Origin of the sequence: Agrobacterium sp. MS2 (genome assembly GCF_003261015.1) — a bacterium.
Classification (GTDB): domain Bacteria; phylum Pseudomonadota; class Alphaproteobacteria; order Rhizobiales; family Rhizobiaceae; genus Agrobacterium; species Agrobacterium pusense.
In genome coordinates this window covers 57,672-104,112 of the sequence record NZ_QLNF01000010.1, presented here as the reverse complement: position 1 = coordinate 104,112, position 46,441 = coordinate 57,672, and the positions used below count along the sequence as shown (strand labels likewise).

The following is a 46,441-nucleotide window of genomic DNA, read 5'->3' as shown; positions in this document are numbered from 1 at the left end:
TCCTTGATTTATTTAGAACGAAAGACTTCGTCGCCAGCAGCGCCGCCGCCCTCGTTCAGTGAGCGGACTTATAAGAGAACCCCACCGAACAAGTCAACAGCCGAAAATGCGAATTCTAAAAAAATCGGTCAAGCTATTGATAATAAAAGGTAGTTTCCAATTTATCCTATTAATTACCAACGATTAATGATTCCAGCACGACTTTGCAGGAAGCATAGCATGCCTCGCCTATATGGGGTTTCATGTTCGCAATAACAGGGGTTTAAGCCTTACGATCAATCCGCGGACGGGCTGAAACGGGCGACAAGAGCGTGCGCATTTCCGGGATAGGTGAACCGCACATAGGTGACGGCGCCGGAATTGCTCCATGTCCGGCGCTCCACGACGAGGCAGGCCTGCTTTTGAGATATGGCCAGCAGGCGCGCAATCTCTTTCGACGGCGTTTCGGCACTGATACGGTGTTCGGCATTGCTCCACGGAACATGGCCGAGCAGCCACGGGCCGGGCGCGACGCCGCCGAAATCGGCTTCTGCAGCCTCCGGCACGGTCACGAGGTTGACAAGGCGCTGCTCGATACAGAATTCCCGCTCGCCCGCGAAGTGAAGACAGACAATATCCAGCAGCGGCGCGCCAGCTGCCATGTCAAGCCGTGTACGGTCGTCTTTCGTTGCCGTACGCTGCGTGCACTTCAGAACCTTGAAACCGTAATCAAGACCGAGGGATTCAACCTCGGCCCTGATGTCGTGAATTTCGAGAACTGCCGACTGGATCTGCGGTTGACGAACGAAACTGCCGGATTTCTTGCGTCGCTCGATCAAACCCGCCTTGGCGAGCTGACTCATGACCTTGTTCACTGTCATGCGCGAGCAGTCATAATGGGTGGCAAGATCGACCTCGAACGGCAGCCTGTAACCGGGCGGCCATTCCCCCGAGACGATCCGCCCCTCTATATCGCTGAGGATCGTCTGGTGCAGGGTCTGTCCGGCCGATGCCTTTGTCACGTCCGTGATACCTTTCCGCACGGGCTCTTTCTCGTTCTCGCCGAGCCCATATCAGCTATTAAGAAGTTCGGCCATGACCTGGTTGAAACGATCCGATATTTCCCGGCGACGGATATGCTGACCCGCCTGCACCTGTTTTTCGCCACGGACCCAAACGGTATCGACACGGACATTGCCTGCAAATAACCATTGGTCGAGGATCTTTGACGCGGGAAGATAGGGCACGGCCGAAATATCGAGCGCGACAAGATCGGCGCTCTTTCCCTTTTCGATTCTACTTTCTGACATGAGTGCCCCGCCACCGCCTTCCAGCGCCGCCTGGAAAAGTTTTTCCCCGGTGGAACTGCCCGCGTCGGCTATGACATTACGCGCGCGCCGAGACAATCGTTGGGAATATTCCAGCGTGCGCAGCTCTTCAGCAACCGAGATGAGAATATTGGAGTCGGATCCGACACCGAAATGTCCGTCTTCCGCGAGAAAATCCGGAGCGTGGAAGACACCGTCGCCGAGATTGGCCTCCGTGACAGGGCAGAGGCCCGCAACCGCGCCGCTCCGTGCCATGCGGCGTATCTCCGCTTGCGTCATATGCGTGGCGTGGATGAGGCACCAGCGCTTATCGACCGGCGCGTTCCCGAGAAGCCATTCCACTGGCCGCGCACCGGAAAAAGCGAGGGAGTCCTCGACCTCTTTGATCTGTTCCGCCACGTGAATATGGATCGGCCCGTCTTTTGCGAGCGGCACGATGGCCGCAAGCTCATCACCGGTCACAGCGCGCAGGCTGTGCGGCGCGATGCCAAGCGCCGCACCCGGAAGGGATTTGACGACAGCCTGTGCGCCCTGCATCAGCTTCTCGTAACTGTCAATTGAATGGATGAAACGTTTCTGCCCGTCGATTGGCGGCTGAACGCCGAAACCGGAATGCGCGTAAAAGACCGGCAGCAATGTCAGGCCTATACCCGTTTGGGCAGCGGCAGCGCCTATACGCTCCGCCATTTCGGCGATATTTCCGTAATGTGAACCGTCCCTGTCATTGTGCAGGTAATGGAATTCTCCGACCCTGCCGAAACCGGCCTCCAGCATTTCCATATAAAGCTGTGCAGCAACGGCCTCGACATGGTCAGGCGTCATGGAGAGGGCGAATTTATACATGACCGTGCGCCAGCTCCAGAAACTGTCGTCGGCAGGCCCGCGGATTTCGGCAAGTCCAGCCATGGCCCTCTGGAAGGCGTGGCTGTGAAGATTGGGCATGGCCGAAACGATGACGGCATGGCGTTCATCCTGCCGCTCGGGAGAAACACCGTTTTCGACCGATGAAACAACCCCGCCATTACAGACGATACGGACATCCTGCGCCCACCCGCCGCTGAGAAGTGCCGCACCTGCGTGAATTGCCGTCATACCACCCTCTCCTCTTGTTACGACATCGGGCAAGGCCATTTCGGACAGAAAATGCGGCTTGCCAAGCCGATTATTATGTATATACATTTACGCCATAAAGGAAAGGCGAAAAGCAATGCCCGGGAACAAATCTGCAAAGGGAGCGGCGATGGGAAACGCAACGGCCTTGTGGCGTAATGCCCGGCTGGCCACCTTCGATCCATTGAGGGAAGGCATCGGCGCAATCGAAAATGGCGTGATCGCCGTCAGCAGCGGTCGCATCGCATTTGCTGGCTCGGAGAGCGATCTGCCCGCTTATCTCGCCGCCGCGGAGGAAATCACCGATTGCGACGGGCGCTGGATCACTCCCGCTCTGATAGATTGCCACACCCATCTGGTCTTTGGCGGCAACCGCGCCATGGAATTCGAAATGCGGTTGAATGGCGCGACTTATGAAGAGATCGCCAAGGCGGGTGGCGGCATCGTGTCCTCCGTGCGTGACACACGCGCGGTTTCGGAGGATGTCTTGATAGCGCAAGCGCTGCCCCGTCTCGATACGCTTCTTTCCGAGGGCGTCTCGACGATCGAAATCAAATCCGGTTACGGCCTCGATATAGATACCGAATTGAAAATGCTGCGTGTTGCCCGCAGGCTGGAGACGCTGCGGCCGGTGCGGATCGTCACCAGCTATCTGGCCGCCCATGCGACACCCGCTGAATATAAGGGTAGGAACGGTGACTATATCACCGATGTCGTTTTGCCCGGGCTGGAAAAGGCACAGGCGGAAGGGCTGGTCGATGCGGTGGACGGCTTCTGCGAGGGCATCGCATTCTCCGTCGAAGAAATAGCACGCGTTTTTGAAAAGGCGCGGCAGCTTGGTCTGCCCGTCAAGCTGCATGCCGAGCAGCTTTCCAACCTGGGCGGCGCAGCGCTTGCCGCCTCCTGCGGCGGGCTTTCCGCCGATCATCTGGAATATCTGGATGAATCAGGCGCCAAGGCACTGGCCAAGGCGGGAACCGTGGCCGTACTCTTGCCCGGCGCCTTTTATGCGCTTCGTGAAAAACAGGCTCCGCCGATGCAGGAATTGCGCGATGCAGGCGCGACAATCGCCCTCGCCACCGACTGCAATCCAGGCACCTCACCGCTCACTTCCCTGCTTTTGACCATGAACATGGGTGCAACGCTTTTCCGCATGACCGTGGAGGAATGCCTGGCAGCGACAACGCGCAATGCCGCCAAGGCGCTTGGCCTGCTTGCGGAAACCGGCACGCTGGAGGCCGGGAAATCCGCTGATCTTGCAATCTGGGATATCGAACGCCCGGCCGAGCTTGTCTATCGCATCGGTTTCAACCCGCTCCATGCCCGCATATTCAAGGGACAGAAGGTTTCTCCATGACCATGACGACCATTACGCTTCACCCCGGCAACGTGGCCCTGGCCGACCTGGCCGGCATCTACTGGAACAACGGCTCCGCGAAGCTGGACCGCTCGTTCGACGCCGGCATCGAAAAGGCGGCTGCCCGCATTGCCGAGATTGCCGCGGGTAATGCCCCCGTCTATGGCATCAATACCGGTTTCGGAAAACTTGCCTCCATCAAGATCGATGCAGCCGACGTGGCAACGCTGCAGCGCAATCTCATCCTGTCGCATTGCTGCGGTGTAGGCGCGCCGCTTCCTGAAAATGTGGTTCGGCTGATCATGGCGCTGAAGCTGATTTCGCTTGGCCGCGGCGCTTCCGGCGTGCGGCTGGAACTGGTGCGGCTGATCGAGGCCATGCTGGAACAGGGCGTTATTCCCGTCATTCCCGAAAAGGGTTCCGTGGGCGCTTCCGGCGATCTCGCGCCGCTTGCCCATATGGCGGCGGTGATGATGGGCGAGGGTGAGGCTTTTTATCAGGGCGCTCTGCTGCCCGCCGGCCAGGCGCTGATGAAAGCCGGGCTGACGCCGGTGGTTCTCGCCGCCAAGGAAGGGCTTGCCCTGATCAATGGCACGCAAACCTCCACCGCACTGGCGCTTGCCGGGCTTTTTCGCGCCCATCGCGCCGCGCAGGCTGCGCTGATTACCGGCGCACTTTCCACGGACGCCGCCATGGGGTCTTCCGCTCCATTTCACCCGGATATTCACAGCCTGCGGGGCCACAAGGGGCAGATCGACGCGGGATCTGCGCTTCGCAGCCTGCTCGACGGCTCCGAAATCCGCATCAGCCACATTGAAGGCGATGAGCGGGTGCAGGATCCCTATTGCATCCGCTGCCAGCCGCAGGTGGATGGCGCCTGCCTTGACCTCCTGCGGCAGGTGGCCCGCACACTGGAAATCGAAGCCAATGCGGTGACCGACAATCCGCTGGTGCTTTCTGACAATTCCGTCGTGTCCGGCGGCAATTTCCATGCCGAACCGGTGGCCTTCGCCGCCGACCAGACCGCGCTCGCGATTTGCGAGATCGGGGCCATCGCCCAACGCCGTGTCGCGCTACTGGTCGATCCGGCGCTTTCTTATGGCCTGCCCGCTTTCCTTTCCAGGAAGCCGGGGCTGAATTCCGGGCTCATGATCGCCGAAGTCACGTCCGCAGCGCTGATGAGCGAGAACAAGCAGATGGCACATCCGGCCTCGGTGGATTCGACGCCAACCTCGGCCAACCAGGAAGACCATGTCTCCATGGCCTGCCACGGAGCGCGGCGACTTTTGTCGATGACCGACAATCTATTTGCCATCCTCGGGATCGAGGCGCTTTCAGCCGTTCAGGGCGTAGAACTGCGCGGGCCACTGAAAACCAGCCCGGAACTGCAAAAGGCCATTGCCGTGCTACGGGCCGCGATACCTTCGCTGGAGGAAGACCGTTATATGGCGCCGGATCTCAAGACGGCGGCGGAGTTGATCGCCTCCGGTGCGTTGGTCGCCACGATTTCGGACGGCATCCTGCCGAAGCTGGAGGCTTGAGATGAGGCACGTTTTAACCTTCGCCAACTCTGTTCTTGCAGGGGGTAAACCCACGGAGAAGAGAGGCAATCGATGAAGCCTCCCTTTGCCCTTCACCAAGGCACTTCGCCGATCATCCTCGGTCTGCCTCACACCGGCACGGATGTTCCGGCGGAGATTTGGAGCCGCCTCAACGACAACGGCAAAATTCTGGCCGATACGGATTGGCACATCCATGAGCTTTATGCCGGGCTTCTGGAAAACGCGACAACCGTGAGGGCGACGTTCCATCGTTATGTCATCGACGCCAACCGCGACCCGGCCGGGGTGAGCCTTTATCCGGGCCAGAACACGACCGGGCTGGTTCCGGACACCGATTTCGACGGCAAGCCTATCTGGAATGAAGGGCAGGAACCCACGCCGGATGACATTGCGGACCGTCTGGAAAACTTCCACGCGCCCTATCATGCAGCTCTTGCCGCCGAGATCGAGCGGATCAAGGGCATCCATGGGATCGCCATTCTCTATGATTGCCATTCGATCCGTTCGTACATCCCCTTCCTCTTTGAAGGCAAGCTGCCGGATTTCAACATCGGCACGGATATGGGCAGAACCTGTGATCCCGCCATCGAACACATCGCCGTTGAGGCCACCGCCGCCGCGCAAGGTTACGACAGCGTTCTGAACGGCCGCTTCAAGGGTGGCTGGACGACGCGCCATTATGGCACGCCGCAGAAAGGTGTGCACGCAATCCAGATGGAGCTGGCACAATCCACGCATCTGCAAAGCGAGGTGCCGCCTTTTGCTTATGACGCGGGCAAAGCCGAACGCCTTCGCCAGCATCTCAAGACGATTCTCACGCGCATGGAAGAATTTGCGCTCGACACGAAACGATAAGGGGAAATCTTATGAACAATCCGCGCCATAATATTCGCGACGTTCGCGCACCGCAGGGCACCGAGCTCAATGCCAAAAGCTGGATGACGGAAGCGCCGCTGCGCATGCTGATGAACAATCTCGACCCTGATGTTGCCGAGCGACCGCATGAGCTGGTGGTTTATGGCGGCATCGGCCGCGCCGCCCGCACATGGGACGATTTCGACCGCATCGTCGCGACGCTGAAGGATTTGAACGAGGACGAGACCCTGATCGTGCAGTCCGGCAAGCCGGTCGGCGTCTTCCGCACCCACAAGGATGCGCCGCGCGTGCTGATCGCCAATTCGAATCTGGTGCCGCATTGGGCCAACTGGGATCATTTCAACGAGCTGGATAAGAAGGGCCTGGCCATGTACGGCCAGATGACGGCGGGTTCCTGGATTTACATCGGCACTCAGGGCATCGTGCAGGGAACGTACGAAACCTTCGTGGAGGCTGGCGGCCAGCATTATGGCGGCAATCTCAGGGGCAAATGGATCCTGACCGGCGGTCTCGGTGGTATGGGCGGCGCGCAGCCGCTCGCCGCCGTCATGGCCGGCGCCTGCTGCCTTGCCGTCGAATGCGATGAAACCCGCGTCGATTTCCGTCTGCGCACCCGTTATGTTGATGCGAAGGCGCATACACTCGATGAGGCGCTGGCGCTGATCGATCAATGGACCAAGGCCGGCGAGGCCAAGTCCGTCGGCCTGATCGGCAACGCGGCGGAGATATTCCCGGAACTTTTCCGTCGCGGCATCCGGCCCGATATCGTGACCGACCAGACCTCGGCGCACGATCCGATCCATGGTTATCTGCCTGCCGGCTGGAGCGTGGCCGAATGGCGCGCCAAACAGGAGAGTGATCCACAGGCCGTTGCCGCTGCCGCTCGCGCCTCCATGAAAGTTCACGTCCAGGCCATGGTCGATTTCTGGAACGCCGGCGTTCCGACGCTCGATTACGGCAATAATATCCGCCAGGTCGCAAAGGACGAAGGGCTGGAAAACGCCTTCGCTTTCCCCGGCTTCGTGCCAGCCTATATTCGCCCGCTGTTTTGCCGAGGCATCGGGCCGTTCCGCTGGGCGGCACTTTCCGGTGACCCGGAGGACATCTACAAGACCGACGCCAAGGTGAAGGAACTACTGCCCGACAACAAACACCTGCACAACTGGCTGGATATGGCGCGCGAACGCATCGCGTTTCAGGGCCTGCCTGCCCGCATTTGCTGGGTGGGGCTCGGCGACCGCCATCGTCTCGGGCTTGCCTTCAATGAAATGGTCAGGAACGGTGAGCTGAAGGCGCCCATCGTGATCGGCCGCGACCATCTCGATTCTGGCTCCGTCGCCTCGCCCAACCGCGAGACCGAATCCATGAAGGACGGTTCCGATGCCGTATCGGATTGGCCGCTGCTTAACGCACTGCTTAACACTGCATCCGGTGCAACCTGGGTATCGCTGCATCACGGCGGCGGTGTTGGCATGGGCTTTTCCCAGCATTCCGGCATGGTCATCTGCTGCGATGGCACCGACGACGCCGCGCGTCGGATCGAGCGTGTTCTGTGGAACGACCCGGCAACCGGCGTCATGCGCCATGCCGATGCAGGTTACGAGATTGCCGTGGAATGCGCCAAGGAGCAGGGGCTGCGTCTGCCCGGTATTCTCGGCAATTGATGAGCGTGCCGCGCGGTCCATCGCCGCGCGGCATTCCGACCTTGCGTCGGCAAAGCCTCACGGCATTACCCAACGCTCCTTTGACTGAAACTTCCGGTTCGATTTTCTCGTTGTTAGCTGTTGGTCGGTCATAGCCGATCATTTTTAGCGTCTATAACGGCGCGGCAAGCTTTAATGGAGTGCGGAAGACAGCATGGCACCACGGCGTATTTCACTTGCCTTCAGCTTTTTGGTTGGTGCAATTTTTCCGGCTTTTTCTTTGACCGTTCCTGCATCCTCCCAGGCCCAAGAGCCTGTGCCGGTAAGAATCGATGTTGGCGGATATAAGCTCAACAGCCTGTTGCTGGAACCGCAAAAGCAGGCAGAGCTGCCACCGATCGTCTTCCTGCATGGCGCGAGCGCAAGTCTCTACGACCCGCTGTTGTCCTTTGCGGACAAATTCCGCGGTCGCGCAAAACTTCTGTTCGTCGACAGGCCGGGCCATGGCAGTTCCGACATCGGCGGCAAAGATAATATCCTGCCCGACGGACAGGCCGACGCCGTGGCTCAACTGATGAAAAAGCGCGGCATCCGCAAGGCCATCATCGTCGGCCACTCCTTTGGCGGAGCCATTACCGCGGCATTCGCGCTTCGCCACCCGGAGATGGTGTCGGGCCTGGTGTTTCTTTCTCCGGCAGTTTACCCTTGGCCTGGAGGCATCGCCTGGTATTACACGGCGGCAAGCGCCCGGGTGACAGGCCCGCTTTTTTCGATCTTCGTCGCACCGCCCGTGGGTTTCCTTGCGCTCGACCGGGCGACGCGCGGGGTTTTCGCCCCCAATCATCGTCCTCCTGGCTATGTGGAGGCAACGCGCGCATGGGGGGCGTTGAGACCGCAGGCTTTTCGCCATAACGCGCAGGAAGTCGCCGCGCTGAACACATGGGCGCGGAGCGCCTCACCGAACTACTCCAAAATCAAGGCGCCGACCGTCATTATAACCGGCGACACCGACAATGTTGTTTCACCGGATATTCATTCCCGCCAGCTCGCACGCGCTATTGACGGGTCGAGCTTGATCGTTGTGAGGAATCTCGGGCACAAGTCGGACTACGTTGCGCGTGATCTTGTGGTCGCGGCAATCGAAAAACTTGCCGGAAAAAGTGTTGATCTACGCGCCGCGCAAAAAAAGCTTGAACAACGTATCGCTGGCGACCGCGATAAATAGTGCCATCGTCCAGACAAACGACCAGGGAATGCAGCAGATGAGACACCTAGAAAACACCGCCTATACATCAATGCCCTGGAAGAACGGCGGCGGTGTAACGACGGAGATCATCGTTCATCCCGCAAAAGCCTCGATGGCGGATTTCGACTGGCGCATCAGCATGGCCAACGTTGCGCAAGACGGGCCTTTTTCCATATTTCCCGGAATTGACCGCACCCTTTGCATCCTCGAAGGGAAAGGCATGAGCCTCAGCATCGACGCACGCGAGCCGGTGGCGTTGACGATGGCAAGCGATCCCCTGCCCTTCGCCGCGGATGTTCCGGTGGACGCCGTTTTGGCAGATGGTCCCATCGTCGATCTCAATGTCATGTCCCGTCGCGAGCAGTATTCGCATCGCGTCGAAAGACACCGCACCACACTCACTGTCCAGTCGACGGGGTCAACGGCGACAATAATTTTTGCCGTTGATCCCGTCAGCGTCTCATCAGCCGGCCAAACGGTGCATTTGCAGCGACGCGACAGCCTCTTGCTGGAGCGCGGCGCCGGATTTGCGGTGGAGGGCATGGAAGAGGCTGGTCGTTTCTTCGTCGTGACGTTTGATCAGGTCTAAGCTGCTTCCCTCAATCGAGACCGAGCGGGTCGGCAACCCGTGGCCATAGGCCAAGGCTTGCCTTGCGGTAAGGTGTTTTTGCCGGGTCGGTGGGATAGGAGGTCGGGGCCGCGATATAGACGATCTCTGAAGCGATCGGCGCAAAACCCGCGTGAAAATGGTTGGTCGACTTGACGAGCAACACGTCTTTTTTCGCGAAATCGATTCCGAGATTGGAAAAGATATCCGGCTCATAAGTTTGCGTTCGACTGGTGATGAGAATGATGTCGATTTCGGTGCCGAGCGGCCGGACAACGGCGGCGCGGCCGAGCGTGACGCGACTATTACGGAAACTCTGCCAGCCGGTCTCGACGGTGCGCATGACCTTTACTCGGAAATCCAGCGGATCGCCGCCCTGCGGACTGGATTTTCCACCGATGCGAAGATCGAGCTCTGCGCCCTCCCCCGCTGCATGGCAAAAAGACACTGCGATGGGATCCCAGATCGTCGCAACGCCGATCCTGTCCATGCCGCGCTCTACCATGCGGCGCAGAATGTGGGTCGCATCACCCGCAACACCGCCGCCGGGATTGTCCCATATATCCGAAACCACCACCGGCCTTTGCGAATTTGCGCTGCGAATGGCAACGGCCTGGTCGAGACCAGCTTCCGTATCCAGCATCGGCATGGCGGTCAGCCTGCGCATGGCATAAAGTTCACGGCCCAGCTTCTCGGCCAGCGAGTCCCCTTTGGTCCTGTCGTCATCCGTAACAACGACGATGCGTGTGCCCATGTCCGGTACATCACCTGCCATGAATCCATGAATAACGGAGATGGAGAGAATACCGTCTTTGCCCTCCATCGCCTTCAGCCGGTCCACATAAGAACGCATCGGCTCACGGCTGGTCGGATAAATGGTGATCATCCGGCAATCGAAAGTCGAGATGACGGGCCTGATTTCGCCGCGCAGAGTACGCAACGCCATTTCGACGACATGTTCGCCGCGTTCCTCAAAATCGGTATGGGGAAATTCCAGGAACGTCGCCATGATATCCAGGCTTTCAACCCTTAATGCCGTGAGATGGCTATGGGGATCGAACTCCGCCGCAATTAAGACGTTCGGGCCCACCATTGCCCGCATCCGCGACAGGAAATCCCCTTCAGGATCGTCATAGCCCTGCGCCACCATGGCGCCATGCAGGCCAAGAACCACAGCATCGACCGGCAGGGCTGCCCGGAGCTCCGAAAGAATGGTGTCTCGCAGTGTTTCATACGTCTGGCGCTGGATGAGGCCGGCAGGCTCCGCCCAGCAGGACGTGCCCTCGATGACCGTGAACCCTTCCGCCTTGCCGCGGCGCCGGAGAATAGGGACCGGCGAGGAGCATAGCGTCGGCGTGTCCGGATGTTCACCCGGCCCGGCATAGAAAGCCGCACGAAAGGCATCCATATCCGTGGGAACAGGCGAAAACGTGTTGGTTTCGGTGGCGAGCGACGCCGTGAATATGCGCATTTATGGGGTCTCGTTGCCGGAGCTGCCTGCGGGCTGAGCTCGTTTCCTCAAGTTAATTAGCCGGGTAACATTACCAGACCGTGCCGCGTGCAGCGACCTCTTCGACGCGGGTAACAACGCCGTTTCGATGGAACACCATCCTGTCGAAAAGGTTGCTGACGACGCATGTATGGTTCGGTACGACCCTGACGACATCGCCGATCCGGGGACCGCCGGACGCGCAGCCGGAAAGATCTACAACCGCGTGTTCTTCAGAGAGTGAGATGATTTTTGCGCCTTCATGGCCTTCGATCAGCCCATAATCGTTGAAGCCGAGGAGATCGGAGGTCAAAGCCTTGGAGCCGCAATCAAGCACGGCGCGGTCCGCTGCAGGCCGCGAGACAACGGTAGCGAGAACATGCATTGCCAGATCATCGGCCGTGCAATGGCCGGCACGCAACATCGCCCGGTCATTATAGACATAGGTGCCTGCCCGGTGTTCGGTTGCAGAGGGAACGAGATGCGCTGCATAGAAGTCCGGCGAGCCGCCGCTGGAACGAACCGGGCAGTCCACGCCTTTTGCCGCAAGCAGCACCATGGTGTCGCGCAGGAAGCTTTCCACCTTTTCAGCTCCGCCCGGTGCCGGATAGGTCAAGATACCCTTGAATATAAGTCCCGTCGCGGCGACGATTTTCTCAGCAAGTGCCGCTGCCGCCGCCGGTGTCTGCACACCGCAACGCTTTCCGCCGGTATCACATTCAACGAGCACGGCGAGCGGCCGCCCCTCATCAAATGTGGCAGCGAGGCCGGCAACCGTCACGTCGCTATCAGCAACGACGCTCAGCTGAGCTATACGGGAATTCAGCGCTTTCAATCGCGACAGTTTCGCGGCACCAAGAATATTGTAGGTAATCAGGATATCGTCAAAACCGGCGTCTGCGAAAACCTCCGCTTCGCTAACTTTCTGGCAATTGATGCCTATGGCGCCGGCCTGAAGCTGCTGTCGGGCGATGGCCGGTATCTTGTGTGTCTTGATATGCGGCCGGAAGGCCTTGCCATGACTGTCGAGATAGGCCTGCGCCTTCTTTATATTGGCGGCAAGCCGGTCTTCGTCGATCACCGGCATTGGCGTCGAAATGGCATCAAGCTTTGCGCCCTCGTCAGGCCATGGATAGGTCATCATATGCTCTCTAAGCGAAATAAATCAGATACTTAAGCCAAAGGCTTATAAGCGATAACGTCCATTTCCACCTTGGCGTCAACCATCAGCGGGGATTGCACGGTTGAGCGTGCAGGCGGATGATCGATGAAATGTTTCTGGAACACGGCGTTAAAACTGGAGAAATCCCTGGCGTCATCCAGCCAGACATTCACCTTCACCACATCGGCAAGCGTACAATCAGCCAGCGCCAGGACATCCTTGAGATTGGCCACCACCTGCTCGGTCTGGGCGACGATACCGCCAGTCACCACTTCGCCATCAATGGTGGGCACCTGTCCGGACACATAGACGAAATCACCGGCCCGGACGGCCTTGGCGAAGGGCCGACGCTGCCCACCGGCCTGGCTATCTGCGACCTCGAACCGCACCAACTTATTTTTCACCATTCAAGCCTCGCAAATTATTTTCATGATGTTCAATTTTTCTTGCATTTATAGCCGGTTTAACGACGATACTCCATAACCCATGTAAATTATTTAGCAAATGATGAGATTCGTTCGCTTTTCGCGACATTTTTTGAATGTTGCGGATACTTACTTAACGGCCGGCGATTTTTCGCCACGCGTCGAATATGACCTATTGCATCCAGGCCAAAGAGCGTCATCCACGCGGTGACCGTGACTCAACCGACGAGTTTGCCGCGGCAAACTACGCAGTATAAATGAGGAGGCCGGAGAGTTCGGCCCCATTGTTGGGTCCGCAACAGGTATCAGCCTTGTGCGGATAGGAGGCGCTTACCGATCACTCTGTCAGTGATGAAATGCGCTATATCACGAGCCTGGAGTCGAATATCCGGAACGGCGGTAATTTCCCAAAACCGGCCTGCCGTCAGCGCGCCGACGGCGAAGAGACTTGGCCATGCCTGGCCATCCGTGCGCAGCAGCCGGGAATCGCCGTCGACCTCGACACCAAGGCCAAAGGAATCGAGCCGAAGCATCCCGTCAGATCGCATGCTTTCCAGAAGGCGAGAGTGGCCGATACCCGCGCGTTCCATGCCGGTGCAATTGATGACCCGATCGACCTGCAGTTCCTTAATCATCTGTGTATGCCGAACGCGATAACGAATGGAGATGCTCTCCTCCTGTTCATCGATCGCCTGGAGATAACCCGCGTGGATAGTGAGAACGCCGTCTGACAACAGCCTGTCAAAGGCGTCATGCACCTCAGGCGCGATGCGATGTCTATGGATATTCCACCAAGGCAGCGCATGCCGCAAGAACCTTGCGCGTTGCTGTGAGCTGAGGCTCTGCCATAGCGATTGTGTTTTTGGCCGTAAACCGTCCATAACCGAGCGCCATGGCGCCCCGTTGGTCACCTGTTGACGGAGAGATCGTAATAGCTCGCTTATCTCAGTAGAACTTTCAGGCAGACGCGGAGCGCTCGGCGGCACAGGCGGACTAACATGCGGATGCGGAATGAGCCCGCGGCGGGACAGGACATGGATCGGGCCCCGGTGACCTTTTCCGCGCAGCGTCAACACCTGATCGATCATCGTGAGGCCGGAACCAAGGATACAGATACGATCCCCGTTCTTCACCCGGGACAACCATCCCGGCTGCCAGCAGTGGCTCACCACGCGCTGCACGCCCTCTTCACGTTTTGCGACAGTTTGCACCGGCAAACTTGCAGCACCAACGCCGAGACACAGAACGACATTGCGTGCCTGCAATGTCTCGCCGTTTTCCAGGGTGAAGGTAAAGCCGCCTTGTGATTCGGGCCGGCAAGCGGATGCCTTCGCCCGAATAAAATCCACACGCGCCCGCTGTTCCCGGCTTCTGAGAAGACTGGCGAGCCGGTCCCGCAAATAGAGCCCATAATCGCCCCTCGACGCGAATATAAGGGGATCGTTTCCCAGCCCGTTCTGCGCCAACCATTCGACAAAATCGTCTGGGCGGTCCGGGAAGACGCTCATACGCCCCGCGGGCACATTCAGCCGATGATAGGGTAGTTCCGTGCGATAGGCGGTTCCGCGGCCAAAATCCGACTCGTCACCAACGATGGCAATCGACGCCTCCGCTGGCAGTGATGACAGGAGATGGGCTGCTGTACAAATGGCCGAGAAACCCGAACCGACTAGAGCGACGTCATAGGACATTCAATCCTCCAACCAACGACAATGGAATTGCCCGGCAACCGGCGCGAGGCGTCCCATACTCTAGTCATGCAGTAGAGATTAACCAGCTGCGAATGTCTACCCTTGAATTTCCCAACTGCCCCGCCCTAGCGAGATAGCGAAAGTTAGCCGCGGCAAACTTCCGGCCCACCTGCTGTCATAACTCAAGCCGAGGGAGCGAGGGAGCGAGGGAGCGAGGGGAAAAACGAGGCCAAGTTAGCCGCGGCAAACCAGAAAACGCCAAGAAGGGAAAAGTGATTCTTCCACAATGCTTTAGCGGCGTCTCTGTACATGAGAAAAAAGCCTATTGCGCCAAAAAGAGAATCGGCGCTTATATCTCAGTTGCGGAAAAAACCGCCTTTTTCGAAAAAAACCGCTACTGCAATTTCGAGCGAAAGAAGACCGATGACACAGAGTGCCGATTTAAGACGTGCCGCAGGAGCACCTGACCTGACGAGTCTTATACAACAGCATTCGGCTGCGTTGTCAGCCCAGTTGCAGGCGCATAACGCAAATACATTTTCCCCCCATACCGAAAAGAGCATGCGGCATTTCTCTCCGGCGGAGACCGCAAAGCTCATCGGCATTGGCGAAGCCTATCTGCGCCAGATCGCTTCCGAGTTGCCTGAGCTTGATGCCGCGCAGGTATCCGGGCGTCGCTCCTATTCCGTAGAAGACATGCGCGATATCAGGGGTTTTTTGGACCAGGGTGCGCGTGGCACACGCCGCTACCTGCCCCACCGCCGGGAGGGCGAAGAGTTACAGGTCATCGCCGTCATGAATTTCAAGGGCGGTTCGGGAAAGACAACCACCTCTGCCCATCTGGCGCAATATCTGGCACTACGTGGCTATCGGGTTCTTGCCATCGATCTCGACCCCCAGGCCAGCCTTTCCGCGCTTTTTGGTCACCAGCCCGAGATTGATGTCGGGCCGAACGAGACGCTTTATGGCGCGATCCGTTATGACGATGAACGCCGCCCCATCGCCGAGATTGTCCGTGGCACCTATATTCCCGATCTCCACATTGTTCCTGGCAATCTGGAACTTATGGAGTTCGAACACGATACTCCGCGTGCGCTGATGCGCCGTGCACCGGGTGACACGCTGTTCTTCGCCCGTATCGGCCAGGCGATCGCCCAAGCGCAAAATTTCTACGACGTTGTCGTCATCGATTGCCCACCGCAACTCGGTTATCTGACGCTTTCGGCTCTGACAGCGGCGACATCGGTGCTCGTCACCGTCCATCCGCAGATGCTTGACGTGATGTCGATGAACCAGTTCCTCGCCATGACCGGCGACCTTCTGGCGGAAATTGGCCGGGCCGGTGCTCGGTCGGATTATAACTGGATGCGTTACCTGATCACCCGTTTCGAACCGAGCGACGGGCCGCAGAACCAGATGGTCGCTTTCCTGCGATCGATTTTTGGTGAAAACGTCCTCAATCATCCGATGCTGAAAAGCACGGCGGTCTCGGACGCTGGATTGACCAACCAGACGCTTTTCGAAGTGGAGAGGACGCAATTCACCCGGTCGACCTATGATCGCGCGCTGGAAGCCATGAACAATGTGAACGCTGAAATCGAAGGACTGATTAAAAAAGCGTGGGGTAGGGCAGCATGAGCAGAAAACAAATCTTCGCAAATCTTGGCACACCGGGTACCGACAACAACGATACCACGCCGGAGCGTTCACGACCCCGTATCAGGCCTATCCTCGGCTCCCCCGAGCTGGTGACGGATGTTTTGAACTCCCCCGTTGGTATGATCGGTCAATCGCTGAATGAAGTCTCGGAGCGCGCCAAACGGGCTGAAGCCATTGAAAAGCAGCTCGCCGAAGGACTGACGATTGTCTCTCTCGACCCCGCGGATATCGATCCCTCCTTCATACCGGATCGTATGCCCGCTTCCGAAGAGGCCGATGCCGGTCTGGTGGAGGCAATTCGTGAGCAGGGGCAGCAGGTGCCGATTCTCGTGCGCCCGCATCCCGATTTCCCGGGCCGTTATCAGGTCGCCTTCGGTCATCGCCGCCTTCGCGCCGTTTCAAGTCTTGGCATTCCGGTCAAGGCCGTTGTGCGGGATCTCAGCGATGAACAGCTGGTGGTGGCCCAGGGCCAGGAAAATAACGAACGTCGCGACCTGACCTATATCGAGAAAGCACGGTTTGCGCAGAAACTGCAGATGCGGTTCCCTCGAGACACGATCATGGCGGCAATGTCGCTTCACAAGGGCGATCTGTCCAATATGCTTTCGGTCGTTGGACGCATTCCAGAGGATCTGGTCGATCTCATAGGCCCCGCACCCACTGTCGGCCGCCGCAACTGGATGGATCTAGCCGACCAGCTTTCCTCCTCACAGGTCAAGGAGGCGGCCCGCGCATATGTCAGCGAACCTGCGGTTGCCTCGCTTCCTTCCGAAGAACGCTTCAAGGCGCTTCTGGACTTTTTGAAGCCAAAGACACAGGTCAAGAAAACCGGCGTATGGTCTTCGGATACGGGCCGTCGCCTGGCGAAAGTGGTCGAGAGCGACCGGAAGCTGGATATATCGATCGACAAGAACGAAGCACCGGAATTTGCCGAATTCGTTCTGGAACATCTTCAGACGCTGTTTGCCGAGTACCGGTCCAAGCAGTGATTTCTAACCCGAACGACTAACAGGAGACGCATCACAAAAGAAAAAAGCCCCCGAACGTTGCCGCGCGGAAGCCTTTCTTTGATTTAAGCACCCGAAGAATCTCATTTCCGCGAATCATAGTCAAGAGTCTTGGCATCGAATTTTTCGGTGAGCGATTTTCTTTTGCCTTGTGAAAGGTGAAAGACATGAACAGCACATGTGTAACGACGCCCTTTGGGCGGCGAGCGATGTCGTTTGGCGTGCTCGCAACCCAGTTTGCCGCGCAGAAAACCAGAAAATGCGAAGCAGTCGACAAATGGAAACTCTATCGGTCCGTCTGTGAAGCAAGACCGCTGCTCGGCGTAACCGATCGCTCGCTTGCCGTTCTGAACGCGCTCCTGAGCTTTTATCCCAAAAATGAGCTTTCCAGCGAAGCCGGATTGGTGGTGTTTCCATCCAATACGCAGTTGTCGCTCAGGGCACATGGCATGGCGGAACAGACATTGCGCCGGCATCTTTCGGCTCTTGTCGAAGCCGGCCTCATCATCCGCAAGGACAGCCCGAATGGGAAACGTTACGCACGGAAGCACAGGGGTGGCGAGATCAGCGAAGCCTACGGGTTCTCACTCGCACCGCTTCTTGCCCGTAAAACGGAAATAGAGGAACTGGCCGAACGCATCATTCGCGAACGGCTCGATCTTCAACGACTTCGCGAGACGATCAGCCTCTGCCGGCGGGACATCCAGAAACTCTGCGAAATGATTGCTGCCAGCGGCAAGATCGAGATCTTTGACGGGTTTCAGGCCCGCTACAACGACATCGCGCGGACTCTAGGGCGCAATTCGAAGACAGCTGAACTCAAGGAAATCGCCGGTTTTCTGGCTTCACTCCGCGCAGAAGTGACCAACTATCTGGAAAATCTTGAAAAATCGGAAAATTTGAGCGGCAATGACTGCCAAAATGAGCGCCTCATAAAGAATTCAGAATCCGAATCCATATCTGAACCGCAGGAATTGGAGGATGCCGCGCCGGTTCGAACTGCTGCAACAATCGCGTCCACATCCGCAGATGCCGCGGTCGCTGGTGTCACTCCTCCAAAGCCGACACCCAGGAACGATCTTCATAAGCAATTTTTTGTTCCTGATATTGTTTTGGTTTTGAAAGCGTGCCCCGATATTTCCCTCTATGCACCTGGAGGTGCGGTGACTGGCTGGAGAGATATGGAGGTGGCAACTTCCGTCATCAGAACCATGTTCAGCATCAGCCAGTCGGCCTATCAGGATGCATTAGCCACCTTCGGGAGGCAGGGAACAGCGGCCATCCTCGCTTGCCTGTTGCAGAAGGCTGATCAAATCAGTTCGCTTGGCGGATATCTGCGCAATCTCACACGTAAGGCCCAGGAAGGCAGTTTCGATCTCAAGGCCATGCTCACGGCGCAACTGCGTGGCCGAACAGACAAGCAGGAAGCGGGAACGAGATCATGAGGGCGTGATGAGCGGAGCGGCGGCAGCTTGCGAAAAACCGGCTATGCGGTTAGATTCTTGCTGTTCACGCAAACACCAAAGGATTCGTTGGAACGAAGCTGCTAGAACACTTTGTGTCCGATCGGGGCTTCCCGTGGTGAATGCACAGTAACGCAAGTTAAGTCCAATTTAGGTTTCGTTTGCGCTTTTCCGTGATTGGTTTCAATTGCTTGAGTCTGGAGCATTTTGAATGCGGAGTAGCGGTCTGAACACATCAGATTGTGCAGTTCGGGCAGAAGTTCCTCCCTGCGGCCTCGAAAAAAGTTCCGCGATATGTCGCCAATCCGCGCTACCTTGGCGCCGACGAATTGAACTTTCGCTGGCACTGCGCGTTCCAGTCAATGGTTTAACGGAACGCCACGCTCATGACATTTCCGGATGATATAGAACTGGCCGTCGCCCTTTACATGGCGGATAAAGCTCTGCCCCGACATATTGCGATTGCAGAGCTCGTGAAATCAGTCCTCGAAGACACCGGCTATCTCCCAGGGGGCGAGGGGCGGCCGCCTGAAGTCGTCGATGGGCAATCGAGCGGTGATTACGTGCAATACCGCACTTACCTTGACGGCGATACCTGAAGCTGTGCGGAACAAATGCAGGGGATGGCTGTTATTGGCGCAGATAAAAGCGTCAGGGAATTTCGATGTTACCCAAGCCCCTCTTTCTCGCCGCCGGCCTCGTTTGCGTAATGGTCGTGCCGGTATTTTCCCAGTCCCTGGAAATCAGCCGGCTGGAAGATAAAAAAGCCGGTAACGCAGCGGTTTCATCGGCGCCTTCCGCCCAAAGTTACATTACTGATGTCTCCGGAAAAACGGTGCGGCTGGTGGGACCGCAGTTCCTTCCCGACAGCGCGCGTGGGCTGGAATTCCCCGGCCGCCGGTCAGATCATAACAATACCGGGGCTGAAACCCACGTCTTGCGACAGTGAGGGATTGCGATGATCTATGCTCCGCAAACGGAAGCAGAATGAGAACAGGAACCAAGATTTCCCGACGGGCGCCGAGTGCAGAAAGCTGGATCCGGCATGACGGTCAGGAGACGGGAAAGGCGACATTTCCTGAGCTGTTCTTTGATCTGGTTTTCGTTTTCGCTCTTATTCAGTTATCCCATTCTCTGGCGAAGGACTTTGGGCCAACGGCGGTGCTGGAAGCCGGCATCCTGATATTGTCCCTGTGGTGGCTGTGGATACACACCACCTGGATCACCAATCTGCTGAATACTGAGAAAGAACCGGTCAGGATTTTGCTCTTCGTGCTGATGTTTGGCGGTGTACTGCTGGCCATCGCCTTGCCGGAAGCCTTTGCCGAACAGGGCCTGGTCTTCGCGCTGATCTACAGCGTCATGCAGATCGGTCGAAGCCTGTTTGCTCTCTATGCCTTCAGGGATGAAGACCGGCAGTCGTTTCTGGTGTTCGTGAGGGTGACGATCTGGCTGGCCATCTCGAGCCTGTTCTGGCTGGCAGGCGGGTTTTGCGATCTGGGGGAACGCATTCTCCTGTGGGGCATGGCGCTCGCAATCGAGTATGCCGGTCCGGCCTGCCGCTATGTTGTCCCCGGCTTGCGTTCTCGCGATGACGACAGTCTGCATCTTTCCGGAGAGCATCTGGCGGAACGTTGCGCCCTGTTTGTCATCATCTGTCTGGGGGAAACAATTCTGACCACCGGCCGGACGGCAACCGAATATATGAACTCCGGGCTGACGTTTGTCGTTTTCTGCTCCGCCTTCATCAGCACCGTCGCGATGTGGTGGATCTATTTCCATCACGGACAGGCGGAAGCCTCCAGAAAAGCCGAGAACGCCGACGAGAAGGCGAAGATCGCCCATAATCTCTTCAATTACGGACATTTGCCAATCGTCGCCGGTATCATTCTGACGGCGGTGGGAGAGGATTTCAGCCTGTCCCATGCCCACGAGGCCGCAACGATAAGGGAGGCCATCGCAATCGTCGGTGGTCCCGTCCTCTTTCTGGCAGGCAATATCGGTGTCAAGATCGCCGCGACCTATCAGCGCCCCGTCTCGCATTTTGCGGGCGTGGCAGCGCTCTGCCTATTGTTGCCGGTGCCGGGCATTCCGCTATTCATCCTGCAGCTGGCCAGCACGGGTATTCTGCTGCTTGTTGCCCTGTGGGAATATCTGGCTTTGAAAAAGTCAGTCGCCACGGCGTGATCTCGAATGCTCAGACGCTGACCAGATTGCGCGTCCTCTCGTTCCAGAGCTTGAGGCTTTTCGCGTAAGCTTCGTCAAAGGAAAGCCCCATGTCATTGACGAGCATCAACGCGGCGGCGGCGGTGGATATGATGATGGTTTCCGCCCTTTCGTCTTTCGCGGCTCCCGTCCAGACTGCACGCCAATATTCGAAGGTGGTAAACATGGTTGGCATTTCGGCAGGCGGTGCTTCGCGGGCGGGGACCAGGACCTCCACGTCCCTTCCGCTTGAAAGACCGAAAATCCGTGTGCTGCGGAATGGCGTGAACTGTGCGAAATCCCGCGTGTTACCGAGTATGGCGAGATTCTCCACGGCGAGCAGGCGGGCGGTATCGCGATGCAGCTCCTGATAGGCCGGGCGGGCGAGCCCTATAATGGTGCTCCTTGCGCGCAGTGGATTGAGAAGGTGGACGACAGTATGCACCGGCAGGCGCATTTCCAGAATGCCATGGAGACTGAGCAGGCTCTGGAATTGCAGAGACAGGCCGCCCAGGGGGAGATAGGCGATCCCTTCGGATGACGTGGCCTCGGCCGCCTGCGAAAGCGAACGGCAAAGGGGAATACCGCAGGCTTGTGCGGCGCGTTCAAGCTTGCCGCCATTTTCGCCCTGACCAACATGGCCGTGCAACAGCACCCTGTATCCCGCCATGGAAACGAGGCGGGCAGAATGCACGAACCATGGCGCGTCGCGGTGTTTGGGGGATATATAAGCCGGCCAGTCGAGATCGACGGTGACAGGCCGGTAGCGGTCTCGCCCGACATGTCGCCACGTCGCCTGGATGAAGCCGGCCAGTTCGGCCGCCGTCACGCCGCGATAATGCATGGTGGCGAGCAGTGCCCCGATCTGTATCGGATCGGCATCCCCTTCCAGAATGATCGACAGTGCATCCGTCGCCTCCGATTGGCTGAGCGGACGGCTGTTGCCTATTCCCATCGCAGACGTTGCAATATACTTGGCGAGCCGTTCCTGTGGGGCGGAATTGTGGCCGATGCGGGCGAGACGCTCGGCAATGTTTTCCGGCGTCGGCTGACCTTCAAGAAGAATGCTGGGGCGAAGGGAAAGTGGCGGTGCTTTCATCAATGCCGGCTGCTCCCAGCCGCTCTTATTGATGGTGGCCGGCGCCTCGGGTTCTTCCTGCGAATAATCGATCAGATTTTCGGCCTCTGCCGCCAGGGAGCGGATGCGCAGGCGCATGGCTTCGGCAAAGGGAGTGGGGCGCAGGCCTTGGCCGGTGCGGAGAAAGAGCTGGTCCCCGTATTTTTCCCGTAGCTGCTGCAAGATCCGGCTCATCGATGATGTTGGAAGTCCCATGCCCGCCGCGGCGCGGCTGACACTACCTTCCCGCAACAAAGCATCAAAAGCGACAAGCAGTTTCAGCTGCCCAAGCCTGTCGGGTTTTGCCGTGGAAGCCGGTCCGTCTTTTCTCTTGCTGGTTGTCATCTGGCGAATTTTTACTCCACTCATCTTAAGAGGGAGCCCTTTTTGCAATTTCTAGAATTTAGAACCGTTCGAAAACAAATCTGTTGCGCCCGCACCCCCCTCGTAAATAAGTGGGGTGAAATTCTCAAGTTAAATGCGGGGGCATAACATGGAATTGAAGTACCGGGGCTGCAAAAAGGCTTCGATGACAATAAAGACTACTTTTTCGGCAGCAATGGCCGGAACCGCGCTAAATATTGCTCTGCCCGCTTTTGCGCAGCAGGTATCTGAAAATACCACTGTTCTTGAGCAGATCGTCGTCACCGCGTCCGGTTTCGAGCAGAATGTAAAAGACGCTCCGGCCAGCATCACCGTCGTCACACGGGAGGATCTGGAAAAGGGGGCGTATCGCGACCTGACTGACGCCCTGCGCGAAGTGCAGGGCGTGTCTGTCACCGGGATCGCCAACGAAAAGGATGTTTTCATCCGCGGCTTGCCGGGCGCCTATACGTTGATCCTCGTTGACGGCAAGCGGCAGAGCACGCGCGATGCCCGCACGAATGGCAACTCCGGCTTCGAACAGAGCTTCGTGCCGCCGGTTTCGGCGATCGAACGTATCGAAGTGGTGCGCGGTCCCATGTCCTCGCTTTATGGCTCGGATGCCATGGGCGGCGTGATCAACATCATCACCCGCAAGGTCGGCGACGTCTGGTCGGGCTCCGTCACCACCGAGGGCACGGTTCAACAACATTCGAAATTCGGCAACAGCGGCCAGGTCTCCTGGTATGCGAACGGTCCGATCCTCAAGGATCAGCTTGGTCTGCAGCTCTGGGGCAGGGGCTTCACGCGCGGCGAAGACCGCATTTTGAGCGGGACCACCGGCGCCAAGGAATATGATTTCAACGGCCGCCTGACGTTTACGCCGAACGAAGATCACGACATCTATCTCGAAGGTGGCAAGACAAGGCTGCGCCGTAGCGCCGAGCCTGGCGAATCGCTCGCGGCCAATAGCGACGGCACCTACAACATCAACACGCGTGACCACTGGTCACTCTCGCACACCGGCCGCTGGGGACCGACCACATCCGAATTCTCGTTGCAGCAGGAATGGGCGGAACGCACCAATTTCACCAGAAACATCCGAACCGGCCGCGTGACTGAAAATGCACGCTCGCCGGAGGTGCGCAATACCGTGCTCGATGGCAAGTTCACCACGCCTTTCGAGCTTTTCGGCAACCACACACTGGTCACGGGCGGCCAATATTTTGAGGCACGGCTGACGGACCAGAACCCGGGCCGCCGTACCGGCCGGGACGAGACGTTTTCGGCCACGCAATGGGCTCTATTCCTTGAGGATGAGTGGCGCATCGTCGACAATTTCGCGCTGACGGGCGGGCTTCGCCTCGATAACCATGAAGAATACGGCAATCATTTCAGCCCGCGTCTTTATGGCGTCTGGAGCGCCACTGAAGAGCTGACCATCAAGGGCGGCGTTTCCACCGGTTTCCGCGCACCGGAAATCCGTCAGATCGCGCCGGGTTATGCCTATACGACAGGTGGGGGCGGTTGCACCTATGGTCCGAGCGGCACCTGCGGTGTGATCATCGGCGATCCCAACCTCGAAGCGGAAAAAAGCACGAGTTACGAAGTGGCGGCACTTTGGGAGAATGGTGACGTCGCTCTGGGGGCCACCTATTTCTACACCGATTTCAAGGACAAGATTTCCAACGCGCTGGTGCTCAATCCCGATGGAACGCCTGTCCGCTGGAGCGAAGACCGCAACTACCGCCTCTGGTATAATTACAATATCGACGATGCGGTCATTCAGGGTGTGGAATTGACGGCGACCTGGTACGCGACGCCGGAACTGACGCTGCGCGGCAACTATACCTATACGCATTCCGAACAGAAGACCGGTGATTACCAAGGTTTTCCATTGGCGCGGACACCGGAGCATATGGCCAATCTGCGCGGCGACTGGGTGACACCGATCGATGGTCTTGAAGCCTGGGCCTCGCTGAATTACCACGGATCGGAAATCAATGCCGGCCCGCGCATCGGCACGAACGGCACGCCGGTGACGATCAACGGCAAGGCCGGTCGAAAATATGACGCCTACACCACGCTTGATATCGGCGCGAAATATGCGGTCGCCGAAAATGTCGATCTCAATGCCGCCGTCTACAACGTCTTCGACAAGAATGTCAGCACCGACGATTTCAACACCGTCATGGAAGGCCGTCGTTTCTGGATCAGCATGACAGCGAAGTTCTGATCCAGTCATAGCCGCGAAATTCGGAGGCGCCATCGGGCGCCTCTTTTTTTGACCGTTGGTCTATTGACCTCAACTATGGTTGAGGAATTATACCGGCTGCTCTTCGTTGTGTTTCCGCGTTTCCGAGCGGAAATCGGTCCGGAAGCAGGAGCCAGAATGGAAAATACCATACTCAAACACAGCCTGACGGTGGGAGAGGTTGCCCGCCGCAGCGGCATCGCCGTCTCCACCATCCATTTTTACGAGGCGAAGGGATTGATCGAGGGCTGGCGCACCGCCGGCAATCAACGCCGTTATCATCGCGCGGTTCTGAGGCGCATCGCCATCATCCGCATTGCGCAGCGGGCGGGTATACAGCTGAGCATCATCAGGGACGCGATGGCCGACCTGCCGCAGGATCGGGTGGCGACAACAGCCGACTGGCGCAGGTTCTCCCAATCCTGGCGGGAAATGCTCCAGCTTCGCATCAACAACCTGATCATGCTGCGCGACCAGCTTACCGGCTGTATCGGTTGCGGGTGCCTTTCGCTGGATGATTGTCCGTTGCGCAATCCGAACGATGTTCTCGCCGATAACGGCGCAGGTCCGCGCCGCCTCGTTTCGGCAGAGTGAGCAAAATTTTCGGACCGTTAGCCTTGTTGCTCACCCGGATTCGGCTGGCACCCAAACACTGACACTGCCGCCATTGGTGGGGAAGACGCCCTTGCCGCTCTCATCGAGGGTGATCTCCTCTTGACGGTGCCCGAGGAAGTCGCGCCAGACCGCCCCTGCATGATCCGGACCGAGATCGACTTGCTTTTCCGCCGGTTCGCCATTCGACATCACCACGACACAGCCCGGCGCATCGGCGGTGCCATGGCGAATGAAGGCGATGCAGTTCGGGTCATCGAAAATGTCCGTCTGTACGCCGTTGGCGAAACGGCTGCGCGCCTCTATGAGCTTCGGCAGGCATTCGATGGCCGGCATATCGATTTTGTACTCATTGCCGTCATTACCCGTGTCGGTATAGCTCGTGCCGAACAGATCGGGATAAAAAACGCAAGGCACGCCGTTTTCACGCAGCAATATGATCGCATAGGCGAGGGGCTTGAACCAGGGCTCCACCGGAGCCTCCAGCGATTGCAATGGCTGGGTGTCGTGGTTATCGACAAGCGTGACGGCGTGATCGGGAACGGCGGAAACAAGCGCACCATCGAAAATGCTGCGCATGTCAAAATCAACGCCCTGTTTCGACGCGTCGTGGAAGCTGTGATGAAGGGCGACATCGAAAAGCATCAGCTGCTTGTCGACGAGTTCGAGATAGCTCTTCAAGGCCTCAAGATCGGGGTGCCAATATTCCGCTACGACGAAAAGATCGGGATCAATAGTCTCGCGCATATGGCCGACCCAGTCGCGGAAGAACCATGCCGGAATATGTTTCGCGGCATCCAGACGGAAGCCGTCCACCTGGACCTGCTGGGAAAGCCAGCGGCCCCAATATTTGAGCTCTTCATAGACGGCCCGATTGCGAAACTCGACGTCCGCGCCCATCAGATAGTCGAAATTGCCGTTTTCCTGGTCGACTTCCTCGTTCCACTCACCGTCGCCATATTCGTTGACGAGCCGGAAAATGCCGTCTTCGGTCGGCTCTTCGATGTGATCGACGCCGCTGAAACATTTCTGGTCCCAGATGAATTTGGAATGCGCGCCGCCTCGGCCGGGAAAGGTGAAACGTGTATAAGCGAGTGCGGAAAAATCCTCGTCGTCGATATCCGTGCGATCGTCGGGATTGACGCGGCGAACCCGTACCTTTTCCTTCTCGTCGGCACCCATCTTGTGATTGAGGACGACATCGTGAATGACACGGATGCCATTCTCTTTCAGCGTCTTGCCCGCATGCTCGAGGGCGCCACGATCACCGTATTTGGTGGCGACGGTGCCCTTCTGGTCAAATTCGCCGAGGTCGAAGAGATCGTAGGTGTCATATCCAACCGAATAACCGCCTGCGGCGCCCTTGTAGGCGGGCGGCAGCCAGACGTCGGTAATGCCCATTTTGGCAAGGCTTTCGGCCTTCTCGGCCACCTCGCTCCATAATTTCCCTCCGTCCGGATAATACCAATGGAAGAATTGAAGCAAGGTGCGTCCGGCCATATGTCCCTCACGATGGTTAGCAGGTCGCGCCATAAACGGCCCGGTGACGAAAGGGTTCCGCCACCGGGGATGCGCGATCTGCGATTATGAGGTCGTTGCGGCGCTTCAATATTAGCCGGCTATTTCGAGCACCCTATCGCCGGCCTGAAGATAGTCGCCTTCCTTGCCGATCAGGCGGACCCTGCCGGCCCTGGTGGCGACAATCTGCGTCTCCATCTTCATTGCTTCCATGATTGCCAGGAGATCACCTTCCGAGACCGTGTCGCCATCTTTTACCTTGAAGGACTGCAAGGTGCCGGAAACGGGAGCAGTGATTTCACCCTCGTTCTTGTCGACCGCAGTGCCGGAAACGGACGCCTGGCCGCCGTTGACGCTGCCGAGGCTGGAAAGGAGAATGCTGGGCAGGCCGACCGAAACACGCTTTCCGTCAATCTCGAGATAGGTTCGTGTCATGGAAGGATCGTCGGCCGGTGCCGGGCGCTCCATGGCGTCGGGCATGGCGGCAAAATCGGTTTCGATCCAGCGGGTGTGAACCTTGAACCCATCCGTGCCGATGAAGTCGTCCGTCTCGATCGCGGCGCGATGGAACGGAAGAACGGTCGCGATACCCTCGATGCGGAATTCCTTCAGCGCGCGGCGGGCACGGCGCAGGACCTGATCTCGGTCGACACCTGTCACGATGAGCTTCGCCATCAGCGAGTCGAAGACACCAGGCACGACGGAGCCGCTGACGACACCGCTATCCATGCGAATGCCGGGACCGGACGGCGCGTCGAAAACCGAGATCGAGCCGGGCGTCGGCAGGAAGCCGCGGCCAGGGTCTTCGGCATTGATGCGGAACTCCATGGAGTGCCCGCACGGTTCGGGCGTTTCGAGGACACGCAGCTTCTGGCCTTCGGCAATACGGAACTGTTCGATGACGAGATCGATGCCGGTGGTTTCCTCGGTGACAGGATGTTCCACCTGCAGGCGCGTATTGACCTCAAGGAAAGAAATGGTGCCGTCAACGCCGAGCAGGAATTCGACGGTGCCGGCGCCGGAATAACCGGCTGCGGCGCAGATCGCCTTGGCGGCGTCATGGATTTTTTGGCGCTGCTCATCGGACAGGAAGGGGGCTGGAGCCTCTTCGATCAGTTTCTGGTTCCGGCGTTGCAGCGAGCAGTCGCGGGTGCCGAGAACAAGCACATTGCCGTGTTTATCGGCCAGAACCTGCGCTTCTATATGGCGCGGCCGGTCAAGGAAGCGCTCCAGAAAGCATTCGCCACGACCGAAGGCGGCGGTTGCTTCGCGCACGGCGGATTCGTAGAGGTCGGCGATCTCCTCCATTTTCCAGGCAACCTTCAGGCCGCGCCCGCCACCGCCATGGGCAGCCTTGATGGCGACCGGCAGGCCGTGCTGTTCGGCGAAGGCGGTGACTTCCGCGGCGGAAGAGACGGGGCCATCACTGCCGGCAACCAGTGGTGCGCCAACGCCGGTGGCGATGCGCCGTGCCTCGACCTTATCGCCCAGCGCCTCGATGACATGAGGGTCGGGACCGATCCAGATCAGGCCGGCATCGATGACGGCTTGGGCAAACTCCGCGCGTTCGGACAGAAAGCCGTAACCGGGATGCACGGCGTCCGCGCCAGCGCGTTTTGCAACCGCGATCAGCTTGGTAATGTCGAGATAGGTCTCGGCGGGGCGCACGCCCTCCAGCGCATAGGCCTCATCCGCCAGCCGGACGAAAAGCGCGTCCTGATCGGGATCGGCATAAACGGCGACCGATTTCAGGCCGTAATCGCGACAGGCGCGGATGATGCGCACCGCGATCTCGCCGCGATTGGCAATCAGCACTTTTTTCATCGCTTTTCTCCTCGGGATTCTATGTTCCTGGCCACGATTTCGGCAAAGGGGCCGATCGGGCGAAATTTGATTTTGGCGTTGACGGGGATCTGCCCGGCAAGATCGAGATGATATTCCGCTACCGCGCCGATGACAGGATAACCTCCGGTCAGCGGGTGATCGGCAAGGAAAAGAACCGGCTGGCCGCTATGGGGAATCTGGATCGCGCCCGTTGCCGTGCCTTCGCTCGGAAGCTCCGCACTGTCCTTGCGTTCCACCGGCACGTCGCCTGAGAGGCGAATGCCGACCCGGTTCGATTGTGGGGTGACCTGCCAGAGCTGGCCAGTCAGCGTCTCGATACCCCTCTGCGTGAACCAGTCCGTTCGGGGCCCGAGAACGACATCCAGTGTCACGACCTCACCCGTTGCCGGCGGCTCGAAAGCCGGAACCTCGTCGATCGATACGCTGGAAAGGCCGGACGTCTCACCCTTGAGCGGCAGGATGGCGCCTGCACCGACCGGCTCCGGGCCGACAACGGCAAGTGTATCCGTCGCGAAACTGCCGAGCACCGGCTCGACATCGAAGCCACCGCGCACCGCGAGATAACAACGCATACCTTTCGATGGTTGGCCGAAAGTGACAACATCACCGGCCTCAAGGGAAACCGGTGCATGCGCCTTTGCCACGAAACTGCGATCTGCCGCCGTTATGGTGATGGGGCAGGGGGCGCCGGCTGTGCCAATGACTGCTCGGCTCGTGCTCCTGAAAGAAAAACCGCCGAGCGTCAGTTCGAGGCACGGCGTATTGACCGGATTGCCGACGATACGGTTTGCGGCGTTGAACGCGCCGCGATCCAGCGCGCCGGAGGCCGATACGCCCTGTCCGGTCTGGCCAAAGCGGCCAAGATCCTGGAAGATTGCCGGCATCGGAGCGGCGAGCACCTCGAAATGCGGGCCGTCCTTTGTTTGCCCTTTTTCGCGCTGTGTCGGGGCTGGAATGTCGACCGATCTGCCGGCCTTGTCCATGTCGAAGAAACGGACCCGGTAACCCGGCTGGAAAAGCGCGCCGGGCTCACGGTCGATGTCCCACATCTTCACCGGTGTGGTGCCGATGATCTGCCAGCCGCCGGGGCTGTTTTGCGGGTAGACGCCGCTGAAAGCACCGGCCAATGCTACGGAGCCGGCCGGAATACGGGTGCGCGGGCTTTGCCGGCGCGGGACATGCAGCGCGGGATCGCCTCCGACCAGATAACCAAAACCGGGAGCGAAGCCGCAGAAGGCAACGGTGAATTCGCTTTCGGTGTGCCGGCGGATAACCTCCTCGATGCTCAGGCCGGTTAGTTCGGCAACATCTGCAAGGTCTTCGCCATTATAACGGACGGGGATTTCGACAAGATTGTCCGACGGCGCGATCTTTGCCGAGAGATCGCGGCTCGCAAGCCGCGCAGCCAGCGCTTCGGAGCCGATCTTCTCGGGCCGGAACCGGATCATCAGCGTGCGGGCAGCCGGCACCGTCTCTTCTATACCTTCGATGGGATCGTTCTGCAGCGAGGCGAAAAGCGCCAGCGTTTCATCGAGATCGGCGAGTTCGACAAGAATGGTGGCGAGGCTGACGGGAAGAAAACGCATCATATCCTCACGCGTGATAGGCGGAATCGGGAATATCGGTAATGAACATGTGTCCCGGCGCATGGGTAATGGCAAAGGGAACACCGGATGCCATCACGGCGGCCTGTGGGGTGACGCCGCAGGCCCAGAAGACCGGAACCTCGCCGGGTTCGATCCGCACCGCGTCGCCGAAATCGGGCTTTGCGAGATCGGTAATGCCGATCTCCTCGGGCGCACCCACATGCACGGGCGAACCATGCACCGCTGGAAAACGTCCCGAAATGGTCGCCGCATCAGCGATGCGCGACGCCGGGATCGGCCGCATGGAAACGACCATATTGCCCTTCAGCCGACCGGCCGGACGGCAGGGGCGGTTGGTGAGATACATGGGCACATTGCTCTTGTCCGTCATATGGCGGATTTCGATACCCGCCTCCACCATCGGTGTTTCGAAGGTGAAGCTGCAGCCAATGAGGAAGGCGACGAGATCGTCGCGCTCAGCCCATGCGGCGGTGGCGTCAGCGGTTTCCTCAACAAGCTTGCCGTCACGCCAGATGCGATAAAGCGGCAGATCAGTCCTGAGATCCGCGCCAGGCGCCAGAAGAGTGGTCGGCGATCCGGGATCGGACACGTCGAGTACCGGGCAGGGCTTGGGATTGCGTTGCGCATAAAGCAGGAAATCGAAAGCCCAGTCGCGCGGCAGCACGATCATGTTCGCCTGCGTGAAGCCGGGCGCGATACCGGAGGTAGGGGCGACAAGACCGCCGCGATAGGTGGAGCGGGCCTTGCGGGCGGCGTCCGCGTCCGTGTGATTGAGATAGGATGTGGGTATCGTCATCGGCTATCCTTTCAGCGATTGGATGCAAAAGAGCGGATGTCGATGCCATCAGCCTCGAAGCGTTGGCGGATTTCCTGGGCGATGGCGACCGCACCGGGGCTGTCGCCATGTACACAGATGGATTGCGCCTCGATTTTTATAATACTGCCATCGATCGCCTCCAGCGTGCCTTTGCGGGCAAGCTGCACCATACGGTCGGCAATTTTTGCCGCGTCATGCAGTACGGCACCGGCTTCCCGGCGGGAAACGAGCTGGCCCTGAGGCGTATAGGCGCGGTCGGCAAAAGCTTCGGCAACGACGGCAAGACCGGACTTGCGGGCGAGATCGAGGATGGGCGCGTTCGCAAGACCCATCAACACCAGTGAAGAATCTATGGCCTTGATGCCGTCGATCACGGCCTGCCCCTGTTTCGCATCATTGGCGATGCGGTTGTAAAGTGCGCCATGCGGCTTCACGTAACGCACCGTAGTGCCCGCAGCGGCGGCAACACCCTTCAGCGCGCCTATCTGGTAGATGACATCGGCAATCAGTTCTTCCGAGGTGGCGTCCAGATCGCGGCGGCCGAAGCCGACGCGGTCAGGATAGGAGACATGGGCGCCAACGACCACGCCCTTTTCGGCAGCGGCCTTGACGGTGCGGTAGATGCCGGCCGGGTCGCCTGCGTGAAATCCGCAGGCGATGTTGGCGCTGGAAACGATGGCGAGCATCGCCTCGTCATCACCCATACGCCATGCGCCGTAACTTTCGCCAAGATCGCTGTTGAGATCGATAGCGGCCATGTTTGCCTCCCTTATTCCATCAGTAGCCGAGCAGGGCAAAGATCGCGCCCGCCGATTTATAGGCCATATACCAGGTGAGCGCGCAGGTCAGCACGCCAAGCACCAGCAGCCAGCGCGGGTAGTGGTACCCGTGCATCAGATCCGCGCGCTTCCAGGCGGCATACATGAAGATCGAAAGACCGATCGGCAGGACGAGACCGTTGAGACCGCCGACGAAGACGAGCATGGCTGCAGGCGGGGTGGTGATGATGACATAGGCAATCAGCGAAATGGCGATGAAGCCGACCGTTGCCAGATTACGCTGACGCTCCGTTATGTCAGGCTTGAAAGCTGTCAGGAATGACACGGAGGTATAGGCCGCGCCGATGATGCTGGTCATGGCCGAGGCGAGGAAGACGGCGCCGAACAGGCGGTAGCCGATATTGCCGGCGGCGGCATGGAAAGCCTGGCCGGCCGGATTCGCCGCCTTGCCGGAGAGATCGATGACCACGCCACTTGCGACAACGCCGAGGATGGCAAGGAACAGGACGTAGCGCAGGACGCCGGTGATGGCGATGCCGCTGAGCGCCGCGCGATTGACCGCGTTGATATTTTCAATGCCCACCATGCCCTTGTCCAGCAGGCGATGCGCACCGGCATAGGTGATGTAGCCGCCAACCGTGCCGCCGACGATGGTGGTGATGGTGACGAAATCGATGGTGTCTGGCAGGAAAGTCTGGCGGAAGGCTTCCGCGACCGGCGGGCCGGAAACATATGCCGCATAAACGATCAACGCCAGCTTGACAAAGGCCGCGACGAAAACCACGCGGTCCATGGCAATGCCGGCGCGGCGGGACAGGAAGATTCCGATGGCCGCCAGTGCACCGATTGCACCGCCGATCTTCGGATCGAGATCGATCATGGCGTTGAAGCCGAGGCCCGCGCCGCCAATATTGCCGATGTTGAAGAACAGGCCGCCGATAATGACGAGAATCGCAAGCAGATAACCCGAACCCGGAATAGCGGCATTGGCAATGGCCGGTGCCCGCATGCGGGTAATGGTGACGATGCGCCAGATATTGGCCTGCACGACAAAGTCGATGAGGACGGAAATGACGATGGCGAATGCGAATGCGGCGCCTAGTTTAACCGTGAAATTTGCGGTCTGTGTGATGAAGCCCGGCCCGACGGCCGACATCGACATCAAGAACATTGCCGAAAGCAAGGCATACCGTTGATTCTTCGCCTTGCGCGCAACCTCGTTAGGGTCGGCGGGCGAGAGCTTATTCTGCTCCATGGATTTTCTCCGCTCCATTTGCAATCCGCCCCTCGCGGATGCTTTATGAGACCGAGTTTGGCCTGTTCCGCGAAATTGTCAACATTGTTCAACAATAAATAATAATCGTTCTCTTATTTTGTCTATTTGTTGGACGTTATGCGCATGAATTCAGCATGTTTTTTTCGTGCTTTGCTAATGCTTTGTGCTATGGGCAGAACATGCCGTGTCCGAACATGCCTGTCACGGAATTCCCGATGCTGCATTGCTCTTAGGAAAGGAGCGCCATGACGGAAACGATAGAGGGTCTGCCGCTTGCGGATCGATTGGCCAAGGGTATTCGTACCCTGCTGATATCAGGTGAGCTGGCGCCGGGGCAGCGCCTGTCAGAGGCAGCCTTCAGTGAACGTTTCGATGTCTCCCGCAATTCGCTGCGCGAGGCATTCCGGCTTTTGACCAAGGATGGGCTTCTGCGTCATGAGGCCAATCGCGGTGTGTTCGTCGCAGTTCCCACCATGTCCTCGGTCATCGATATCTACCGGGTGCGGCGCATGGTGGAATGCGGCGCGCTGCGGCAGGCCTGGCACAAGCACCCCGCGATCAAAACGATGCGGGCGGCGGTTGAGGATGCGAAGGTGAAGCGTGAGGCTGCTGATTGGCTGGGCGTGGGCAGCGCCAACATGAAATTTCATGCCGCTGTCGTTGATCTCCTCGACAGTGCCCGGATCAGCGATTTTTACGAGCGTATTGCCGCTGAACTCCGGCTGTGTTTCGGTCTCTTAAAAGATCCCGAACAGCTTCATTCTCCATTTGTCGACATGAACAGCAAGATTCTGTCACTGATGGAGGAAGGCAAGGCGCAGGAAGCGGGTGACGAGATGGACACCTATCTCAATCTTTCAGAGCGTACGGTCCTGAAAGCGCTCGAACGTGCCGTGGAACACGCCTCCTGACATAGCGGGAGGCGGCGGCGAAACGTCTCGTGCCGTACTGTTTCACTTTTGCCGATCAGGGCGGTTGCCAAGTTTGCTGCGCTGCGTCATCAATGCTGGCATGACGCTTCGCGACCTGACAATTCTCGTTATCGACGAAAACGCGATCCGCGCTTCCATCATAGAGGAGGGCCTGCGCGAGGCGGGCTATCAGCGCGTTACCGTCATCCACGAGGTGAACGGGGTGGCGCGCACCATCGAGACGCTGCAGCCTGATGTCATTTTCATCGATCTTGAAAATCCCAATCGTGACATGATGGAGCATCTGTTTCAGCTCACCCGCACGGTTGGCCGGCCTATCGCCATGTTTGTCGATCGTTCCGACACCGCCTCCATCGAGGCAGCCGTCGAGGCCGGTGTCTCCGCCTATGTGGTGGACGGGTTGAAGAAAGAGCGTGTGAAACCGATTCTCGATATGGCGGTCAGCCGCTTCAATGCTTTCAGCCGCCTGCAGCGGGAGCTGGCCGATGCGAAATCGGCGCTTGAGGAGCGCAAGGTCATCGAACGCGCCAAAGGCATATTGATGAAGATGCGCGGCCTTTCTGAAGAAGAGGCCTTTGCACTTCTGCGGCAAACGGCAATGAACGAGAAAAAGAAGATATCCGAGATCGCGCAAAGCGTGGTCACCGCGGCCGGTCTGTTGATGTGACGAAGACCAGCCGGACAGCGTGGAGTGAATAACATGGCGGCACCGGAACAAACGGCAGGACCAGACAGCGGAGCGACGAAAGCCCCGGGCGCACCGGCACGGGTCGGCAGTGACCGGCAGAAAATCCTGCGTGCTGGCTTTATACCCCTTGTTGACGCATCGGTTCTTATCGCAGCGGCCGAATTCGGCTTTGCAGAACGCGAGGGCATTACGCTCGATCTCGTGAAAGACGTTTCCTGGGCAAATGTGCGTGACCGGCTGGCGTTCCGGCAATTCGACATTGCCCATATGCTATCTCCAATGCCCGTCGCCTCCATGCTCGGGCTCGGTTCCAACCCGTCGCCGACGATTACGCCTTTTTCACTCGGACGCGGCGGCAATGCGATCACGCTTTCGACCCGCCTGTTTGACCGCATGAAGGCCTTGACCGGACTTTCCGAAACGGCGGGAGCGCTCGAAAATGCTGAGGCGCTGAAGCGTGTGCTCGATGATATGCGTGCCCGCGGCGAGCCGCCACCGACGCTTGGCATGACCTACCCGTTTTCCTCGCATAATTACGAATTTCGCTACTGGCTTGCCGCTGGTGGCATTCACCCCGATAACGATGTCAAGCTTGTGGTCGTGCCGCCGCCGTTGACATCGGATGCGCTCGCTGCGGGAGCGATTGACGGTTTCTGCGTTGGAGCGCCGTGGAATATCGTCGCCGCCGAACGCGGTGTCGGTCGGATCGTTGCCGCCAAGCAGGATTTGTGGCCTTCCGCACCCGAAAAGGTCATCGGCATGCGGCCCGAATGGGCGGCAAACCAACAAGAAGCGGTCGGACGGCTGCTGACGGTGCTTGATGGGGCCGCGCGCTGGTGCGACCTTGCAGAAAATCACGATGAACTAAGCCGGGCCCTTGCCGATCCGCGTTACATCGGAGCGCCTGAGGCGATTATCCGTCGTGTGCTTGCCGGTGAATTCAGCATTGATAGCATGGGGAATAGGCGCGTGATCGACAAATATTTCACTTTTCATGGCGGCCATGCGAATTATCCCCGGCAAAGTCAGGCTTTGTGGATTTACAGCCAGATGATCCGCTGGGGGCAGGCGGAATTTTCTCGCAAAGGCGTGGCGGCCGCCTTGTCTTCCTACCGGCCGGATATTTACCGGGCGGTGCTGGGCGACGCCAATGCACCTGATGATGCCGATATCCGTGTCGAAGGGCAGGAAGAAGGTGATCGTTTCGTAGATGGCCTCATATTCGATCCCGCCGACATAGAAGGCTATGTGAAGAAATTTTCAGTACGTACATCTACGGCTGTTTCTCACGCTTCCGGTGAGGCATAAACGGTCCCCAAGCTGGTCAAGCTGCGTAAAATTCAAGCGCTGGATTTCTCCATTTGCCCAAATGCAAGTCAAGAAAATCCCTGATTAAAATTTAGTCGTAAAGCTCATCTCCTGAAATACGCCTTTCTTTTCAGGGTTATAATCTAATTTTGATAAACTGGCACGCCTCTTGCTTTTTGTTTTTCGCACCGGTCAACGGCGATCGGAGCGAGCAGGGCGCGGCATAGGCGCTTTCAAAGACACAGACGTCGCAAGGTTTTGCAGTCCGGACTTTTCCCGTTCGCAGACGCAAACACCGAGCGGCGTTTTTTTATTTTCCGGTTTTTTCGCAAGCGAAAACGTCACCCACGGGTGGCCCAATAAGGGGAACATGCGAATGAAAAAGATATTCTCCGGCGCTGTCAGCCGCCGCGCGATTTTGAAGACCACGGCCACCGCAGCCCTTGTCAGTGCGGTACGCGGCGCGTTTCCCTCCGGGGCTTTCGCAGCCACCGCCGAGCCTGAGGTCAAAGGCGCAAAACTCGGCTTCATCGCACTCACCGACGCCGCACCGCTCGTTATCGCCGCGGAAAAGGGCCTCTTCGCCAAGCATGGCATGCCTGACGTCGAGGTTCTGAAGCAGGCGTCATGGGGCGCAACGCGCGACAATCTGGTGCTCGGCGGCGCTTCGAACGGTATTGACGGCGCGCATATTCTGACGCCGATGCCGTATCTGATGCATACGGGCAAGGTAACCCAGAACAATGTGCCGGTGCCGATGACAATCCTCGCCCGCCTGAACCTCGACAGCCAAGGCATCTCCGTCGCCAGGGAATATGCAGATACCGGCGTTCAACTCGATGCCTCCAAACTGAAGGTGGCGTTCGAGAAAAAGAAGGCGGAAGGCAAGGAAATCAAGGCCGCGATGACGTTCCCGGGCGGCACGCATGATCTCTGGATCCGCTATTGGCTTGCCGCCGGCGGTATCGATCCCGACAAGGACGTTTCCACCATCGTCGTTCCGCCGCCGCAGATGGTCGCCAACATGAAGGTTGGCAACATGGACGTCTTCTGTGTGGGCGAGCCCTGGAACGAGCAGTTGGTCAATCAGGGCATCGGCTTTACTGCCTGTACGACAGGCGAACTCTGGAAGGGCCATCCGGAAAAGGCGCTCGGCATGCGCGCCGACTGGGTGGAAAGGAACCCCAACGCCGCCAAGGCGCTGCTGATGGCGGTCATGGAAGCGCAGCAATGGTGCGACGAGATGGCGAACAAGGAAGAAATGTCCACCATCCTCGGCAAACGCCAATGGTTCAACGTGCCGCCGAAGGATGTGCTTGGCCGTCTGAAGGGCAATATCAATTACGGCAACGGCCGCGCGCTCGAAAACACCGGCCTGCAGATGAAGTTCTGGCAGGACCATGCCTCCTATCCCTTCCGCAGCCACGACAGCTGGTTCATCACCGAAAACATCCGCTGGGGCAAATTCGCGCCCGACACCGATGTGAAGGCGCTGGTTGCGAAGGTGAACCGAGAGGATATCTGGCGCGCGGCCGCCAAGGATCTCGGCGTAACCGATCTTCCCGCCTCCATCTCGCGCGGCAAGGAAACCTTCTTCGACGGTAAGGTCTTCGACCCGGAAAACCCGTCGGCCTATCTCGAAAGCCTGTCCATCAAGGCGGCCTCCTGAGGAGGAGACCCGGGCGTCGCCCTTCATCCGCCGGCCGCGCTTCCCAACCGGTGCGGCTGAAGACCGGGTGAGGGGCGAGCCCAGACCGTAACCGACATCAAGAGGAAATGCCCATGTCCGCATTGGCCCGAAAATTCAACGAAGAGCCGCAGCAGCAGGCAGCGAAGAAGGCAAATGTCGTGGCGCTCGCGCCGAAACAGTCGCCGCGGATTGATCTGCGCAAATGGGCTGTGGTAGCGGCCCGCAACATCATCCCGCCGTTTGTCGTTCTCGCCATTCTGCTTGCTGTCTGGCAGCTGCTCTGTTCCGCCCCCGGCGCCTCCCTGCCGCCGCCGAGCCAGGTTTTAGAGGAGAGCTACGATCTCATCGTATCGCCGTTCTTCCATAACGGCTCGCAGGATATAGGTCTCGGCCTGCGCGTGCTGGTCTCGCTGGAGCGGGTGGCCTACGGTTTCGGCCTTGCCGCCATCGCCGGCATCATTCTCGGGGCTGTCATCGGCCAGTCGGTCTGGGCGATGCGCGGGCTCGATCCGATCTTTCAGGTGCTGCGCACCGTGCCGCCGCTCGCCTGGCTGCCGCTTTCACTGGCCGCCTTCCAGGACAGCAATCCGTCGGCCATTTTCGTGATCTTCATCACCTCCATCTGGCCGGTCATCATCAATACCGCAGTCGGCGTGCGCAACATTCCGCAGGATTACCGCAACGTGGCGCAGGTGCTGCGGCTGAACCAGCTCGAATTCTTCTTCAAGATCATGCTGCCTTCGGCGGCACCCTACATCTTCACCGGCCTGCGCATCGGCATCGGCCTGTCATGGCTCGCCATCGTGGCGGCGGAAATGCTGACCGGCGGCGTCGGCATCGGCTTCTTCATCTGGGACGCTTGGAATTCCTCGCGCCTGCCCGACATCATCGTGGCACTCGCCTACATCGGCGTCGTCGGCTTCATGCTCGACAAGCTGGTGGCGGCGCTCGGCAACGTCATCACCCGCGGCGCTGCGGCCAACTGAAAGGGCGATAACTATGAACGCATATCTCAAGCTCGATCACATCGACAAATATTTCGACAAGGGCGGCTCGCGCGCCGAGGTGCTGAAAGGCATCAACCTCACTATAGAAAAGGGTGAATTCGTCTCGGTCATCGGCCACTCCGGTTGCGGCAAATCCACCATGCTGAACCTCATCGCCGGGTTGACGAAAGTCTCCGCCGGTGCCGTGCTCCTCGAAAACCGGGAGGTCAACGAACCCGGACCTGAACGCGCCGTCGTGTTTCAGAACCACAGCCTGCTGCCTTGGCTTTCGGTTTATGAAAACGTCAATCTCGCTGTCGAGAAGGTCTTTCGCAACGCCAAGACCCGCCCCGAGCGGCATGACTGGGTCATGCGCAATCTCGATCTCGTTCAGATGGGGCACGCGAAAGACAAAAAGCCTTCGGAAATTTCCGGCGGCATGAAACAGCGTGTCGGCATTGCCCGGGCGCTCGCCATGGAGCCGAAAATCCTGCTGCTGGACGAGCCTTTCGGGGCGCTGGATGCGCTGACCCGCGCCCATCTTCAGGACGCGGTGATGGAAATCCACGCCCGGCTCGGCAACACCATGGTCATGATCACCCATGACGTGGACGAGGCTGTGTTGCTCTCCGACCGTATCGTGATGATGACCAACGGTCCCGCAGCTCACATCGGCGAAGTGCTCGAGGTGCCGCTGGCACGCCCGCGCAACCGTATCGAGCTTGCATCCGACAAGACCTACCTCAAATGCCGCGAGGCCGTGCTGAAGTTCCTTTACGAACGTCACCGCTTCGTCGAAGCCGCGGAGTAACGACCATGACGCAAAAACTCGTCATCATCGGTAATGGCATGGCGCCGGGGCGCATGCTGGAAAACCTGTTCGAAACCGCGCCCGGCCTCTACGATGTCACCATTTTCAACGCTGAGCCGCGTGTTAATTATGATCGCATCATGCTCTCGCCGGTGCTTTCAGGCGAAAAGAGCTACGAGGACATCGTCATCCACAATGACGACTGGTATGCGGCCAATAATGTGACGCTGCACAAGGGTGCGAAGGTCACCGGTATCGATCGGGACAAAAAGACCGTCACCAGCGAAAACAGTATTACGGCTTCCTATGACAAGCTGGTGATCGCCACCGGTTCTCTGCCCTTCATCATTCCCGTCCCCGGCCATCAATTGCCCGGCGTGCTCGCCTATCGCGATCTCGATGATGTGACGAAGATGCTGGAGATCGCAGAAGGAAAGGGCCGCGCCATTGTCATCGGCGCCGGGCTTCTCGGGCTGGAAGCCGCCTATGGTCTCAAGCGTCAGGGAATGGACGTCACCGTCATCCACCTGATGCCGACGATCATGGAGCGTCAGCTTGATCCGGCAGCGGCCTATCTTCTGGAGAAGGCGCTCACCGAGCGCGGCATCGACATCATCACCAAGGCCAATACCAAATGCATTCTTGGCAAGGAGAAGGTCGAAGGCATCGAGCTGGAAGACGGCAGGATCATCAAAGGCGACATGGTGGTGATGGCGGTCGGTATCCGTCCCGCTTCCGGTCTTGCCAGGGAAGCCGGTCTTGCCGTCAATCGCGGTATCGTCGTTGACGATGGCATGATGACGTCGGACGCCTCGATCTATGCGCTCGGCGAATGCGCGGAACATCGCGGCATGTGCTACGGGCTGGTTGCCCCGCTTTATGAATCGGCCCGGGTGTTAGCCAACCGCCTTTGCGGCGGTTCGGCCGAATATCACGGCTCCGTCACTAACACGAAGCTCAAGGTCACCGGCATCAACCTGTTTTCCGCCGGCGATTTCGCAGAAGGCGACGACCGCGAGGAAATCGTGCTGCGAGACGCCACGGCCGGCGTCTACAAGCGCCTGATCCTCAAGGAAAACCGCATCATCGGCGCGGTGCTTTACGGCGAGACGTCGGACGGATCGTGGTTCTTCGACCTGATGAAGAAGTCCACCGATATTTCTGCCATGCGTGAGACCCTGATCTTCGGTCATGCCTATCAGGGAGGGTCGCCGCTGGACCCTATGGCGGCCGTTGCAGCCTTGCCGGATGATGCGGAAATCTGCGGCTGCAACGGCGTTTGCAAGGGTAAGATCACCTCGTCCATCACCTCCAAGGGATTGACGTCTCTGGATGATGTGCGCGCCCACACCAAGGCTTCCGCCTCCTGCGGCAATTGCACCGGCCTCGTCGAACAGCTGATGACGCTGACGCTCGGCGACAGTTATAACCCCGCTGCCGTGCAGCCCATGTGCAAATGCACCGATCTCGGCCACGACGATGTACGCCGTCTCATCAAGGCCAAGGGTCTTAAGACCATTCCCGCTGTGATGCAGGAGCTTGAGTGGAAAACCTCCTGCGGCTGTGCGAAATGCCGGCCGGCGCTCAACTATTACCTCGTCTGCGATTTCCCGGACGAATATGCCGATGACTATCAGTCGCGTTACATCAATGAGCGCGTCCACGCCAACATCCAGAAGGATGGCACCTATTCCGTCGTGCCGCGTATGTGGGGTGGGGTCACCTCCTCCTCCGAACTTCGGGCGATTGCCGATGTGGTCGACAAGTTCGAAATCCCGATGGTGAAGGTGACGGGCGGCCAGCGCATCGACCTTCTCGGCATCGAGAAGGAGGATTTGCCGGCGGTCTGGGCCGATCTCGGCAAGGCCGGGTTCATTTCCGGCCAGGCCTATGCCAAGGGCTTGCGCACCGTGAAGACCTGTGTCGGCCAGCAATGGTGCCGCTTCGGCACGCAGGATTCCACCGGGCTTGGCATCCGCATTGAAAAATTCATGTGGGGCTCGTGGACACCCGCCAAGCTGAAGCTTGCTGTTTCAGGCTGTCCGCGCAACTGCGCCGAGGCCACCTGCAAGGATATTGGCGTCATCTGCGTCGATTCCGGGTTCGAGATCCACTTCGCCGGCGCCGCCGGTCTCGATATCAAGGGCACTGAAGTTCTGGGTCTTGTCAGAACCGAGGATGAGGCGCTGGAGCATATCGTGGCGCTCACCCAAATGTACCGTGAGCAGGCGCGCTACCTTGAGCGCATCTACAAATGGGCCAAGCGCATCGGCTACGACGAGGTTCGTCGCCAGATCATGAATGATGCGGAGAAGCGTCGAGCCTATTTCGAACGCTTCGTCTTCAGCCAGAAATTCGCACAGGTCGATCCCTGGTCCGAGCGTGTGTCCGGCCAAGACAAGCACGAATTCAGGCCCATGGCGGCAATCGGTTTCAGCGAGGCAGCGGAGTGAGAACGATGGAAGGCAACTGGGTCGATATTGGTGACATCTCCGACATCCCACTGCGCGGCGCACGGTGCGTAAAAACGCCGATGGGCAAGATCGCCGTGTTCCGCACAGCGGAAAATCATGTCTTCGCCATCGAGGATCATTGCCCGCACAAGGGCGGGCCGTTGAGCCAAGGCATCGTGCATGGCGCTTCAGTGACGTGTCCGCTGCACAATTGGGTCATTTCGCTGGAGACCGGCAAAGCGCTGGGGGCAGACGAGGGCGAGGTGCGGACCATCCCGGTGCGTAATCTGGATGGAAGGCTTTCGATAGCGCTCGAAACCCTGATGATTGCGGCGGAGTGAATTGCGATGGCGGTGGCTTTACCCCCCTTTGCCCTGCCGGGCATCTCCCCCTCAAGGGGGGAGATCGACAAGCGGAGGGCTCCTCGTTCCCTCTCCACCGGCGACGACGCCAGTTGTGAATGGAAGTTTGTGCCGCGATTGATCTCTCCCCTTGAGGGGGAGATGCCCGGCAGGGCAGAGGGGGGTAAGCGCTACACGTTGAGGCGGCGGAACCGCCACACGCTGAGAGGGCAAACCCATGCCCGTTGAAACCAAAACCACCTGTCCCTATTGCGGCGTCGGCTGCGGCGTCATCGCCACCGTCAACGACGATGGCATCGTTTCCATCAGAGGCGATCAGGACCACCCCGCCAATTTCGGCCGGCTGTGCTCCAAGGGCTCGGCTCTCGCCGAAACCATCGACCTTGAAGGACGCATTCTTCACCCTGAGATCAATGGCAAATGGGCAACATGGGACGAAGCGCTTGATCTCGTCGCTTCCCGCTTCTCCGACACCATTGCCGAACATGGCCCGGATTCGGTCGCCTTTTACGTCTCCGGCCAATTGCTGACGGAGGATTATTACCTTGCCAACAAGCTGATGAAAGGTTTCATCGGTTCGGCCAATATCGATACCAACTCAAGGCTCTGCATGTCGTCCTCGGTCGCCGGCCATCGCCGCGCTTTCGGGGCCGATACGGTGCCGGGCACCTATGAGGATATGGAGCTTGCCGATCTGGTGATCCTCACCGGTTCAAATCTCGCCTGGTGCCATCCCGTCCTCTACCAGAGGCTAGCGGCGGCAAAGGCGGCACGGCCGGAAATGAAAGTCGTTGTCATCGATCCGCGTCGCACGATGAGCGCCGATATTGCCGATATGCACCTCGCCATCCGCCCGGATGGAGACGTGGCCTTGTTTACCGGCCTGCTGGCGCATCTTTCCGGTAGTCCTGCAGTCGATCACGCCTTTGTGGAAGATCACACGGTCGGTTTTGATGCTGCGATGCAGGCAGCAACCGAATATAGCCTGCCTGATATCGCTGAGGCCACCGGGCTGACGATTGCCGAACTGATTTCCTTTTACGAATTGTTCGAACGCACCCAAAAAACCGTCACCTGTTACAGCCAGGGCGTCAACCAATCGCAAAGCGGCACCGACAAGGTCAACGCTATCATCAATTGCCACCTTGCGACCGGTCGCATCGGCAGGCCCGGCATGGGACCGTTTTCGCTGACCGGTCAGCCGAACGCCATGGGCGGGCGCGAGGTCGGCGGGCTGGCCAACATGCTGGCCGCCCATATGGCCATCGAAAGTGCCGGGGATCGTGATCGCGTGCAGCGCTTCTGGGCCTCGCCTGCCATTGCGGAAAAACCCGGCCTCAAAGCCGTTGATATGTTTCGGGCCGTGGCCGATGGCCGCATCAAGGCGCTGTGGATCATGGCAACCAATCCAGTGGTGTCCATGCCTGACGCCGGTGCTGTCGAAGCGGCCATCAAGGCCTGTCCATTCGTCGTGGTGTCCGATGTCATGGACAAGACCGATACGGCGCGCCATGCCCATGTGCTTCTGCCATCGCTTGGCTGGGGGGAAAAAGACGGCACGGTCACCAATTCCGAGCGGCGCATTTCCCGCCAGCGCGGTTTTCTCGATGCACCCGGTGAAGCGAAAGCGGACTGGTGGCAGATGGCGGAAGTGGGCCGGCGCATGGGTTTCGGCGCAGCCTTTGCCTTCCGGCACGCGTCGGAGATTTTCTCCGAACATGCGGCTCTGTCTGGCTTCGAAAATCTGGGCAGTCGCGATTTCGACATCAGTGGCGTCGACCCGAAAGTCTATGACGGGATGGCGCCCTTCCAATGGCCAAGACCGCAGGCAGGTGACGCCGGCACGGCGCGTTTCTTCGCAGATGGCCGGTTTTATCACGCCGATGGCAAGGCGCGGTTCATCGTCACAGCCTTGCCGGAGGTGGACAGAACGTCGGCGGACTATCCGCTGACGCTGAATACCGGGCGCATTCGCGACCAGTGGCATACCATGACCCGCACCGGCAAAAGCGCACGCCTTACCGCCCATATCGCCGAGCCATTCGCCGAGCTTCACCCGCGCGATGCACAGGCGCTGGGCATCGAAAGCGCCGATCTGGTAGAGCTGGAAAGTCCACATGGTAAGGTTCTGCTGCGGGCGTTGATCAGCGAAAGGCAGGCGCGCGGGTCGGTCTTCGCGCCGATGCACTGGAACGACCAGTTCGCCTCGCTGGCGCGGATCGATATGGTTGTGGCCCCGGTCACGGACCCTTATTCCGGCCAGCCCGCCTCGAAAAACACGGGCGTGAGGGCAAGACGTTTCGAAGCGAAGGCTTACGGTTTCGCCATTTCCCGCACCCGGCCCGATGCGCCGGACTGCACCTATTGGGCCATTGCAAAGGCGGATGGCGGCTATCGCATGGAGCTTGCCTTTGCGGAAGAGCCGCAGGACTGGACGCTCTGGGCGCGACAGGTCTTCGGCATCGACGCCGGGATCGAGCCGCTGGGTTACAGCGACCGGCAAACCGGCGATCTGCGCCTTGCCTTTTTCGATGGCGATATACTGCTGGTGGCGCTGTTCATCGCAAGGCGGCCGGTGGCTGTTGCCCGCAACTGGGCGATTTTACAATTGACCGAGCGCCATGAGGATCTGCGAATGCGATTTGCGCTGATCGCCGGTCGCCCCGGAGCCGGCCGTCCCGATCCGGGGGCCACGGTCTGCTCTTGCTTCAATGTCGGCGTCAACCAGATCACGGCCGCAGTCCGGGATGGCTGCCATAGCGTCGAAGCCATCGGCAAGGTGTTGAATGCCGGCACCAATTGCGGCTCGTGCCGCGCCGAAATCAAGGGGGTCATCAATGGATGCCTTAAAACCGCAGCGGAATGAACCGGCCCGTATGGAGAAACTCGCCAAGCTGCCGGTTTTCTGGGGGCTTGAGGGCAAGCGCGTGGTGCTGGCGGGCGGATCGGATGGGGCCGCCTGGAAGGCGGAGCTGTTGCTGGCCTGCGGCGCGGAATTGCATGTCTTTTGTGAGAGGGGTGACCTGTCCGAGACATTTGCAGGGCTCGTTGCCAGAAGCACTCGCCTGCATTTCCATGCCATGCGCTGGCATAGTGGCATATTCGCCAATGCGGAACTGGCGCTGGCGGATTGCGAAACGGATACGGAGGCGGCAGCCTTTCATGCCGCTGCGCGGGCAGCGGGTGTTCCCGTCAACGTCATCGACAAGCCGGAATTCTGCCAGTTCCAGTTCGGCTCCATCGTCAATCGCTCGCCAGTGGTCGTCTCGATCTCCACCGATGGCGCAGCACCTATTCTGGCTCAGGCCATCCGTCGGCGCATTGAGACATTGCTGCCGCCCTCGCTCAGGGATTGGGGCGCGCTTGCCCAGACCATCCGTGAGCGTGTTAACCTGCGGCTGACGCCAGGTCCGTCCCGGCGGCTGTTCTGGGAGAAATTCGTTGATCGGGCCTTTACCGAAAGGCTGGACGAAGAGAGCGCAGAACGATTGCTGATGGCTACCGGAATGCAGGCTTGCGAGGTTGGGGGGCGGGTGACGCTTGTGGGCGCCGGCCCTGGAGACGCCGAACTTCTGACGCTGAAAGCGGTGCGCGCCCTGCAGGCGGCAGATGTCATTCTGTTTGACGATCTTGTCTCAGCCGAGGTGCTGGAGCTGGCGCGGCGGGAGGCCAAGCGCATGCTGGTTGGCAAGCGCGGCGGCCGCGAAAGCTGCAGGCAGGAAGATATCAACGACATGATGATCCGGCTTGCAAAGGCGGGAAAAAGGGTCGTGCGCCTGAAATCCGGCGATCCGATGATTTTCGGGCGCGCCGGTGAGGAGATCGCCGCGCTGGCGGCTGAAAACATTCCCGTCGATGTCGTGCCCGGCATCACCGCGGCAAGCGCCATGGCCTCCCGCATGGGCATTTCCCTGACCCATCGCGACCACGCCCAGTCGGTGCGCTTCATCACCGGCCATTCCCGTCAGGGAAAGCTGCCGGAGAATATTGACTGGACATCGCTTGCCGACCCCGCCGTAACCACGGTTTTTTACATGGGCGGGCGAACCGCGGCGGCAATCCAGTCCTCCTTGCTCGCCCACGGCATGGACGCCTCGACGCCCGTTGCCGTCGTGGTTTCCGTCACCCGGGCGAATGAGCAGCGCTGGTGCGGCACACTCACGCAACTGTCTGCGGCAATCGAGCGGCTGGGGGTAAACGAGCCCGTTCTGATC

General features: G+C 59.0%; 37 protein-coding genes (1 of these 37 running past the window's edge). 24 read left to right on the top strand and 13 right to left on the bottom strand.

The annotated features are described in order from the left end of the window. Positions 1-275: 275 nt before the first annotated feature. Both hutC and DOU54_RS04365 read right to left on the bottom strand, forming a co-directional pair. Positions 276-1,022, bottom strand: coding sequence for a histidine utilization transcriptional repressor HutC (gene hutC / locus DOU54_RS04370; RefSeq protein WP_051634325.1), 747 nt, complete (start codon positions 1,020-1,022; stop codon positions 276-278). A 30-nt stretch (positions 1,023-1,052) separates the two neighbouring features. After that, positions 1,053-2,399, bottom strand: a complete 1,347-nt coding sequence (locus DOU54_RS04365) for a formimidoylglutamate deiminase (protein ID WP_113730853.1) — start codon at positions 2,397-2,399, stop codon at positions 1,053-1,055. Between the two features lie 148 nt (positions 2,400-2,547). Here DOU54_RS04365 and hutI point away from each other — a divergent pair, with 148 nt between their 5' ends. From hutI to DOU54_RS04335, 6 genes are all read left to right on the top strand, one after another. Continuing rightward, positions 2,548-3,774, top strand: coding sequence for an imidazolonepropionase (gene hutI / locus DOU54_RS04360; protein ID WP_502695901.1), 1,227 nt, complete (start codon positions 2,548-2,550; stop codon positions 3,772-3,774). Further along, positions 3,771-5,315, top strand: coding sequence for a histidine ammonia-lyase (gene hutH, locus DOU54_RS04355; protein ID WP_072494964.1), 1,545 nt, complete (start codon positions 3,771-3,773; stop codon positions 5,313-5,315). Before hutI ends, hutH begins: the two co-directional genes overlap by 4 nt. A gap of 72 nt (positions 5,316-5,387) precedes the next feature. Beyond that, on the top strand, positions 5,388-6,191 hold the full coding sequence (hutG, locus tag DOU54_RS04350; protein WP_113730849.1) for an N-formylglutamate deformylase: 804 nt from the start codon (positions 5,388-5,390) through the stop codon (positions 6,189-6,191). 11 nt (positions 6,192-6,202) lie between these two features. Then, positions 6,203-7,876, top strand: coding sequence for a urocanate hydratase (gene hutU / locus DOU54_RS04345; protein ID WP_113730847.1), 1,674 nt, complete (start codon positions 6,203-6,205; stop codon positions 7,874-7,876). A gap of 193 nt (positions 7,877-8,069) precedes the next feature. Continuing rightward, positions 8,070-9,080 carry an alpha/beta fold hydrolase gene (locus tag DOU54_RS04340; protein WP_072494967.1) on the top strand — a complete coding sequence of 337 codons (1,011 nt, stop codon included), beginning with the start codon at positions 8,070-8,072 and terminating at the stop codon, positions 9,078-9,080. Between the two features lie 37 nt (positions 9,081-9,117). Beyond that, entirely contained in the window at positions 9,118-9,690 is a 573-nt protein-coding gene (locus tag DOU54_RS04335; RefSeq protein WP_113730865.1) for a HutD/Ves family protein, read from the top strand. Between the two features lie 10 nt (positions 9,691-9,700). Here the strand turns inward: DOU54_RS04335 and DOU54_RS04330 are convergent, their stop codons facing one another. The 4 genes from DOU54_RS04330 to DOU54_RS04315 form a co-directional block, all read right to left on the bottom strand. Then, positions 9,701-11,179 (bottom strand): M81 family metallopeptidase, encoded by a 1,479-nt coding sequence (locus DOU54_RS04330; RefSeq protein WP_113730845.1) that lies wholly within the window; start codon positions 11,177-11,179, stop codon positions 9,701-9,703. A 70-nt stretch (positions 11,180-11,249) separates the two neighbouring features. Further along, positions 11,250-12,338 (bottom strand): D-TA family PLP-dependent enzyme, encoded by a 1,089-nt coding sequence (locus tag DOU54_RS04325; protein WP_072495058.1) that lies wholly within the window; start codon positions 12,336-12,338, stop codon positions 11,250-11,252. A gap of 32 nt (positions 12,339-12,370) precedes the next feature. Beyond that, positions 12,371-12,766, bottom strand: coding sequence for a RidA family protein (locus DOU54_RS04320; RefSeq protein ID WP_022563271.1), 396 nt, complete (start codon positions 12,764-12,766; stop codon positions 12,371-12,373). Positions 12,767-13,089: 323 nt separating this feature from the next. Further along, the gene (locus DOU54_RS04315; RefSeq protein WP_113730843.1) at positions 13,090-14,475 is read right to left on the bottom strand and encodes an FAD/NAD(P)-binding protein; all 1,386 of its coding nucleotides are present in this window, start codon (positions 14,473-14,475) and stop codon (positions 13,090-13,092) included. A 423-nt stretch (positions 14,476-14,898) separates the two neighbouring features. Between DOU54_RS04315 and repA the strand changes: the two genes are divergently transcribed. From repA to DOU54_RS04285, 6 genes are all read left to right on the top strand, one after another. Further along, positions 14,899-16,113 (top strand): plasmid partitioning protein RepA, encoded by a 1,215-nt coding sequence (gene repA, locus DOU54_RS04310; RefSeq protein ID WP_022563274.1) that lies wholly within the window; start codon positions 14,899-14,901, stop codon positions 16,111-16,113. After that, positions 16,110-17,123 (top strand): plasmid partitioning protein RepB, encoded by a 1,014-nt coding sequence (gene repB / locus DOU54_RS04305; protein ID WP_113730841.1) that lies wholly within the window; start codon positions 16,110-16,112, stop codon positions 17,121-17,123. The genes repA and repB overlap by 4 nt, the downstream gene beginning before the upstream one ends. A 185-nt stretch (positions 17,124-17,308) precedes the next feature. After that, entirely contained in the window at positions 17,309-18,586 is a 1,278-nt protein-coding gene (gene repC / locus DOU54_RS04300; protein WP_113730839.1) for a plasmid replication protein RepC, read from the top strand. 404 nt (positions 18,587-18,990) lie between these two features. After that, the gene (locus DOU54_RS04295; RefSeq protein WP_035207316.1) at positions 18,991-19,203 is read left to right on the top strand and encodes a hypothetical protein; all 213 of its coding nucleotides are present in this window, start codon (positions 18,991-18,993) and stop codon (positions 19,201-19,203) included. Between the two features lie 65 nt (positions 19,204-19,268). After that, entirely contained in the window at positions 19,269-19,553 is a 285-nt protein-coding gene (locus DOU54_RS04290; protein WP_003584902.1) for a hypothetical protein, read from the top strand. A 38-nt stretch (positions 19,554-19,591) separates the two neighbouring features. Further along, positions 19,592-20,791 (top strand): low temperature requirement protein A, encoded by a 1,200-nt coding sequence (locus tag DOU54_RS04285; RefSeq protein WP_111813650.1) that lies wholly within the window; start codon positions 19,592-19,594, stop codon positions 20,789-20,791. A 10-nt stretch (positions 20,792-20,801) separates the two neighbouring features. On the opposite strand, the gene DOU54_RS04280 is transcribed toward DOU54_RS04285, so the two are convergent. Next, the gene (locus DOU54_RS04280) at positions 20,802-22,271 is read right to left on the bottom strand and encodes a glycosyl transferase family protein (protein WP_113730837.1); all 1,470 of its coding nucleotides are present in this window, start codon (positions 22,269-22,271) and stop codon (positions 20,802-20,804) included. A 148-nt stretch (positions 22,272-22,419) separates the two neighbouring features. Here DOU54_RS04280 and DOU54_RS04275 point away from each other — a divergent pair, with 148 nt between their 5' ends. Then, positions 22,420-24,525, top strand: a complete 2,106-nt coding sequence (locus tag DOU54_RS04275) for a TonB-dependent receptor plug domain-containing protein (RefSeq protein ID WP_113730835.1) — start codon at positions 22,420-22,422, stop codon at positions 24,523-24,525. A 156-nt stretch (positions 24,526-24,681) separates the two neighbouring features. After that, positions 24,682-25,137 (top strand): redox-sensitive transcriptional activator SoxR, encoded by a 456-nt coding sequence (gene soxR / locus DOU54_RS04270; RefSeq protein WP_003584914.1) that lies wholly within the window; start codon positions 24,682-24,684, stop codon positions 25,135-25,137. Positions 25,138-25,167: 30 nt separating this feature from the next. Here the strand turns inward: soxR and amyA are convergent, their stop codons facing one another. The 6 genes from amyA to DOU54_RS04240 all read right to left on the bottom strand — a co-directional run bounded on the left by amyA (position 25,168) and on the right by DOU54_RS04240 (position 32,976). Next, on the bottom strand, positions 25,168-26,655 hold the full coding sequence (amyA, locus tag DOU54_RS04265) for an alpha-amylase (RefSeq protein WP_113730833.1): 1,488 nt from the start codon (positions 26,653-26,655) through the stop codon (positions 25,168-25,170). A gap of 111 nt (positions 26,656-26,766) precedes the next feature. Next, positions 26,767-28,497, bottom strand: a complete 1,731-nt coding sequence (locus tag DOU54_RS04260; RefSeq protein ID WP_113730831.1) for an acetyl/propionyl/methylcrotonyl-CoA carboxylase subunit alpha — start codon at positions 28,495-28,497, stop codon at positions 26,767-26,769. Beyond that, the gene (locus DOU54_RS04255) at positions 28,494-30,104 is read right to left on the bottom strand and encodes a 5-oxoprolinase subunit B/C family protein (protein WP_113730829.1); all 1,611 of its coding nucleotides are present in this window, start codon (positions 30,102-30,104) and stop codon (positions 28,494-28,496) included. Before DOU54_RS04255 ends, DOU54_RS04260 begins: the two co-directional genes overlap by 4 nt. Positions 30,105-30,111: 7 nt before the next feature. Then, positions 30,112-30,921 (bottom strand): putative hydro-lyase, encoded by an 810-nt coding sequence (locus DOU54_RS04250; protein ID WP_113730827.1) that lies wholly within the window; start codon positions 30,919-30,921, stop codon positions 30,112-30,114. Between the two features lie 11 nt (positions 30,922-30,932). Next, positions 30,933-31,700 carry a LamB/YcsF family protein gene (locus tag DOU54_RS04245; protein WP_113730825.1) on the bottom strand — a complete coding sequence of 256 codons (768 nt, stop codon included), beginning with the start codon at positions 31,698-31,700 and terminating at the stop codon, positions 30,933-30,935. Positions 31,701-31,719: 19 nt separating this feature from the next. Further along, entirely contained in the window at positions 31,720-32,976 is a 1,257-nt protein-coding gene (locus DOU54_RS04240; RefSeq protein WP_004437230.1) for an NRAMP family divalent metal transporter, read from the bottom strand. Positions 32,977-33,242: 266 nt separating this feature from the next. Here DOU54_RS04240 and DOU54_RS04235 point away from each other — a divergent pair, with 266 nt between their 5' ends. The 10 genes from DOU54_RS04235 to cysG all read left to right on the top strand — a co-directional run. Beyond that, positions 33,243-33,908: a GntR family transcriptional regulator gene (locus DOU54_RS04235; RefSeq protein ID WP_004437233.1), complete on the top strand. Its 666-nt coding sequence runs from the start codon at positions 33,243-33,245 to the stop codon at positions 33,906-33,908. Between the two features lie 100 nt (positions 33,909-34,008). Further along, positions 34,009-34,596, top strand: a complete 588-nt coding sequence (locus tag DOU54_RS04230; protein WP_006699921.1) for an ANTAR domain-containing response regulator — start codon at positions 34,009-34,011, stop codon at positions 34,594-34,596. A 33-nt stretch (positions 34,597-34,629) separates the two neighbouring features. Then, positions 34,630-35,925: a CmpA/NrtA family ABC transporter substrate-binding protein gene (locus DOU54_RS04225; protein ID WP_113730823.1), complete on the top strand. Its 1,296-nt coding sequence runs from the start codon at positions 34,630-34,632 to the stop codon at positions 35,923-35,925. A 376-nt stretch (positions 35,926-36,301) separates the two neighbouring features. Then, the gene (locus tag DOU54_RS04220) at positions 36,302-37,594 is read left to right on the top strand and encodes a CmpA/NrtA family ABC transporter substrate-binding protein (RefSeq protein ID WP_113730821.1); all 1,293 of its coding nucleotides are present in this window, start codon (positions 36,302-36,304) and stop codon (positions 37,592-37,594) included. 113 nt (positions 37,595-37,707) lie between these two features. Continuing rightward, positions 37,708-38,601, top strand: a complete 894-nt coding sequence (ntrB, locus tag DOU54_RS04215) for a nitrate ABC transporter permease (RefSeq protein ID WP_072494984.1) — start codon at positions 37,708-37,710, stop codon at positions 38,599-38,601. A gap of 13 nt (positions 38,602-38,614) precedes the next feature. Beyond that, positions 38,615-39,412: an ABC transporter ATP-binding protein gene (locus DOU54_RS04210; protein WP_113730820.1), complete on the top strand. Its 798-nt coding sequence runs from the start codon at positions 38,615-38,617 to the stop codon at positions 39,410-39,412. Between the two features lie 5 nt (positions 39,413-39,417). Further along, a complete protein-coding gene (gene nirB, locus DOU54_RS04205; RefSeq protein ID WP_113730818.1) occupies positions 39,418-41,865 on the top strand; it encodes a nitrite reductase large subunit NirB in 2,448 nt (815 codons plus the stop codon). A 5-nt stretch (positions 41,866-41,870) separates the two neighbouring features. Next, the gene (gene nirD / locus DOU54_RS04200) at positions 41,871-42,206 is read left to right on the top strand and encodes a nitrite reductase small subunit NirD (RefSeq protein WP_004437252.1); all 336 of its coding nucleotides are present in this window, start codon (positions 41,871-41,873) and stop codon (positions 42,204-42,206) included. 238 nt (positions 42,207-42,444) lie between these two features. Beyond that, positions 42,445-45,093, top strand: a complete 2,649-nt coding sequence (locus DOU54_RS04195; RefSeq protein ID WP_072494987.1) for a nitrate reductase — start codon at positions 42,445-42,447, stop codon at positions 45,091-45,093. Then, positions 45,065-46,441, top strand: the 5' portion of a protein-coding gene (gene cysG / locus DOU54_RS04190) for a siroheme synthase CysG (protein WP_193603297.1). The gene runs 90 nt beyond the window's last position; 1,377 of the gene's 1,467 nt are visible here — the first part of the coding sequence; it begins with the start codon at positions 45,065-45,067; its stop codon lies beyond the right edge, outside the window. Before DOU54_RS04195 ends, cysG begins: the two co-directional genes overlap by 29 nt.

What these genes read in the sequence shown, in the direction of transcription:
- DOU54_RS04365 (WP_113730853.1), bottom strand. Translation starts at nt 2,399, where the DNA reads ATGACGGCAATTCACGCAGGTGCGGCACTTCTCAGCGGCGGGTGGGCG.
- hutI (WP_502695901.1), top strand. Translation starts at nt 2,548, where the DNA reads ATGGGAAACGCAACGGCCTTGTGGCGTAATGCCCGGCTGGCCACCTTC.
- hutH (WP_072494964.1), top strand. Translation starts at nt 3,771, where the DNA reads ATGACCATGACGACCATTACGCTTCACCCCGGCAACGTGGCCCTGGCC.
- hutG (WP_113730849.1), top strand. Translation starts at nt 5,388, where the DNA reads ATGAAGCCTCCCTTTGCCCTTCACCAAGGCACTTCGCCGATCATCCTC.
- hutU (WP_113730847.1), top strand. Translation starts at nt 6,203, where the DNA reads ATGAACAATCCGCGCCATAATATTCGCGACGTTCGCGCACCGCAGGGC.
- DOU54_RS04340 (WP_072494967.1), top strand. Translation starts at nt 8,070, where the DNA reads ATGGCACCACGGCGTATTTCACTTGCCTTCAGCTTTTTGGTTGGTGCA.
- DOU54_RS04335 (WP_113730865.1), top strand. Translation starts at nt 9,118, where the DNA reads ATGAGACACCTAGAAAACACCGCCTATACATCAATGCCCTGGAAGAAC.
- DOU54_RS04330 (WP_113730845.1), bottom strand. Translation starts at nt 11,179, where the DNA reads ATGCGCATATTCACGGCGTCGCTCGCCACCGAAACCAACACGTTTTCG.
- DOU54_RS04325 (WP_072495058.1), bottom strand. Translation starts at nt 12,338, where the DNA reads ATGACCTATCCATGGCCTGACGAGGGCGCAAAGCTTGATGCCATTTCG.
- DOU54_RS04320 (WP_022563271.1), bottom strand. Translation starts at nt 12,766, where the DNA reads ATGGTGAAAAATAAGTTGGTGCGGTTCGAGGTCGCAGATAGCCAGGCC.
- DOU54_RS04315 (WP_113730843.1), bottom strand. Translation starts at nt 14,475, where the DNA reads ATGTCCTATGACGTCGCTCTAGTCGGTTCGGGTTTCTCGGCCATTTGT.
- repA (WP_022563274.1), top strand. Translation starts at nt 14,899, where the DNA reads ATGACACAGAGTGCCGATTTAAGACGTGCCGCAGGAGCACCTGACCTG.
- repB (WP_113730841.1), top strand. Translation starts at nt 16,110, where the DNA reads ATGAGCAGAAAACAAATCTTCGCAAATCTTGGCACACCGGGTACCGAC.
- repC (WP_113730839.1), top strand. Translation starts at nt 17,309, where the DNA reads ATGAACAGCACATGTGTAACGACGCCCTTTGGGCGGCGAGCGATGTCG.
- DOU54_RS04295 (WP_035207316.1), top strand. Translation starts at nt 18,991, where the DNA reads ATGACATTTCCGGATGATATAGAACTGGCCGTCGCCCTTTACATGGCG.
- DOU54_RS04290 (WP_003584902.1), top strand. Translation starts at nt 19,269, where the DNA reads ATGTTACCCAAGCCCCTCTTTCTCGCCGCCGGCCTCGTTTGCGTAATG.
- DOU54_RS04285 (WP_111813650.1), top strand. Translation starts at nt 19,592, where the DNA reads ATGAGAACAGGAACCAAGATTTCCCGACGGGCGCCGAGTGCAGAAAGC.
- DOU54_RS04280 (WP_113730837.1), bottom strand. Translation starts at nt 22,271, where the DNA reads ATGACAACCAGCAAGAGAAAAGACGGACCGGCTTCCACGGCAAAACCC.
- DOU54_RS04275 (WP_113730835.1), top strand. Translation starts at nt 22,420, where the DNA reads ATGGAATTGAAGTACCGGGGCTGCAAAAAGGCTTCGATGACAATAAAG.
- soxR (WP_003584914.1), top strand. Translation starts at nt 24,682, where the DNA reads ATGGAAAATACCATACTCAAACACAGCCTGACGGTGGGAGAGGTTGCC.
- amyA (WP_113730833.1), bottom strand. Translation starts at nt 26,655, where the DNA reads ATGGCCGGACGCACCTTGCTTCAATTCTTCCATTGGTATTATCCGGAC.
- DOU54_RS04260 (WP_113730831.1), bottom strand. Translation starts at nt 28,497, where the DNA reads ATGAAAAAAGTGCTGATTGCCAATCGCGGCGAGATCGCGGTGCGCATC.
- DOU54_RS04255 (WP_113730829.1), bottom strand. Translation starts at nt 30,104, where the DNA reads ATGCGTTTTCTTCCCGTCAGCCTCGCCACCATTCTTGTCGAACTCGCC.
- DOU54_RS04250 (WP_113730827.1), bottom strand. Translation starts at nt 30,921, where the DNA reads ATGACGATACCCACATCCTATCTCAATCACACGGACGCGGACGCCGCC.
- DOU54_RS04245 (WP_113730825.1), bottom strand. Translation starts at nt 31,700, where the DNA reads ATGGCCGCTATCGATCTCAACAGCGATCTTGGCGAAAGTTACGGCGCA.
- DOU54_RS04240 (WP_004437230.1), bottom strand. Translation starts at nt 32,976, where the DNA reads ATGGAGCAGAATAAGCTCTCGCCCGCCGACCCTAACGAGGTTGCGCGC.
- DOU54_RS04235 (WP_004437233.1), top strand. Translation starts at nt 33,243, where the DNA reads ATGACGGAAACGATAGAGGGTCTGCCGCTTGCGGATCGATTGGCCAAG.
- DOU54_RS04230 (WP_006699921.1), top strand. Translation starts at nt 34,009, where the DNA reads ATGACGCTTCGCGACCTGACAATTCTCGTTATCGACGAAAACGCGATC.
- DOU54_RS04225 (WP_113730823.1), top strand. Translation starts at nt 34,630, where the DNA reads ATGGCGGCACCGGAACAAACGGCAGGACCAGACAGCGGAGCGACGAAA.
- DOU54_RS04220 (WP_113730821.1), top strand. Translation starts at nt 36,302, where the DNA reads ATGAAAAAGATATTCTCCGGCGCTGTCAGCCGCCGCGCGATTTTGAAG.
- ntrB (WP_072494984.1), top strand. Translation starts at nt 37,708, where the DNA reads ATGTCCGCATTGGCCCGAAAATTCAACGAAGAGCCGCAGCAGCAGGCA.
- DOU54_RS04210 (WP_113730820.1), top strand. Translation starts at nt 38,615, where the DNA reads ATGAACGCATATCTCAAGCTCGATCACATCGACAAATATTTCGACAAG.
- nirB (WP_113730818.1), top strand. Translation starts at nt 39,418, where the DNA reads ATGACGCAAAAACTCGTCATCATCGGTAATGGCATGGCGCCGGGGCGC.
- nirD (WP_004437252.1), top strand. Translation starts at nt 41,871, where the DNA reads ATGGAAGGCAACTGGGTCGATATTGGTGACATCTCCGACATCCCACTG.
- DOU54_RS04195 (WP_072494987.1), top strand. Translation starts at nt 42,445, where the DNA reads ATGCCCGTTGAAACCAAAACCACCTGTCCCTATTGCGGCGTCGGCTGC.